General features: G+C 55.0%; 34 protein-coding genes. 17 read left to right on the top strand and 17 right to left on the bottom strand.

The window, feature by feature from the left end:
• Nucleotides 1-400 (top strand): hypothetical protein (locus PZA18_RS15265; protein WP_284101721.1); only part of this gene is annotated, 400 nt, incomplete at its 5' end.
• A gap of 87 nt (nt 401-487) precedes the next feature.
• Nucleotides 488-1,183 (top strand): GAF domain-containing protein, encoded by a 696-nt coding sequence (locus PZA18_RS15260; protein WP_284101720.1) that lies wholly within the window; start codon nt 488-490, stop codon nt 1,181-1,183.
• Here the strand turns inward: PZA18_RS15260 and PZA18_RS15255 are convergent.
• On the bottom strand, nt 1,180-1,800 hold the full coding sequence (locus tag PZA18_RS15255; protein WP_284101719.1) for a DNA-3-methyladenine glycosylase family protein: 621 nt from the start codon (nt 1,798-1,800) through the stop codon (nt 1,180-1,182). The genes PZA18_RS15260 and PZA18_RS15255 overlap by 4 nt on opposite strands.
• Nucleotides 1,797-3,098, bottom strand: a complete 1,302-nt coding sequence (pmbA, locus tag PZA18_RS15250) for a metalloprotease PmbA (RefSeq protein ID WP_284101727.1) — start codon at nt 3,096-3,098, stop codon at nt 1,797-1,799. The genes PZA18_RS15255 and pmbA overlap by 4 nt, the downstream gene beginning before the upstream one ends.
• Before the next feature lie 189 nt (nt 3,099-3,287).
• Here pmbA and yjgA point away from each other — a divergent pair, with 189 nt between their 5' ends.
• Together yjgA and mog are read left to right on the top strand one after the other, a co-directional pair.
• On the top strand, nt 3,288-3,848 hold the full coding sequence (gene yjgA, locus PZA18_RS15245; protein ID WP_284101718.1) for a ribosome biogenesis factor YjgA: 561 nt from the start codon (nt 3,288-3,290) through the stop codon (nt 3,846-3,848).
• Nucleotides 3,849-3,870: 22 nt separating this feature from the next.
• On the top strand, nt 3,871-4,455 hold the full coding sequence (gene mog, locus PZA18_RS15240) for a molybdopterin adenylyltransferase (RefSeq protein ID WP_284101717.1): 585 nt from the start codon (nt 3,871-3,873) through the stop codon (nt 4,453-4,455).
• Between the two features lie 76 nt (nt 4,456-4,531).
• Here mog and PZA18_RS15235 read toward each other — a convergent pair whose 3' ends face one another.
• Nucleotides 4,532-5,038 (bottom strand): DUF1993 domain-containing protein, encoded by a 507-nt coding sequence (locus PZA18_RS15235; protein WP_284101716.1) that lies wholly within the window; start codon nt 5,036-5,038, stop codon nt 4,532-4,534.
• Nucleotides 5,039-5,303: 265 nt separating this feature from the next.
• On the opposite strand from PZA18_RS15235, the gene PZA18_RS15230 reads away from it, so the two are divergent.
• Entirely contained in the window at nt 5,304-5,927 is a 624-nt protein-coding gene (locus PZA18_RS15230) for a glutathione S-transferase family protein (RefSeq protein WP_284101715.1), read from the top strand.
• Here PZA18_RS15230 and PZA18_RS15225 read toward each other — a convergent pair whose 3' ends face one another.
• Nucleotides 5,928-6,914, bottom strand: a complete 987-nt coding sequence (locus PZA18_RS15225) for a serine/threonine protein kinase (protein ID WP_284101714.1) — start codon at nt 6,912-6,914, stop codon at nt 5,928-5,930.
• 132 nt (nt 6,915-7,046) lie between these two features.
• On the opposite strand from PZA18_RS15225, the gene PZA18_RS15220 reads away from it, so the two are divergent.
• A complete protein-coding gene (locus tag PZA18_RS15220; protein WP_284101713.1) occupies nt 7,047-8,498 on the top strand; it encodes an ATP-binding protein in 1,452 nt (483 codons plus the stop codon).
• A 170-nt stretch (nt 8,499-8,668) separates the two neighbouring features.
• On the opposite strand, the gene PZA18_RS15215 is transcribed toward PZA18_RS15220, so the two are convergent.
• Both PZA18_RS15215 and PZA18_RS15210 read right to left on the bottom strand, forming a co-directional pair.
• Nucleotides 8,669-10,171 carry an aldehyde dehydrogenase gene (locus tag PZA18_RS15215; RefSeq protein WP_284101712.1) on the bottom strand — a complete coding sequence of 501 codons (1,503 nt, stop codon included), beginning with the start codon at nt 10,169-10,171 and terminating at the stop codon, nt 8,669-8,671.
• 71 nt (nt 10,172-10,242) lie between these two features.
• Nucleotides 10,243-10,797, bottom strand: a complete 555-nt coding sequence (locus tag PZA18_RS15210; protein WP_284101711.1) for a cupin domain-containing protein — start codon at nt 10,795-10,797, stop codon at nt 10,243-10,245.
• A gap of 247 nt (nt 10,798-11,044) precedes the next feature.
• On the opposite strand from PZA18_RS15210, the gene ald reads away from it, so the two are divergent.
• The 8 genes from ald (at nt 11,045) to PZA18_RS15170 (ending at nt 20,079) form a co-directional block, all read left to right on the top strand.
• The gene (gene ald / locus PZA18_RS15205) at nt 11,045-12,163 is read left to right on the top strand and encodes an alanine dehydrogenase (protein ID WP_284101710.1); all 1,119 of its coding nucleotides are present in this window, start codon (nt 11,045-11,047) and stop codon (nt 12,161-12,163) included.
• A gap of 49 nt (nt 12,164-12,212) precedes the next feature.
• Complete coding sequence (locus PZA18_RS15200; protein ID WP_284101709.1) at nt 12,213-12,968, top strand: gamma-glutamyl-gamma-aminobutyrate hydrolase family protein; 756 nt, start codon at nt 12,213-12,215, stop codon at nt 12,966-12,968.
• A gap of 64 nt (nt 12,969-13,032) precedes the next feature.
• On the top strand, nt 13,033-14,364 hold the full coding sequence (locus PZA18_RS15195) for a glutamine synthetase family protein (protein ID WP_284101708.1): 1,332 nt from the start codon (nt 13,033-13,035) through the stop codon (nt 14,362-14,364).
• A 10-nt stretch (nt 14,365-14,374) separates the two neighbouring features.
• Entirely contained in the window at nt 14,375-15,748 is a 1,374-nt protein-coding gene (locus PZA18_RS15190; protein WP_284101707.1) for an aspartate aminotransferase family protein, read from the top strand.
• 118 nt (nt 15,749-15,866) lie between these two features.
• Complete coding sequence (locus PZA18_RS15185) at nt 15,867-16,967, top strand: extracellular solute-binding protein (protein WP_284101706.1); 1,101 nt, start codon at nt 15,867-15,869, stop codon at nt 16,965-16,967.
• 144 nt (nt 16,968-17,111) lie between these two features.
• Complete coding sequence (locus PZA18_RS15180; protein ID WP_284101705.1) at nt 17,112-18,245, top strand: ABC transporter ATP-binding protein; 1,134 nt, start codon at nt 17,112-17,114, stop codon at nt 18,243-18,245.
• Nucleotides 18,242-19,192: an ABC transporter permease subunit gene (locus PZA18_RS15175; protein WP_284101704.1), complete on the top strand. Its 951-nt coding sequence runs from the start codon at nt 18,242-18,244 to the stop codon at nt 19,190-19,192. Before PZA18_RS15180 ends, PZA18_RS15175 begins: the two co-directional genes overlap by 4 nt.
• Entirely contained in the window at nt 19,189-20,079 is an 891-nt protein-coding gene (locus PZA18_RS15170) for an ABC transporter permease subunit (protein WP_284101703.1), read from the top strand. The genes PZA18_RS15175 and PZA18_RS15170 overlap by 4 nt, the downstream gene beginning before the upstream one ends.
• A gap of 112 nt (nt 20,080-20,191) precedes the next feature.
• On the opposite strand, the gene PZA18_RS15165 is transcribed toward PZA18_RS15170, so the two are convergent.
• Entirely contained in the window at nt 20,192-20,830 is a 639-nt protein-coding gene (locus PZA18_RS15165; RefSeq protein ID WP_284101702.1) for an acyl-homoserine-lactone synthase, read from the bottom strand.
• 126 nt (nt 20,831-20,956) lie between these two features.
• Nucleotides 20,957-21,694: a LuxR family transcriptional regulator gene (locus PZA18_RS15160; protein ID WP_284101701.1), complete on the bottom strand. Its 738-nt coding sequence runs from the start codon at nt 21,692-21,694 to the stop codon at nt 20,957-20,959.
• On the opposite strand from PZA18_RS15160, the gene PZA18_RS15155 reads away from it, so the two are divergent.
• On the top strand, nt 21,693-21,872 hold the full coding sequence (locus tag PZA18_RS15155) for a hypothetical protein (protein WP_284101700.1): 180 nt from the start codon (nt 21,693-21,695) through the stop codon (nt 21,870-21,872). The genes PZA18_RS15160 and PZA18_RS15155 overlap by 2 nt on opposite strands.
• Before the next feature lie 198 nt (nt 21,873-22,070).
• Here PZA18_RS15155 and PZA18_RS15150 read toward each other — a convergent pair whose 3' ends face one another.
• The 9 genes from PZA18_RS15150 to rimP form a co-directional block, all read right to left on the bottom strand.
• Nucleotides 22,071-24,941, bottom strand: coding sequence for an EAL domain-containing protein (locus tag PZA18_RS15150; protein ID WP_284101699.1), 2,871 nt, complete (start codon nt 24,939-24,941; stop codon nt 22,071-22,073).
• A gap of 7 nt (nt 24,942-24,948) precedes the next feature.
• Complete coding sequence (locus tag PZA18_RS15145; protein WP_284101698.1) at nt 24,949-28,311, bottom strand: bifunctional diguanylate cyclase/phosphodiesterase; 3,363 nt, start codon at nt 28,309-28,311, stop codon at nt 24,949-24,951.
• Nucleotides 28,312-28,690: 379 nt separating this feature from the next.
• The gene (pnp, locus tag PZA18_RS15140) at nt 28,691-30,823 is read right to left on the bottom strand and encodes a polyribonucleotide nucleotidyltransferase (protein ID WP_407951191.1); all 2,133 of its coding nucleotides are present in this window, start codon (nt 30,821-30,823) and stop codon (nt 28,691-28,693) included.
• Nucleotides 30,824-31,069: 246 nt separating this feature from the next.
• Nucleotides 31,070-31,339: a 30S ribosomal protein S15 gene (rpsO, locus tag PZA18_RS15135; RefSeq protein ID WP_284101696.1), complete on the bottom strand. Its 270-nt coding sequence runs from the start codon at nt 31,337-31,339 to the stop codon at nt 31,070-31,072.
• An 84-nt stretch (nt 31,340-31,423) separates the two neighbouring features.
• Nucleotides 31,424-32,338, bottom strand: a complete 915-nt coding sequence (gene truB / locus PZA18_RS15130) for a tRNA pseudouridine(55) synthase TruB (protein ID WP_284101695.1) — start codon at nt 32,336-32,338, stop codon at nt 31,424-31,426.
• On the bottom strand, nt 32,335-32,712 hold the full coding sequence (gene rbfA, locus PZA18_RS15125; RefSeq protein ID WP_284101694.1) for a 30S ribosome-binding factor RbfA: 378 nt from the start codon (nt 32,710-32,712) through the stop codon (nt 32,335-32,337). The genes truB and rbfA overlap by 4 nt, the downstream gene beginning before the upstream one ends.
• A gap of 104 nt (nt 32,713-32,816) precedes the next feature.
• Nucleotides 32,817-35,702 carry a translation initiation factor IF-2 gene (infB, locus tag PZA18_RS15120; protein ID WP_284101693.1) on the bottom strand — a complete coding sequence of 962 codons (2,886 nt, stop codon included), beginning with the start codon at nt 35,700-35,702 and terminating at the stop codon, nt 32,817-32,819.
• Between the two features lie 51 nt (nt 35,703-35,753).
• Nucleotides 35,754-37,226: a transcription termination factor NusA gene (nusA, locus tag PZA18_RS15115; RefSeq protein WP_284101692.1), complete on the bottom strand. Its 1,473-nt coding sequence runs from the start codon at nt 37,224-37,226 to the stop codon at nt 35,754-35,756.
• A gap of 94 nt (nt 37,227-37,320) precedes the next feature.
• On the bottom strand, nt 37,321-37,749 hold the full coding sequence (rimP, locus tag PZA18_RS15110; RefSeq protein ID WP_284101726.1) for a ribosome maturation factor RimP: 429 nt from the start codon (nt 37,747-37,749) through the stop codon (nt 37,321-37,323).
• Between the two features lie 440 nt (nt 37,750-38,189).
• Between rimP and fadD the strand changes: the two genes are divergently transcribed.
• Entirely contained in the window at nt 38,190-39,878 is a 1,689-nt protein-coding gene (fadD, locus tag PZA18_RS15105) for a long-chain-fatty-acid--CoA ligase FadD (protein WP_284101691.1), read from the top strand.
• Between the two features lie 408 nt (nt 39,879-40,286).
• Nucleotides 40,287-41,438 carry a PilT/PilU family type 4a pilus ATPase gene (locus PZA18_RS15100; RefSeq protein ID WP_284101690.1) on the top strand — a complete coding sequence of 384 codons (1,152 nt, stop codon included), beginning with the start codon at nt 40,287-40,289 and terminating at the stop codon, nt 41,436-41,438.
• Nucleotides 41,439-41,467: the final 29 nt, after the last annotated feature.

Below are 41,467 nucleotides of genomic sequence, written 5' to 3'. Positions count from 1 at the left end.
CGCCGGATTTGGGCCTGCCGCCGCGTTAAAAATCGCGTGGCTTATCACTAAGCGGCGCGCTTTTTGCCTTGCATCAGGCCCAAATCCGACGAAACGCGATCCGGAAATAAAACGTCAACAGAGCCAAAGTCGTAGCCGGCCGATTGCGGTCAACACCAAACCTTCATCCGGCCTTCAAGCTGATTTGCCACGCGCCTATTTTCACCTAACGATCCGGGCGTACAACTCACCAAATGGCTATTTCATCGTTGGAATGAAGCAGAAATTTTTCAGCGGCTTCGACCGCAGTTTTAGGCGCTGTTGGCCATTTGCCATTCGCCATTCAGTCGGGGAGGTGCTTTGGCGACCAGAATGTCACCCTTCCGCCGATGTCAGCTCGGCAGCAAAGGGGCAGGAGTAGGCAGCAACTTTGATTTAGCGCACAGGGGTGAGATGATGCGAACCCGCCGTTTCTACGCATTCCCCTCCATTCCGAACAGGAAAATCAATGAGCCCCATCCTCCGCTATTGCGAACGCGCCGGATTACCCGTACCGGATGCCGCCACCGTCGCCCAAGCCGAAAGAGCGCTGGCAGAACTGGCCGATGCCGCCAGCCACGCCCGTGCTGACTCAGATCTCTACCGCTACCGGGTGCCGGAATTGTCTGATGATGGCAGCTGCTCGCTGTTTGAGTCGCTGGCTGCGGCCCCCTATGATCTGAGCCGGATTCTGGGCGGTGAAAGCGCACAGACCAGCCGTCAGCTGGCAGCGCTCAACGCCATGGTGCAACGGCTCAGCGAACGCACTGAAGCCGGTTGGGCTGGCATCTACCAGGCGCGCCAACTCGCCGATGGCAGCCGCGCCTTGATCAAACTGGCCTACCAGGGCAAACCCAGCCGCGCAGAGTTTCCACTGACGCCAGAATTTGCCGCCCATTCCAACAACAGCACGGTTGGTCTGAGTGGCCAAGCCAAGCTGATTTCACGGGTGGCTGACCACGTTGCCGCCGGCGGCGCCTATTACAAGTGTGATCCGGCCGTGCAGTCAGAAGCCTGCCTGCCACTATTCGATTCGGCCGGCACCGTAGTCGGTATTGTCGATGTTGAAGACAGCCGGGCCAGCTGGTTTGATGGCGAAAGGCTGGGATGGGTGATCGGGCTATGTTTGATGGCGGTGGAGTATTTGCCAGCGGGCGCCGACTAATACGCCACCGGCAGCGGGTCCAGACTACGCCACAGATACCAGGTAGCAACGCTGGACCACGGTTGCCACAGCGCTCTGGCAATTTCACGCATCTTGAGCTTGGATATTGGATCGCCGTGGTTATAAAACTGCGCCATCGCCCGTTGCAGGCCAATGTCGTCGAGCGGCAGCACGTTCGGCCGCAGCAAGTGAAAGATCAGGAACATCTCGGCCGTCCAGCGGCCGATGCCCTTGATGGTGATGAGTTCTGCAATGACGGCCTCGTCATCCCGATCCAACCAATCGCGCACTGACAGCTGGCCAGCAACATGCCGATGTGACAGATCCTGCAGATAGGCGACTTTGCGCGACGACAGCCCACAAGCCTGCAGATCGGCCTCTGCCATGGTCAGCAGGGCATGCGAGCTGACTTCGCCCAGCCGCTGCGCCAAGCGGCCCCAGATGGTTTCCGCAGCCTTGACCGAAATCTGCTGGCCGACGATAGACCGGGCCAGGGTAATGAACGCATCCCCCTTGCCCTCCAGACATTCACCGGGATATTGCTGTAGCAGGCGTGCCAGAACGGCGTCACGCTCGGCCAGTTCATGGCAAGCCTGCTCCCAATACTCCGGTCTCACTCGCCAGCAACCATCATGCGGTCAATCAGTACCGAACCCACTCGCTTCGAGCCACGGGTTTCCAGATCGGAACCAATCGCCTGAATGCCCATGAACATATCTTTCAGATTGCCGGCGATGGTCACTTCTTCGACCGGATGGACGATTTCGCCATTTTCCACCCAGAAACCCGCTGCACCGTGCGAGTAATCACCGGTCACCATATTGATGCCATGTCCCAGCAGCTCGGTCACCAGCAGGCCGCGCCCCATAGTCTTGATCAGCTCAGCCTGACCACCGGTAATCGTTGGTTTGATCAGCAGGTTATGGCAACCACCGGCATTGCCGGTTGTGGTCATGCCCAGCTTGCGGGCGGTATAGGAAGACAGAAAGTAGCCGTTGAGCACACCGTTTTCGACCAGGTCACGCTCGTGAACAGCCACCCCTTCGCCATCGAACGGCGAGCTGGCCAGGCCCCTCGGCAGGAAGGGGGTCTCGTGAACGTTGACGCAGGGTGCCATCACCGGCTTGCCCAGGCTGTCGAGCAGGAATGAAGAACGACGATACAGCGAGCCGCCGCTGACTGCCGACACCAGATGGCCAAACAGGCCCGCCGCCTGGGAAGGATCGAACAGCACCGGCACCTGCGCCGTCTTGATGCGCCGTGCGCCCAGCCGCGCCAGCGTGCGCCGGCCGGCGTGCTCACCCACGGCAATCGCCGACTCCAGATCCTCGGCGGCCCGTGCCGTGGTGTACCAGTAGTCGCGCTGCATGGTGTCGTTTTCTTCAGCGATGACTGAACAGCTCATGCTGTGCCGGCTGGAGACGCTATAGCCTGAAAAGCCCAGGCTGTTGGCGTACACAAAATGGGTAGCATGGCTCGACACGCCGGCCCCGTCAGAATTGGTAATCCGAGGGTCAATATTCCGCGCCGCAGCCTCGCAGCTGAGTGCCAGTTCGATCGCTCTTTCAACGGAGAGATCCCACGGGTGGTAGAGGTCAAGCTCGGGAAACACCGTTGCCAGCTGCTCGCGATCCGGCAGGCCGGCGCAATCATCCGCAGCGGTATAGCGGGCAATCGCAACGGCAGCCTCAACGGCCTGGCGAATAGCCGTCGGGGAGAAGTCAGAGGTGCTGGAATGCCCCTTGGCCTGTCCCAGATATACGGTGATGCCGATCCCTTTATCGCGGTTGTACTCGATGGTTTCGACGGCGCCAACCCGTACCGACACGTTCTGGCCAAAACCTTCAGATACCTCGATATTGCAGGAAGTTGCCCCGGCATCGGCAGCCATGCGTAGCGCATCGGCGGCAAGCATCTGGAGCTGTTCGGAGGAATAGGCGAATTGGGTCGTGGTCACAGGGAGCCCTCGAATATTGAAATGTTGGAAGTTTATGTAGGGTTTTTGGCGCTATTTGGCCAGATTTGCCTTGAACAGACGGGCGCAGGCGCCTTCATGGCACCGCATGCAGTATCATAACAAACTTTGCAAGACGGCCCCGCCACGATGTCTGACCTCCCATTTGATCCCGAATACGACCAACCCAGCAAAACCCGCCGCAAGCAGGAAGCCCACGACATGCAGGAGCTGGGCGAACAGCTGATGCCCCTCAAGCGCAAGCAGCTGGAACGCCTGAACCTGCCGGAGCGGGTGGTTGACGCCCTGCTGGAATCACAGCGCCTGACCGAGCGCGGCGCCATCAAACGCCAGAAGCAGTACATCGGCAAACTGATGCGCGACCTCGACCCGGAACCGATCCGGGAATTCCTGAGCACGCTTCGCGCCACGTCCGACCGCCACAATGCCTGGCTGCACCGCCTGGAGCGTCTGCGCGATACGCTGATTGCCGATGACTCTGCCCTGGCAGCGTTTATTGCCGAGCACCCGGAAGCCCCCGTGCAGTCGATGCGGCAGGCGATTCGCAATGCCAAGGCCGAACAGGCCGCCGGCAAGCCGCCCAAAGCTTATCGCCAGCTGTTTCAGCTATTGAAGGAAGTGATCGCCGAGCCCGCCGCGCCACGTCTTGCCGACGAAGACGAGGACGAGGACGAAACCAACGAGGATTGAACCCGAACGGAATGAGGCTGCCATGTATGAAACGGTAAAGATCGGGCTGGTTTCGGTGAGCGATCGCGCTGCCAGCGGCGTATATGAAGACAAGGGTCTGCCCGCCCTGCGAGAGTGGCTGACCACAGCCCTGCACAATCCGGTGGAGTGGGTGGAAAGACTGATTCCAGACGAGCAGATTGAAATCGAAGCTACGTTGATTCATCTGGTTGATGACTTGCACTGCCATCTTGTGCTGACCACTGGCGGCACCGGCCCCGCGCCACGCGATGTCACGCCCGATGCCACGCTGGCGATTGCCGACCGCGTCATGCCCGGCTTTGGTGAGCAGATGCGACAGATCAGCCTGCAGTTTGTGCCGACGGCTATCTTGTCACGCCAGACCGGCGTCATCCGCCGCCAGTCCCTGATTCTGAATCTGCCGGGTCAGCCCAAGTCGATCAAGGAAACCCTGGAAGGGCTCAAAGACGAAGCCGGCCAGACCAAGGTGCCGGGCATTTTCGCCGCCATCCCTTACTGCATCGACCTGATCGGCGGCCCCTACCTCGAAACCCGGTCGGAAGTCGTCAGTGCATTCCGGCCCAAGTCGGCACAACGACCCCACTAGTCCGCTTTTTGTTCCGACAAACAACAAAGGCCGCATTTGCGGCCTTTGTTGTTTGCGGATAAGTCGCCGCTCCTGGCTACTTTGCCCCAAGAAAATCCTTCTTGCCCAGCTCCACACCGTTATGCCGCAAGATGTCGTAGGCCGTCGTCAGATGAAAATAGAAGTTGGGCAACACAAACTGGTTTAGATACGTCAGGCCATCGAAAGTCAATTCGCCGCTGCGCATTTTCAGCACAACCGTACGACTCTCGCTGCCATCAATCTGCTCGGGTTTGAAGGTTTGCAGGTAATCGACCGTCTTGGCGATACGCGCCTTCAGCTCTTCCACTGTTGTCTCGTTATCCTCCCAATTCGGCGGCTCCACCCCTGCCAGCCGGGCGGCGCAGCCTTTGGCCAGATCACTGGCGATCTGAATCTGCCGCGAAAGCGGGAACATATCGGGCGCCAGACGGCTACCGAGTAGCACCGCCATATCAAACTTCTTGGCATCGGCATGCGCGACGGCTTTATCGAGAATCACCGACAGGCTATTAAGAAAGTGCGGCATGACAGCAACGGAAACCTGATACATCGACAACGACATCGAGAATCTCCTGAGTGATGAGGTGCAGGGCAAAGTGACATCAGACAGGCTATACCGATTACCGATACCAGCCCCGAGTCACCAGGCGATCAGCATGAACGGGCAGACCAGACACTTACAGGGCGGTGCGGGTAGCCACGCCGGACAACACATTCCGTATCAGCCCCCTGCCCCATGCAGGCTTCATGCTATCGCGCCATAAAAGACTATAGACGGTGTTTAAAAGTTCTCGTAACCCAAAAGCGATGCAGCAAGGGGACAAAGGATGTACACACTCTTTGGCTACAAGGGCTCTGGTTCAGCAGCCATCGAGCTTGCCCTGGAAAGAACCCTCCAACCCTTCCGGGTCTGCCAGGCAGCATCATGGGACCCGCAATCCGCCATCAAGGAACTGCTCGCCATCAACCCGCTGGGCCAGATCCCAACCCTGCAGCTGCACGACGGAACCGTTCTGACAGAGAGTGCCGCCATCCTGATTCACCTTGGGCTCAATCACCCGGTCAGCGAACTGCTACCCGCCGATGCGGCCGATCGGGCGCAGGTCATTCGCGGGCTGGTCTACCTTGCCGCCAACTGCTACGCCGCCATAGGGGTGATTGATTACCCGGAACGCTGGAGTACCAAGCACGACGAAGCCACCCTCAAAGCCATCCGCCAAGGGGCCCGCGATCGCCTGCATCACTACTGGGATCTGTTTGCCGATTGCTTCTGGCGCGAACCTTATCTGAGCGGCCCACAGCTGGGAGCGCTCGACCTGCTGGCAGCAGTCGTCTCGAAATGGTCAGGCGCCAGACCACATATCGCGGCATCGCGCCCACACCTTTACAAAACCCTGCAGAAAATTGAAGCCGATGAAGCCGTCACCCGTGTTTTCAGCCAGCACTGGTGATCAAGGCACCACCCACAGCGGCGGCTCATCCAGCAGCGCCACCTGCTCGCGCAGCTCCAGAATCCGGTCTTGCCAGTAACGCTGACTGCCAAACCACGGAAACGCCACAGGAAAAGCCGGATCATGCCAGCGCCGGGCCAGCCAGGCCGAGTAATGCAGCAGCCGCAAAGTGCGCAGGGCTTCGATCAGATGCAGCTCACGATAATCGAACTCGCAAAACTCCTCATAACCCGCCAGCAAATCGGCCAGCTGGCGTGAACGGTCTTCCCGCTCACCCGACAGACACATCCATAAATCCTGAATCGCCGGACCCATCCGGCAATCGTCGAAATCAACGAAATGCGGGCCGTCGTCGGTCCACAAGATATTGCCACCGTGGCAATCGCCATGAAGGCGCAGACTGCCAACGCTACCGGCCCGGTCATAGCAGCGGCGCACACCCTCCAGTGCCTGCAAGGCCACGCTGCGATAAGTCTCCGTCAGCTCAGGCGGCAACCAGTTGTTTTCCAGCAGATAGGCCAGCGACTGCTCGCCGAAACTGGCAATGTCGAGCGTCGGCCGATGCGCAAACGGCCGCACCGCACCCACGGCATGAATCCGCCCGAGAAAGCGGCCCAGCCATTCCAGCGTCTGCGCATCATCCAGTTCCGGCGCCCGACCGCCCCGACGAGGGAACAAGGCAAAGCGGAAGCCTTGAAAGCTGTGCAAGCTTTGGCCACCCAGCAGCAAGGGCGCCACCACCGGAATCTCCAGCCCGGTCAACTCGGCCAGAAAGGCATGCTCCTCCAGAATCGCCGCCTCACTCCAGCGCTCGGGCCGGTAAAACTTCACCACCACCGGCGCCGCATCATCGATGCCCACCTGATACACGCGGTTCTCATAACTATTCAGCGCCAACAAACTACCACTGGCCCGCAGGCCGGTGCTGTCGATGGCATTCAAAATACAATCCGGGTCGAGCCCGGAGAAGGGAGGGGTAGGGTTCATGGGGGCATTGTAAGAGAAAACCATTTCCAGTTACAAAACAAAGCAACGTATTCAACATGAATTGCTAAAACCAAGAACCATTACTATAAATCTCACAACCTCGCTTTAAAGCCACCCCCCCAAGGAGGTATCATGCAATTCACAGAAGAAAATATTATAAGTATTTTTGGATACGAAGCCGCAGAAGACGAAGAAATTGACAAGCTAAAATCTTACTACCTTAAAGGAAAAACCTTTGAACAAATCTCAAACGATCTACCTCTTAGAATATTAGTTGGACACAAAGGAACAGGAAAGTCTGCGTTATTGCGAATCTCAAAAGAGGAAGAAAAAGAAAATAGAAAACTCTCTATACTAATCAAACCCGATGACATTATAGGCATTGGCGATAAAGAAGAAGATTTTCTAAAATTAATTCGAGAATGGAAGCGCGGATTAATTAAAATAATCGCAGAAAAAGCACTAACCTCTTTCGGACTACCATACAACAGCACGAGAGAAAAAATTAACGAATACACTGGGAAATTAATTGAATACATAAAATCCACGCTACAAGAGTCAATAAAAAATTATGCACATCTAGAAAAATCCGAAGAATTAATTATTAAAAACTTTATATCCAGCAATAAAATATATGTATACATTGACGATTTAGATCGGGGCTGGCAAGGTCAAAAATCAGACATAAGAAAAATATCGGCCCTACTAAATGCAGTAAGGGATATTAACTCAGAAACAAAGAACATATCTTTCAGGATTAGTTTGCGATCTGATGTCTATCATCTAGTTCGTACATCAGACGAATCAACAGATAAAATTGAAGGAAATGTAATATGGCTTTCCTGGTCAAACCATGAAATTCTTGCCTTGCTTATAAAGCGAGTAGAGCATTTTTTTGGAAGAGAACATGAAACCAGTAATCTTATAAAACTAGATCAATCTACTCTTGCTTCCAAATTATATCCATTGATGTCCTCCACATTTTACGGTGCAGGACATTGGTCATCGATACCTACCCATAGAATGCTTATGACCCTTATAAGAAAGCGGCCTCGCGATCTCATAAAGCTATGCACGCTAGCAGCAAGGGCTGCCAGTGAAAAGTCTGCCGATATAATTTCAACAGAACACTTTAAATGCATCTTTGAAGAATATTCACAAGGCCGCCTCCAAGACACCATAAATGAGTACAGATCAGAATTACCTGAAATAGAAAGGCTTTTACTTGGAATGAAGCCATCCAAGCAAGAGAAAAGAACCTCCACATCCTACATATACACCACAGACACCCTATTAAAGAAAATAGAGAATATTACACAATCCGGCACTTTTAAATTCTCCAATGGAAAAATCGCCGACAAGCAGTCACTTGCTGCTTTTATGTATAAAATAAATTTCATAACAGCAAGGAAAGATATCGGAGACTATATTAATCGAAAATACTTTGAAGAGAATCGATATTTACTTCAAAAATTTATTGATTTTGGTTTTGACTGGGAAATGCATCCCGCATATCGCTGGGCATTGCAACCAAACGACATAGGAGATATTTTTCTCCAAATGAAGCCCAGCAGTCCAGAATAGATTTATTGCGGCAGTTGCCGCCTTTTTATACACATCAACAGGCAAACCAGATATAAATTACTTCTCCAAGCCGTTTCTCCAATTAATATCTCAAATATTTCGTACTGGGGAAAGGCCGACCCCCACCCCAGGCTAACCACTGGGCTAATCGCTGGCGAACAAGCTTCCAATCACCCCAACTTCACCACCGTCGATTTCAACTCGGTGTATTTCTCCATCGCGTGTAGCGATTTGTCGCGGCCGTTGCCGCTTTGTTTGTAGCCACCGAAGGGGAAGTTCATGTCGCTGCCTTCTTCGTAGCAATTTACCCAGACGGTGCCGGCGCGCAGGCGGCGGGCGGCGGTGTGGGCGGTGACGAGATCGGCGGTCCAGATGGCGGCGCCCAGGCCGTAGTCGCTGCGGTTGGCAATGGCAATGGCTTCGTCGAGGGTGTCGAATTCGATGATGGAGAGTACGGGGCCGAAGATTTCTTCGCGGGCGATGCGAATGTTGGGGTCGCTCACCTGGAAGATGGTGGGTTCAACGTAGTAACCGCCCGTATCTGCGCGGGTTTGTTGGCCGCCCAGCACCAGGGTGGCACCTTCCTGTTTGCCGGCTTCGATATAGCCCAACACGCGCTTGAGCTGGATGTCATCGACGATAGCCCCCATGCCGGTAGCGGGGTCGAGCGGGTGGGCGGGCTGCCAGGTGGCCATTTCGGCCCGCACGCGCTCCACAAACTGGTCTTTGATTGCGCGTTGCACCAGTAGCCGCGAGCCGGCGGTACACATTTCGCCCATGTTGTAGCAGATGGCGCCGGCGGCAGCTTGCGCGGCGCGGTCAAGGTCTGGGCAGTCGGCCAGCACGATATTGGCTGATTTTCCGCCCAGTTCGAGCCAGACCCGCTTGAGGTTGCTCTGCCCGGCACATTGCATGATGCGTTTGCCGACGGCCGTCGAGCCGGTAAAGGCAATGCAATCGACATCGCCATGCAGGGCCAGTGCCTCGCCCACCCGGCCGTCTCCCGTCAGAACATTGAATACCCCTGCCGGGATGCCGGCATCGCGCGCCAGACCGGCCAGACGAATGGCAGTCAACGGCGATTTTTCGGAAGGCTTGAGGATGACCGAGTTGCCGGTCGCCAGCGCGGGCGCGATCTTCCAGGAAGCCATGAGGATGGGGAAGTTCCAGGGCACGACGCAGGCCACCACGCCAACCGGCTCACGGGTGATAAGGCCAAGGATGTTGTGGTCGCAGGGGGCGACTTCACCCGGCCATTTGTCGATGGCTTCGGCATACCACTCGATACATTGGGCCGCCCCAGGCACGTCGCCCCGGGTGGCGTCGTTGATGGGTTTGCCCATATCCAGCGATTCGAGCAGGGCCAGTTCGTCGTTGTGCAGGCGGATCAGCTCGGCAAATTTGCGCAGTACCTTCTTGCGTTGACGCGGGTGCAACCCCGCCCAGACACCGGCCTCGAAGCTGCGGCGGCCGGCCGCCACGGCCAGATCGACATCAGCCTGGCCGCACTGGGCGACTTCGCACAGGAGTTCGCCGTCTATCGGGCTGCGGCATTCAAAGGTCTCCTCGGTTTGCGCCGGGGCGTAATGGCCGTCGATAAAGGCACGGGATTCAATCTGCAGGGCTTGGGCGTGGGCTTGCCAGTAGGCGAGGTTTTTTTCGGGGGAACTCACGGGAGGACTCCTGTTGCGGCCGACTGCTGGTCAATCCAGCTGTCGATTGATGGGTTTATCTGGTAATCAAACTAAAAACTGGGGGGCGAATTGGCGCTGATGATTTCGCAGGGCTCCTCCCCGGCGTTCCGAAAGCGGTGAGGCAGTTTCGAGTCGAAGTAGAAGCCATCACCGGGGCCAAGGCAGCGGGTTTCGCCATCGACAGTGATTTCAACCCGACCACGGACCACCACGCCGCACTCCTGCCCTTCATGCGACAGCATATCGGCGCCCGTATCGGCACCGGGGTCGTAGTGCTCGCGCAGCAGGCAGATCTGCCGATCTTTCAATCCATGACCAACCAGCCGGTAGGCAATGCCCTCGCCGCCAATGTCCGGCATCTGCTCTGCCGGGAAAAATGGACTCGGCCGCGCCGGTTCGTCTATATCAAAGGTGAAGAATTCGGCCAGCGACATGGGAATCCCCGCCAGCACCTTCTTGAGCGATGCCACGGATGGGCTGACACGGTTCTGCTCGATCAGCGAAATCGTGCTGTTGGTAACCCCCGCCCGCTTGGCCAGTTCGCGCTGGGAAAGGCCGCTACGGGTGCGGAGAATGCGTAGGCGCTGGCTGACTTCGAGTGACATCTCAACCTCTTCCGTCTGTGCAATATTCCGAACATCCCAGTTGCAAAAGTATAGAAGCGGTGCCTAGAATCCGCCAAGGATACCAAAAAATCCTTTAATAATTAGATTGTTGCAACGCAACAAGCCACTTTGACAGATAACCACTGGTCACAAGCCGTTCATTATTCTAAACAGGTTTGATTGTTGGACTGCCCTGTTTATCGCCGCCCTCACAAAGGGCAGATCTTTACTTGGTGGAGAATTAAAAATGCTGATAGGCGTACCCAAGGAAATCAAGAACCACGAGTATCGCGTGGGTCTGACACCTGCCGGCGTGAAAGAGCTGATACGTAATGGCCACAAGGTGCTGGTGCAGACACTGGCCGGCGGCGGTATCGGCTTTCCTGATGATCAATACCGCGCTGCCGGTGCTGAAATCGCGTCGGATGCGGCGAGTGTGTTTGCCAAGGCCGAGATGATCATCAAGGTTAAGGAGCCGCAGCCTGAGGAATGCAAGATGCTGCGACCCGGCCAGATTCTGTTTACTTATCTGCACCTTGCCCCCGATCCAGAACAAACCCGTGGCCTGATCGACTCCGGTGCCATTGCCATTGCCTACGAGACTGTTACCGATGCGCGAGGCGGTTTGCCGCTGCTGGCACCGATGTCGGAGGTTGCCGGACGCATGGCGATTCAGGCTGCCGCACATTGCCTCGAAAAAGCTCAGGGTGGATCGGGTGTGTTGTTGGGTGGTGTGCCTGGTGTGGCACCCGGCAAGGTCAGTGTGATCGGTGGCGGGGTGGTCGGCATCAACGCAGCACGGATGGCAATGGGCCTGGGCGCAGAAGTCAGCATTCTCGACCGCTCGCTACCACGCCTGAAAGAGCTGGACATGATCTTTGGTGGACGCCTGAAAACGCTCTACTCGACAGAAGACGCCATCGAAAACGAGCTGGCAGGTGCCGATGCCGTCATCGGGGCCGTACTGGTGCCTGGCGCCGCCGCACCCAAGCTGGTTCGGCGTGAGCAACTGAAACTGATGAAGCCCGGCTCTGTGCTGGTCGATGTGGCGATTGATCAGGGTGGATGTTTTGAAACCAGCCGCGCCACCACGCACCAGAATCCAACTTATGGGGTAGATGGCATTACGCACTATTGTGTTGCCAACATGCCGGGCGGTGTCGCCCGTACCTCAACCCTGGCCCTGACCAATGCGACGCTGCCATTTGCGCTGGCGCTGGCCAATCGCGGCTGGAAGCAGGCCCTGCTGGATGATGTGCATCTGCGCAACGGCCTGAATATTTGCCGTGGCAATGTGACCTACGAAGCCGTCGCGCACGATCTGGGCTATGACTATGTCCCGGCGCTGACTGCCATCGAGGCTTGATAAACCGGGGGGCACAGCCCCCTTTTTTCGTTAATTATCTGTATCCAACATGCTGCGTAAACCTCTGGTCGGCATCATTGCTGACCGACGACAACTGGGCAACCATGCCTTTCACTGTGTAGGCGAGAAGTACATCACGGCAGTCAGCGATGGCGCCGGTGCCTACGCCACGATCCTCCCCGCCCTGATGGACCGGGTACCCATCGAAGACACCCTCAGTCACTTCGACGGCCTGCTGTTTACCGGCAGTCCTTCCATGGTTGGCGCGGAGCACTACGGGGGGGCCGTGCAGCCGGAAGGCACCTGGCTCGACCCCTATCGCGATGCCACCGCCCTGCCCCTGATCCGCGCCGCCGTTGATGCTGGCGTACCGGTGTTCGGTATCTGCCGGGGCTTTCAGGAAATGAATGTAGCCTTCGGCGGCAGCCTGCTGCAGGCCATCCAGACCGACCCGAGCAAGCTTGATCATCGTGAAGACGACAGCGAGCCGCTGGATGTGCAATACGCCCCCGCGCATGAGGTCGAACTGGTTGAAGGCGGTCTGCTACGCGGCATCGCCCGTACCAAGCGCGTTCTGGTCAACTCGCTGCATCAGCAGGGCGTGGACCGGCTCGGCAAGGGGCTTCGGGTGGAAGCCAGGGCGCCGGATGGTCTGATCGAAGCTTTCCGCGTCGCCGATGCCAAGAGTTTTGCCCTGGCGGTGCAGTGGCACCCTGAATGGCGATTTGCCGAAAACTCCATGTCGGCCGCCCTGTTCGCCGCCTTTGGCGACGCCTGCCGCCAGCGCGGCAACGCCGTTCCTTAGGTAGAAGGAGTTCACCACCTGATTTGGTAGCACTCCCACATCGAATAGCCAGAGGCAAATGATCATGCAAACCATGTACGAATTCTTCCGGGAACACCGGGTGACTGAAGTCGAATGCATCATCCCCGATATGACGGGCATTGCCCGTGGCAAGATTCTGCCCAAGGGCCAATTTGTCTCTGGCGAAAAGATGCGGCTACCCAAGGTTGTGCTGGTGCAGACCGTCAATGGCGACATCCCCAACGATTTGAGCATCACCGGCCCGACCGACCCGGATATGGTATGTGTGCCAGACCCAGCCACCGTCAAGGTCGTACCCTGGGCCGAAGACCCCACTGCCGTGGTCATTCACGACTGCGTGGGTTTCGACGGAAAACCCGTCGATATCTCCCCCCGTTTTGTATTACGCAAGGTTTTGCAACTGTTTGCAGATAAAGGCTGGCGCCCTGTGGTGGCCCCCGAGCTGGAGTTTTATCTGATTGAGCGCAATACCGATCCCAACGAACCCTTGCGTCCCCCGGTCGGCCGCACCGGCCGCCCCGAAACCGGCCGGCAGTCGTACAGCATTGAGGCGGTCAATGAATACGACCCTTTCTTTGAAGATATCTATGCCTATTGCGACCGCATGCATCTGGATATCGACACCTTGATCCACGAGGTCGGCGCGGCACAGATGGAAATCAACTTCCTGCATGGTGACGCACTGGAACTGGCCGACAAGGTCTTCCTGTTCAAGCGTGTCGTGCGTGAAACCGCCCTGCGGCACAATATCTACGCCACCTTCATGTCCAAGCCGATGCAGGACGAGCCCGGCAGTGCCATGCACGTTCACCAGAGTGTGCTGGATGCCGACGGGCGCAATATCTTCTCCAGCGAAGATGGCAGCCCCAGCCCGCTCTTCCGTGGCTATATTGCTGGCTTGCAGCGCTATATGCCGCACGTCATGCCGATCTTTGCGCCCTATGTAAACTCCTATCGCCGCCTGTCACGCTTCACAGCGGCACCGATCAATCTGCAATGGGGCTACGACAACCGCACCGTCGGCTTCCGCATCCCCAACTCCGGGCCGGATGCCCGTCGCATCGAGAACCGCGTTCCGGGCGTAGACGTCAACCCCTACCTAGCCATGGCAGCCACTCTGGCATGTGGCTATCTGGGCATGATTCAGGGCCTGCAACCCACCGAACCCATGACGACCAGCGCCTACGAACTCGACTACGAGTTGCCACGCCATCTGGAAGATGCCATCGAGCTGATGCTCGACAGCCCGGAGATTTCCGAGGTGCTGGGCGAGTCGTTTGTCAAAGCCTACTGCGGTGTGAAGGAAAAGGAATACGACACCTTCTTCCGCGTCATCAGCTCTTGGGAACGCAAGCACCTGCTGCTGCACGTTTGAGGAAACCGGCATGAACACACAAAGAACGACTCAGGAATGGCAGGCACTGGACGCCGCCCACCACATCCATCCGTTTTCAGACATGGGCGCGCTCAACCGTGCCGGCAGCCGGGTGATCGTCCGGGGGGAAGGCGTTTACCTGTGGGACTCGGAAGGCCACCAGATCATGGATGGCATGGCGGGCCTGTGGTGCGTCAACGTTGGCTATGGCCGGAAGGAGCTGGCCGATGCGGCAGCCCGGCAGATGCAGGAGCTTGCCTATTACAACACCTTCTTCAAGACGACCCATCCAGCCGTGATCGAACTTTCGCGGCTTCTGGCAGAGGTTACGCCACCTGGCTTTGAACACTTTTTCTTTACCAATAGCGGTTCGGAAGGCAACGACACCATCATTCGCATGGTGCGCCGTTATTGGGACATCATCGGGCAACCCGAACGCAAGGTCATCATCTCGCGCCACAATGCCTATCACGGCTCAACCGTTGGCGCCGCTTCGCTCGGCGGCATGGATTACATGCACTCACAGGGAGGGCTGCCCATCCCAGACATCGAGCATATCGACCAGCCGTACTGGTACGCAGAGGGCGGGGATCTCAGCCCGGAAGCGTTTGGCCTGAAAGTCGCACGGCAACTGGAAGAGAAGATTCTGGCAGTGGGGCCGGAACGGGTAGCGGCCTTTATCGGTGAGCCCTTTCAGGGAGCCGGCGGCGTCATCTTCCCGCCTGACAGCTACTGGCCGGAAATCCAGCGCATCTGCCGTCAGTACGGCATTCTGCTGGTTGCTGACGAAGTCATTGGTGGATTTGGCCGTACCGGACACTGGTTCGCCAGCCAGCACTTCGGCATCGAACCCGATCTGATGACCATCGCCAAAGGCATGACCTCCGGTTACATCCCGATGGGTGGCGTCGCCATCTCGCGGCGGGTGGCCGATCCGCTGATCAATGAAGGCGGAGACTTCAATCATGGGCTCACCTACTCCGGCCATCCTGTTGCTGCGGCCGTGGCGATTCGCAATATCGGCATCCTGCGCGAAGAAGGCATCGTCGAGCGGGTAATGAATGACACCGGACCGTATTTTCAGCGCTGTCTCAAGGAAGCATTGGCAGACAATCCGTTGATTGGCGAAGTAGCCGGCACCGGACTTGTGGCCGGAATGCAACTGACTCGCAATAAAGCCACACGCGAACTCTTCCCGAACCGTGGCGAGGTTGGCCTGCTATGCCGAGACTTCTGCTTCGCTAACAATTTGATTATGCGAGCAACTGGAGAACGCATGCTGCTCTCGCCACCGCTTGTCATCAGCCGCAGTGAAATCGACGAACTGGTGAGCCGCGCGCAACACTGCATCACGCTCACCGCCCGCAAACTAGGTATGGTCTAATACACAGTTGACCCGGCGCCGCACAAGGCGCCGGGTCGCATTTGCTCATTGCCGGGCGGGGGTCTTGAAACCGGCATCCCAATTCAACTTGCACAGGTTTTTTAAGGAGTCGAGTTCAATGGTCAACAAGAATTTCGTGCTGAAGGTACTGGCTGCCGCCGTTGCCACCGTATCGGCATCTGCCGCGCTGGCTGATGGGGTAGTTAATATCTACAACTGGAACGACTACGTTGCCGACAAGACCATCGCCAACTTCGAAAAAGAATCCAGCCTGAAGACCCGCTACGACGTTTATGACAGCAACGACACCCTTCAGGCCAAGCTGCTGACCGGCAAAAGCGGCTACGACGTGGTCGTTCCAAGCGCCGACTACGCAGGCAACTACATCAAATCCGGCGTGTTGCTGAAACTGGACAAGGCCAAGCTCAGCAACTTCGGCAATCTTGATCCGGCCATCATGTCCAAACTGGCAGCGACCGATCCGGGCAATGAGTATCTGGTCCCCTATATGTGGGGCACCATGGCGTTTGGCATCAACGTGGACAAGGTCAAGAAGGCACTGGGCAGCGAGCCGATGCCTGCCGACCAGTGGGAACTCGTGTTCAACCCCAAGTACACCAACAAACTCAAGTCCTGCGGTATTTCCTTCATCACCATGGCACGTAACCTGTACTCCATGGCCAACATCCATATGGGCAAGCCCGCCAACGATTTCTCGAAAGAAAACGTTGACGCCGCCACTGAGATGCTGAAGAAGGTGCGTCAGGACATCCGCGTCTTCAACGATTCGCCAATTGATCTGCTGGCCAACGGCGACATCTGCGTTGGTGTTGCCTATAACGGTGATGTATACCAGGCCAAAGATCGTGCTGCGGCAGCCAAGAAGCCACAGAACATCGAATACGTCGTGCCTGCCAAGGGTACCGTGTTGTGGATCGACACCATGGCCATCCCCAAGGATGCCAAGAACGCTGACAACGCCTTCAAGTTCATCAACTACATTCTGAAGCCGGAAGTCGTTGCCGAAATCTCGAACAAGGTGAACTACTCGAACCCTAATACCAAGGCAACCGCCCTGGTCAACAAGAAGCTGACGGGTGATACCAAGATCTACCTGCCTGCCGACATGATGGCCAAGATGCAGCCGATGACTCCGCTCTCAAAAGACACACTGAAGCTGCTGCAAACATCGTTCAACAAATTCAAGACCGCCAAGTAATTCTTGGCCCCGGCCGGCCGACAGGCTAGTTGGAAAAGTTGCAAACGGGGCCGCGCAGATACGCGGCCCTTTGTCATTCAATCGGTTTTGGGTTTTCTCTACCTCGCAGACGTCAGAGAAAGCCACCCCCTCACGGAGTGTATTGTGCCGGCGGATACTGCCCTCGCTCACAACCCGGCTGCTACCGCGCAGCCTACCTATCTCGAAATCAAGGGAGTCACGAAAAAATTTGGTGACTTCGTTGCGGTCAACCAGGTTGATCTGAAGATCCCCAAGAACGAAATTTTCGCCCTGCTGGGCAGTTCGGGCTGTGGAAAATCGACTTTGCTGCGTATGTTGGCCGGCATGGAAACGCCCACCGAGGGTAGCCTGATTCTGGATGGACAGGATGTTACCGCCCTGCCGCCGTATTCACGGCCAATCAATATGATGTTCCAGTCCTATGCGCTGTTTCCGCACATGACCGTTGAACAGAACATCGCGTTCGGTTTGAAGCAGGACAAGATGCCCAAGGACGAGATCCGTGTCCGGGTTGAACAGATGCTTGATCTGGTGCAGATGCGCAAGTATGCCCAGCGCAAACCACACCAGCTCTCTGGTGGCCAGCAACAGCGTGTTGCCCTGGCCCGCTCGCTGGCCAAGCGCCCCAAGCTGTTGTTGCTGGACGAGCCTTTGGGCGCCCTCGACAAAAAATTGCGGATGCAAACCCAGCTGGAGCTGGTCAATGTGATCGAACAGGTCGGGGTAACCTGCATCATGGTGACTCATGATCAGGAAGAAGCGATGACGATGGCGTCACGTATCGGCATCATGTCCGAAGGCCGCCTGCTGCAGGTTGGCAACCCTCGCGACATCTACGACTACCCCAACTGTCGCTTCACCGCTGAATTCATCGGCTCCACCAATATCTTCCACGGCACAGTCGTCGAAGATGAGCCTGGTTATGTCGTGCTCGACTGTCCAGAATTACACAATCGGATTTACGTGAGCCACGGCATCACCGGTGTACTGGGTATGCCGATCTGGTATTCGGTTCGACCAGAGCGCATCAGCCTGCTGCGCCAGCAACCAACAGGCCAACATAACTGGTTTCAAGGAACCGTCCAGGAAATTGCTTATTTGGGCAGTTATTCGATCTATCACGTCAAGCTACCCAGTGGTCGCGTTGTCATGGCCAACGTCCCATCCAGCCACTGGGGGGACGAAGCACCGGCAACCTGGGGCGATACGTTGTTCCTGAAGTGGGGTGATAACGCGGGGGTGGTTCTGACATCATGATGAACGTGCTGCGACGCCTGCTTCCGTCCGGCAGGACCTGGGTGATTTCCGTCCCCTATCTGTGGCTGCTGGTCTTCTTCCTGCTGCCGTTTGTGTTCGTGCTGAAAATCAGTTTTGCCGAGCCCGACATCGCGCAGCCACCCTACACCCCGTTGGTTACCAAGGAAGAATCCAAGGTCACCATCAACCTTAACCTCGCCAAATACGAAACCATTTTTGGTGAGGCCGAAACCTTTGCCACCAAAGGGCTCGCTACCGGTATGGCCGAAAGCCAGTATCTGGTGTCTTACTGGAACTCCCTGAAGCTGGCCTTGCTGACCACCTTGTTCTGCCTGCTGATCGGTTACCCGATCGCCTACAACATTGCCCGCGCCGACGAGACCACCCGCAACACCTTGCTGATGTTGGTGATGCTGCCGTTCTGGACCTCGTTCCTGTTACGGGTGTATGCCTGGATCGGCATTTTGAAAGACAACGGCATCATCAATAACCTGTTGATGTCACTAGGCATGATCAAAGAACCCATTCCCATGCTCTACACCCAGTTCTCGGTCATGCTGGGTATGGTGTACAGCTATCTGCCGTTCATGATCCTGCCGTTGTACTCCCACTTGGTGAAGCTCGACACCCGGCTGTTCGAAGCATCGGCAGATCTGGGGGCAACACCTTGGCGCACCTTCTTCTCGATCACCTTGCCCTTATCCAAAGCCGGCATGATCGCCGGTTCGATGATGGTGTTCATTCCAGCGGTGGGTGAGTTTGTGATTCCCGAGCTGTTGGGCGGTGGAGAAGTCCTGATGATCGGCAAGAAGCTGATGGATGACTTCGGCGTCAGCATCGACTGGCCGCAAGCCGCCGCCGTCACGGTACTGATGATGATACTGCTGATCGCGCCCATCATCTGGTTCCATCGTTTCGAGACCAAGCAAAGGGAGGCCGAGCAATGAACGGCAATAAAATGCCCTTGGCCAACAAGCTCTACATGCTGCTTGGCTTCTTTTTCCTGTATGCGCCAATCATCAGCCTGGTGGTGTATTCGTTTAATGAATCACGCCTGGTCACCGTTTGGGGTGGCTTCTCCCTCAAATGGTATAGCGTGCTTTGGAACGACGTTGCTGTCATGTCCGCCGTTAAAATCTCGTTTGCCATTGCCTTCATGACCGCCAGCTTTGCAGTCGTACTTGGCACCATTGCCGGCTTCGTACTGGCGCGATTTGGCCGCTTCCGCAGCCACTCGATGTTCGCAGGCATGGTGACGGCACCAATGGTGATGCCAGAAGTCGTTGTCGGCCTGTCGATGCTGCTGTTGTTTGTCGCCCTGCAAACCAGTTTTGGCTGCAGCGAAGAACCTTCAGGACTAGTGCAGCGTCTTGGGTGCTGGGCCTTCGGCGAGCGCGGCATGCTGACCATCTGGATTGGCCACGTTACGCTCTGCACCGCTTACGTGGCCGTGCTGGTGCAATCGCGGCTCAAGGAGATGAACCGCTCGCTCGAAGACGCCGCCATGGATCTGGGCTGCCGGCCATTCAATGTGTTCTTTGTAATCACCCTACCGTTGATTGCGCCCACGCTGTTAAGTGGATGGCTGCTGTCTTTTACCTTGTCGCTGGATGATTACGTGCTGACCGCCTTCCTGTCCGGCCCAGGCTCCACCACGCTGCCGCAATGGATCTTCTCGTCGATACGACTAGGGCTGTCGCCGGAGATCAATGCATTAGCCACCATCATCATCTGCGTCGTGACGACGTTCGTTGTGGTATCCAACCGCTTAATGATGTCCGCACAGGCTAAACGGGATCGCGCCATTCAGGCCGCCTTGGCCTCGACCGACTAAGGGGCTTTGGGCTTGGCTTTGCATTTTCAAATCGAAAGTGAAACGCCCGCAGACATAAGCAGACCTTGAAGCACAAAACCCAGCCTAGGCTGGGTTTTGTGCTTCTGGCGCCTTACGCCGCGATTGGCAATGCTACAAGCTTGGATACCTTGGCCTGCTCCAGCATGGCTTCCAGCTCGGGGTTGAATAGCGCAGCGTTGGTCTTCTCATTGATTTCGATATTCAGCGCTACCGCCCTTTCGATACCGATCTGCAACGGGGGCCCGAAGCGACTGATGTCCATTCCGAGGCGCCGCAGCATGCGCTCGACGGCCACCGTGGTAACGGTGACATAGCGGACGATACCTTGCTCGCCGCCAAAGCGGATGATGGCCTGGATCATGCGGATTGTCGTATCACTGAAGCCAAATCCGCCCTCACCATGCTTGCTGACGGCAAAGCGGGACAGCTCCCAGACATTGGGCTCTGCCGGTGCATCCTGACCATGCAAAAGCTCTGGAAAGGTATCCCGCAGCATATAGCTGCCGGTTGTTGGCAGCATGCGCCAGCAGCCCAGCAGACGGGCAGTGTGCTCACGAACCAGCATGTAGATGGGATTGCAATCATCGAAGTCATCCCGCTCCTGACCTTCGGCAGATGACACCTGCCATTGCAGACGCTGATAGAAGACTTGGTAGCGGAGCTTGTACATATCAACTTCTTCTGGCAGAGAAAAAGCACCGCTGTTACGACGAGCAATAATGATATTCATGGTCGGCCCTAAGTTTCAGATAATTGGGCCGACTATTAAATATCATTAAAATCAAATAGTTAACTACAAGTTCCGGTAGGGCAAAAAAGAGAAAAACCGCTATCTAAACAGCTGATTTTCCAGAAACTAGCCCCTAATGAGCCCTAAAGAAATCGCCTTGATGACCGCCTTGCGACTCCCTCGGACTTCCAGTCTTTCCGCCGCCGTGCGTATGTGGTAGATCACCGTATGCTCCGAAAGATTGAGAATCTGAGCCGTCTCCCAGGCCGTTTTCCCTTCGGCCGCCCACTTCAGGCATTCCAACTCACGCTGAGTCAGTGGCGACTCGTTTTTCGGCTGCGAGGCAAGCCGCTGCAGGCGGATGTTCACCAATGCCTCATGGGCAAAGCAGGCCAACAGTTGCCCTGCCCCCAGCGTCTCCCCCACATGCTTGCGAGCGGAGGCATTGCCTGTGCTCAAGGCAAGGCTGAACAGGCCCAGGTCACCGTTTCGATCACGAATGGGAAAGCTCGAACCAAATTTGATACCGTGACTGCTCGCCTCTTCTGCAAGCGCTTTCTGGCTTCGACTGGTGTAAATGTCCGGGTTCCAGATGATTGGTGTCGCGCTGCCAAAACAGTGCAACACCGTTGGGTCGATATTGGCGTAGAGCTGCGAGTCATAATGCTTGCGCCAAGTGTCGGGATATGAGCTAAAAACAAAATCCTTGGCTTCATTTCCCTGGACACTGCGCATGCCATACAGAAATTTTTCGAACCCGATTCTGGCTGCCTGCCGCCCTACTTCCTGCTGCAATCGTTCAGGAGAATCAACAGAGAGCAATGCTTGTAGCTCGTCATAGCCTAAAAGCTTCGATTTTCTCATGACCTACCCCCCCAAAAAACTGAACCGCCCCGCTGCCAAAAAACAGCAAATAGCTGATCTAAAACAATTTATTAACCTGAATACCGCCAACCACCGCCTCCATCTCCCCCTACAAGAAATGGTAGTGTTCAATACATCCGAATCCCGGCAATCTAACGCTTACTGGGCGGGCGAATAAAGAATCGCGGCAGCACGCGGGTAACGATATGATCCGGCACGATCATTGAAGAGGAGGAGTCCTACTGGTCGTTGCACGCGTGGCCCGTCCAGCTTTTTTTCTTCATACTCTTCGAACTGCTATTTTCGTCTATTTTTTCCTTCTGCAACCTATTGTTATGCAATAAGCCTGAAGGATTCTTTCCCTAATAGCTGCTTTTTATGGTTTTGGGATGGGCAGGCCAGCCTTTAGCAGCTGCGCCATATCCGCGGGCGGTTGTGGTTTGCATACCAGATAGCCCTGTACTTCATCGCAGTGTTCATGCAGCAGGAATTGCCACTGCTCGACCGTCTCCACCCCTTCAGCGATCACTTTCAGGTTCAGATTTCGGGCAAGGTTGATGATGGCTCGGGTAATCGCACAGTCATCCGGGTCACCGGGTACGTCGCTGACGAAGGAGCGATCCACCTTCAGCTTGTCGGCCTTGAAGCGCTTCAGATAGTTAAGCGAGGAATAACCGGTGCCAAAATCGTCGATGGCCAGCTTCAAGCCCATGGACTTGAGGGCATCCATGGTGGCAACGGTAGAAACCACATCCTGCATGATGATGCTTTCCGTCACCTCCAGCTCGAGATAGCGGGCCTCCAGACCAGTATCTGCCAGAACACCAGCGATATAGCCGCAGATGTCCTGCCGATAAAACTGTAATGCCGAAAGATTGACTGCAATGGCAATAGGCGGCAAACCAGCGTCCTGCCAGGCGCGATTCTGTCTGGCCGCTTCCCTGAGCACCCAATTGCCAATCGCTACAATCAGGCCCCGCTCTTCCGCAATCGGAATAAATTTACCCGGCCCGACCAAGCCATTCTCGGGATGCTGCCACCGTATCAACGCTTCGGCGCCAACGATACGGCCGGTGCGCATGTCCACCTGTGGCTGGTAATGCAGCACAAACTCTTCCCGTTCAATCGCTCGGCGAAGCTGGCTCTCCACTGCCAGGATTTCATAGGCCCTGGCATTCATATCCGAAGTATAAAACTGGAAGTTGTTACGGCCGCTCTCTTTGGCGTGGTACATGGCAGCATCGGCATTCTTTACCAGCGTGTCGTAGTCTTCGCCGTCTTCGGGGTAGATGCCTATACCGATGCTCGGCGTTACGATCAGATCGTGGCCAGATAGCAGGAAAGGCACCGACAGACGCTCCAGTACTCGTTGGGCCACCGTCGCCGCCTCATCCGGTGAATCAATCCGGCTGAGCACGATCACAAACTCATCCCCTCCCAACCGGCCGACATTGTCCCCTGCCCGCAAAGCCTGTTTGAGGCGATCCGCCACAGCTTTGAGCAGCTCGTCCCCTGTGACATGCCCTAACGAGTCATTGATGGTCTTAAATCGGTCCAGGTCGATGAATAGCAGGGCACAGCGCCCCTCATTACGATCCGCCAGCGCGAGGGCCTGATTGACGAGCTCCTGAAAGTGCCCCCGATTCGGCAGACCCGTCAGCACATCGAAATGCGCCAGATACTGGATACGCTCGTCGCTACGCTTACGCTCGCTGATGTCGCTGATCAGGGCAATGTATTGGCTGGTACGACCATGTCGGTCTTTTGCATCATTCACAATCGCCCAGCAGGGAAACTCCTCCCCATTGGCGCGACGCAGCCAGACCTCCCCCTGCCATTGTCCGCGCGCCCTCATGCTGTGCTGGATGTCTTCCAGCATTTCCAGCTTGTGCCGGCTGCTGGGAAGCTCTGTCACCATGCGGCCGACTGCTTTATCCGAGTTAAACCCGGTCATGGTTGAAAAGGCGCGATTGACCGTCAGGATTCTATAAGCCGCATCCGTGATGACGATTGCCTCAGTGGTGTTCTCAAAAACCTTGGCCGCCAGCTCCATGCTGCGCTGAGCATCCCGACCTTCCGTCAGATCCCGCACCAACCGCCAGATGCCAACGGCTCCGCCCGCATCATCACGCATCAGCACTCCCTTGGCGCTAACGGGGATCAGCAGACCATCTGACCGACACAACTCGATTTCATACTCATTGCAATAGCCCCGGCTGGGCACGGTAACCTGCATCATCTGCCGGTCCAGCTCATGCCAGTCCGACGCGATGAACTCGCTGGCCAGATGCCCCTTCAGCTGATCCTCCCGCACCCCCAGCATGGCCAGCACAGCTGGATTGGCATCGAGGATCCGGCCTGCCAGATCGACCACGAAAATGCCGTCCAGATTGGATACAAACAGCTCGCGGTACTTGCGTTCAGATGAGCGCAACGCCTGCTCGACCTGCTTGCGCTCAGCAATATCCACCTCAAGCTCCGCATTCTTGCGTTCCAGCTCGTCAAAGAGCCGGAGCAGTTCCTGACGCGTCCATTCGAGGTAACGTCCCAGATCCCCAATTTCGTCATCCCGGCGCCAATCAAACCGTTCCTTGAATTCGCGGCGAGACAGGTGCATGGCCTGAATGCCCAATTGGCGCAATGGGCGCAGAAAGCGGCTATCCAGCACCACCAGAATCAGTATCACACTCAGTGCAAACTGGGCAGCAATCAGCAAGACAAAATCGCGCTGCAGGTTGGAAATGCGTGCTGCAAGGTGGGTCTGATCAAACTCGATGGTTAGCCGGCCGATCTGTCGCGTACCTTGGCTGATTGGTGAAGTGACCACCTGAATCGCCCCCAGGCGGCGGGCGGGTGCAGTCGCTTGCAGGAAGACTTCTTGTGAGATGGTTGACCAGACACTGACCGAGACCACACGCTCGTCCTTCATCACCGAGTCAAGCAAGGGCCGGCCATTGACCGTGCTCAAGTCCCACAAGGGCTGGCGCATGCCACGGGCGAGAATATCGGTGATCTGGTCCTGATCATGCTTGAGCTGCTCGACCATGGACGCCTGGCGTAGACGCAGATTGATCTGCGCTACAAACAAAGCCGGAACCAGAAGCCCCAGCACCACCACCAGTACGAAAGCCTGCCGCAGGCTGACACGATAGAACAGCCGCTTCCCCCAGCCCTCCGGTTGAGAGGCGGGTTCCGGGCGTTGCAGCGAAGGGTCGGGACCAGGCTGGCCGTCGGGGAACAAGGACATACAGATCCTACGGTTTCACATCATGGTATGACGTTAACAAAGCCTGGCCGGTGTCTGCACGCCATGTTTGAAGAAACTCTGCCATCGCGCCCGCTGAGAGCGGCCGGCTCACCAGGAACCCCTGAATCTGGTCGCAGCCACGTTGCAGCAGGAAACGCGCCTGATCCGCCGTCTCCACCCCTTCTGCAATCACCTTCAGACGAAGACTATGTGCCAGATCGATAATCGCCGAGGCAATCGCCTCGTCATCGACATCTGCGCCAATTTCATCCACAAACGAGCGGTCTACCTTGAGTTTGTCGATCGGGAAGCGCCGCAGGTAAGACAGTGAGGAATAGCCGGTACCAAAGTCATCAATCGACAGCCGAACCCCCATGCGTTTGAGTTCGCGCAAGGTGTCGATGACTTCAATTGCGTCACGCATTACCACTCCTTCGGTCACTTCCAGCTCGAGGTGCCGGGCTGACAACCCCGTTTCCATCAGAGCAATCTCAACCGTTGCCGTAATGCTGCTTGAAAACTGCGCCGGGGAAAGGTTGACGGCCACCGGAATCGCCGGCAAACCTTGCTCCTGCCAAGCTTTGTTCTGGCGACACGCCTCTATCAGTGCCCACTCCCCGATGCGGACGATGAGCCCGCTGTCTTCCGCCACAGGAATAAAGCGATCCGGCGGCACCATGCCGCGCTCGGGGTGCATCCAGCGGATCAATGCCTCACAGCCCACCAAGGCGCCGCTGGCCAGCTCGATCTGCGGCTGGTAATACAGTTGAAACTCCTTGCGCTCAATGGCCCGACGCAACTGGTTTTCAACCATCAGGTAGTCATAGGTACGGCCATTGAGCTCCTGCGTGTAAAACTGGAAGTTATTCCGGCCTGATGCCTTGGCGTGGTACATCGCAGCATCGGCATTCTTCAGCAAGGTATCAATGTCGTGCCCATCGGCGGGGTAGATGCTGATACCGATGCTGGGTGTGATGGTCAGCTCATTGCCTTGCACCTGAAACGGCCATGCCACGGTCTCTACCAGTTTCTTGGCAACCAGCGCAGCATCGGCAGGCTCATCCACATCTGGCAGCAACACCACAAATTCATCGCCGCCATAGCGGCAAATGGTATCGGACGATCGCAAGCACCATTTCAGGCGGTCCGCTACTTGAGTCAATACCTGATCACCAACACTATGGCCTAGCGAATCGTTGATGTTCTTGAAGCGGTCCAGGTCAATAAACATCAAAGCAATCTGTTTGCGATTGCGCTCCGCCATCACAATCGCCTGACCGATCCGATCCAGCAGCAGCGCGCGGTTTGGCAACTCCGTCAACGGGTCGTAGTTGGCCAGATGTTCGACTTGCGCCACCGCTTCCTTGTGTGCCGATACGTCTGAACACACGCAGATATAGTTTGCAACGCGCCCTTGTTCATCATAAGCCATGCTGAGTGTCTGCCACTCCGGGTACAAGTCGCCATTTTTGCGGCGGTTCCATACCTCGCCCTGCCAGCAGCCATACTGTTCAATATCCAGCCATATCCGGCTATAAAACGACTGATCCTGAATATCCGACGCCAGAAAGTGCAGATCACGTCCCAAAACTTCCGTGTCCGCAAACCCGGTAATCTTGGTGAATGCTTGGTTGACCGTGACGATACGGCGGTTGGCATCGGCCACCACAATACTTTCGGCACTATTGGCAAACACCGTTGCCGCCAGCCGGGCTTGGGCCTCAGCCCGTCGCTGTTCGGTAATGTCCTGATAAGAACCAAATAGCCGGATGACCCGCCCTTCTCCGTTGCGCTCGACTTTGGCCGTTACTCGCAGCAATTGCTGATCCCGCGCACAGGTCACTTCAATATCAAACTCTTCACCTGACTGGCGTGCAGACTCCAGAACCACCGCAAATTGATCACTATCAACCGGGCTGTACAACCCCAGCATGCTTCCCAGATCCAGCTTGAAGTCAGATCCGATGCCATGCAGGCGATAGCACTCTTGAGTCCAGCTCAATTCATCGCTGCGGCAGTCCATTTCCCAGCCGCCCACCTTTGCCACTTCCTGGGTCTGCTGCTGAAGCTGCAGTAAATGCGCTTCTTCGCTCAAGTCGCGGGCAGAAAAGACAACTCCCTGCACAGCCCCTTGATCATCGCGGTAGGGATCGACATGCACATCCAGAAAGCAACGCTGACCATTCAAGGTCGTCCAGTCCTTGCTGGTAACCCCTTTACCTTGCAATGCCCCCAAAAATGCCGGCTTGAGAGCATTGGCCATCTCGGCACCCCACAGCTGCACCAGATTTTCAGCAGAAAACGCCAGCCCCTCTCTTCCGAGGTAATACTTCAAGGTGTCATTCGCTATCACACAATGTTCATGGGTATCAACCAAGGCAATCAGGTCTGAACTTGCCGATACCAGATGCCGGTACTTATGTGCGGTGTTTTCGCTGTCCCGCAGGGCCTCCTGCGCTCGCTTCAGTTCCGCCACTTGCTGCCGCAAATGGCCGACCGCAGCGCCAATCCATACCGCAGCGAGACTCATGACTATCAGGCTCAGATACACCTCATGGATCTCAACCCCCTCGCTCAAGATGCCACGCGCCCCGGAAGCAATGACAGGCAAGGCCAAAGTCAACAGCACGATCCAGCCATTCATCAGCATGGCCGCAGGGATGCCATGCCGCAGCGCCGATAGCAATGCAAATCCCGCGTAGGCATACCAGTAAGGGTGTACCGGTAACCAACGACTCAGCATTAACGGCCCCAGGCAGAGCAGAACCATTTCGAGCTTGCCCCGCCGAGACAATGTGCCCCACCAGGGGTTGCTGCGCCGTTCGAGCCAGTACAGGATCGGCAGGCTGATTACCAAGCCCGCCAATAGATCTGCGACCCAGCCATTGAGAATCCCCCAACCCGCTTCCTCTGGCAGCAACTCGCCCAATAAATAAAGCTGAAACTGCGCCCAGATCGCACCGATGGTAATCGGCAACGCTCCCCCCATCGCAATGAACCAATGCAGATCACGCTGCCGAGACAGGCGGGGTGGATGATGCACCAGCCCATGAAACAGAAACCACGACAGACCGACGGTCAGGACTTCCGGCAGAGGATGCAACAAGGAGTGCCAATGCAATTCGCCGAGCCACAACGCTGAAGATGCTGCAGCACTCAGATACAAAGCCGGGAGAATGCGAGGTCCCCACCAGTGTACAAGCACCAGCCCTAAAGCCGTCGGTAGATATAGCGCAGAACTCTGAAGACCAAGCGGGAGAAAAAGTGAAACCTGACTACCAAGCTGAAACACCAGCAGCGGAACAAGCCAAGTCCACCAGGCTGTTGCTCTGGATGGATGGGATGCGCGGTCGGCTTCCGCTGTTGTCATTGAAGGGCGGCTCCCTGATCCGGCACATGAGGTAGATTCGTTTGGTTTTCGGCCTGCACCGCAAGGAAAATATCCGAAACACCAACATCGACGACTGGCTATGCAATGGCTTTAAAGCCAAGCTGATAGCCAGAAGCACTCCCAAATCAGTATCGACCACGCACATCGCTTTCGCAAATCGGTTGATTGCGCAAGATCCGGCAGTCACAAGAACTGTTGAGGGTTCTCACTCGACAAACTTGCAAGGTAACGAACGCAGCGCAAGGCGACTTACTTAAAATTCTTACCACATGCGCAGCACGGCGCTTTCAGAGAACCCCAAAAAGCAAAACCCCCACTACTCTCGTAGCGGGGGTTTGTATACTGCCAAACAGTCTGATCAGGCTTCTGAGGCAACTACTGGCGCAGCTGCCTGCGCTTCCTCATTCAAAACCGCCTTGATCGACAAGCGGATCCGACCCTTCTCATCCTGCTCGATAACTTTGACGCGAACAGCTTGGCCTTCCTTCAAGTAATCCGCCACGTTGTTTACGCGCTCGTTAGCAATTTGGGAGACGTGAACCAAACCGTCGCGGCCAGGCATGATCTGCACAATGGCGCCTACGTTCTTGTCCAGAATCTTCACGACACTGCCTTCGTAGATCTTGCCGATTTCAACTTCAGCGGTAATCTCTTCAATACGGCGACGAGCCGCATCGGCACCGTCAGCCGAAACAGAGGCAATCGTGATCGTGCCGTCATCCTGGATGTCGATCTGAGTTCCGGTCTCTTCGGTAATCGCACGAATCACGGCGCCACCCTTGCCAATCACATCACGGATCTTCTCGGGATTGATCTTCATGGTGTACAGGCGAGGCGCATGCTGGCTGACCTCGGAGCGATGCTCGCCCATAGCCCCCTTCATCACATTCAGAATATGCAAGCGACCTTCCTTGGCCTGATCCAACGCCACGCGCATAATTTCTTTGGTGATGCCGTTGATCTTGATATCCATCTGAAGCGCCGTCACCCCGTTTTCGGTACCGGCAACCTTGAAGTCCATATCACCTAGGTGATCTTCATCCCCCAGAATATCGGTCAATACTGCGAAACGCTTGTCTTCCTTGATCAAGCCCATGGCAATTCCGGCCACGTGCGCCTTCAACGGTACACCCGCATCCATCAGCGCCAAGCAACCACCACATACGGATGCCATGGACGAAGAACCGTTCGACTCAGTGATCTCTGATACGACACGCATCGAATAGCTAAAATCTTCTTGCTTCGGCAGTACCGCCACCAACGCACGCTTTGCTAAACGACCATGACCAATTTCACGCCGCTTCGGCGCACCAACGCGCCCCGTTTCGCCTGTTGAGTACGGAGGGAAATTGTAGTGCAGCATGAAGCGCTCGGTGTATTCGCCAGTCAGCGCATCAATGATCTGCTCATCCATCTTGGTTCCCAATGTGGCAACCACGAGACCTTGCGTTTCACCACGGGTAAACAATGCGGAACCATGGGTCCGAGGCAACACGCCATTACGGATGGTAATCGGACGAACGGTGCGAGTATCACGGCCGTCAATACGAGGATAGCCGTCCAGAATCTGGTTACGCACGATATGAGCTTCCATACCATGGAAAATGTCGCGGATCTGATTGGCGCGCAATGTATCGGTATCTTCTGTAATCAGAGCTGCTTCGACCTTTTTCCAGGTCTCATCAATCTTTGCGGTGCGCAACTGCTTCTGGGGGATACGGAAGGCCATCTTCAGACCTTCTTCAGCCAAGGCGCCAACCTGTGCTTCCAGTGCCTCATCCCTAGCAGGCGCTTGCCAGTCCCACAGTTCAGGATTGACTTCATCTGCAAGCTCATTGATTGCCTTGATGGCAGCTTGCATCTGGTCGTGGCCAAACACCACCGCCCCTAGCATGATTGCCTCGGAAAGCTCCTGAGCTTCGGACTCCACCATCAGCACCGCCAGATCAGTACCAGCTACCACGAGATCCAACTGGGAGGTCTTGAGTTCGGTCAGAGACGGATTCAGGACATATTGGCCATCAATATAACCAACACGAGCAGCACCAATCGGCCCCTGGAACGGCACCCCAGCAATCGCCAATGCAGCAGATGCACCCAGCATGGCTGGGATGTCAGGATCCACTTCAGGGTTGACCGACATGACGGTCGCTACAATCTGGATTTCGTTATAGAACCCCTCAGGAAACAGCGGGCGGATCGGACGATCAATCAAGCGGCTGGTAAGGATCTCCTTTTCCGAAGGACGGCCTTCACGCTTGAAAAAGCCGCCAGGAATCTTGCCTGCGGCGTAAGTACGTTCTTGATAATCAACGGTCAGAGGAAAAAAATCCTGACCGGGTTTTACATTCTTGGCACCCACCACGGTAACAAGCACTACCGTATCGTCCATGTGGACCATTACCGCACCGGATGCCTGACGGGCAATCTCTCCGGTTTCAAAGGTAACGGTATGCTTGCCATAGGCAAAAGTTTTACGAATAGGTGTCAACACAGTTTTCCTTCGTTCAACAACATGCCACTTTCAGCCAAAGCGGCGCGACAATTAGTGTTTCGGTACGGCCGAGGGAACATCCCATGTACCGAGGTTCCAGCCACAACATGCACAACAAACAGCCAACAGCGCTTCAGAACGGCTGGAACCTTGCATCCCTGAATTACTGTAGGCGAGCATTACAAAAAGAACATCTACTTCAAAAAAAAAGTCGCGGATGAATCCGCGACCTTTACATATACCTTACTTGCGCAGACCGAGGCGAGCAATCAGCTCACGGTAGCCTTCCAAGTTAGTACGCTTGTAGTAGTCAAGCAACTTGCGACGACGGCTAACCATCTTCAGCAAACCACGACGAGAGTGGTGATCCTTCATGTTGGCCTTGAAGTGACCAGTCAAGTCGTTAATACGTGCGGTCAACAATGCAACTTGTACTTCTGGGGATCCAGTGTCACCGGCGACGCGCTGGTATTGCTTAACGATTTCAGCTTTTTGTTCGGTGCTGATAGACATTTAAATAAAACTCCAAATATAAAAGCGCTCACGCGCTAGACAAGCAAGGCGAGCCTGAACCCATCCTTGCTCCCAAACTGGCAATCATTGACTGCTTGCCAGCAACCTTCGCGGATAAAGCGTGCAATTACTTGCCAACTCACCCAAGCCGATAAACTCACGCCTACCGTCTGAAGTACCCCGGTACAGGCGGAAGTCGCCGATTATCGCACTTTCCGGCTGATAGCGCACGGACATACCATGACAAAGGCGTCGCGCTGATTCTGAATCAAGAAAGATCTCTGGCAGATCTAGAACCAAAACATCTGCCGGCAGTAACAGGCTATCTCTCTGTTCTAGATCAAGCGCCTCTAGTGCCTCTAGGGTTATTGCATCCTGAATATCAAAGCGCGCCGTTCCCTGGCGGCGTAGCGCGGTCAGATGTGCGCCACACCCCAAAGCTTTCCCAATATCCTCTGCCAGCGTACGAATGTAAGTACCCTTGCTGCATCGAACAGCAATTGATAAAGCGTTACCGCTCAAGGATTGCAATTGAATATCATGAATCGTGATACGCCGAGCCGCTCTCTCAACTTCAACACCCTGCCGCGCATATTCATAAAGGGCCTTCCCTTGATACTTCAATGCAGAGTACATCGGCGGCAGCTGATCCTGCTCACCCACAAAGCCACACAACACCTTAATAATCTGTTCACCCGAAACAGATACCGGCCGCTGCTCAACAATTTCCCCTTCAAGATCGCCCGTTGTCGTAGTCTCACCCAATTTCAGCTCGGCTAAATATGCTTTGTCCGAATCAAGTAAACGTTGAGCGAACTTGGTCGCCTCCCCAAAGCACAGTGGCAACAACCCCGTTGCCAGAGGATCCAACACGCCGGTGTGCCCCGCCTTCTCCGCATTCATCAGCCAGCGGGCTTTTTGCAAGGCCATATTGCTGGAAGCCCGATAAGGCTTATCCAACAGTAAAACGCCATTAACCGGGCGCTTGCTCCGCTTCATTCAGTCTCGCCTTCATCTGCATCCGTCCGGGAGGACTTAACCGCCTCATCAATCAATCGATCAAGCGACATGCCACGCTCTACCGAATGATCATAAGAGAAACGCAACTCCGGCATCTTGAACAGGGTAATACGCCGAGAAAGCTCGCGGCGCAGAAAACCGGCCGAACGTTCCAGAATTATCTGCGTCTGGGAGTCCTCGCCTCGCATCAAGGTAAAAAATACTTTTGCAACCGAATAATCTCTGGTCACTTCCACATCTGTAATCGTCACGAACCCGAGTCTCGGATCCTTTAGTTCAGTTCGCAACAACTCAGCCAGCTCGCGCTGAATTTGCTGAGCAATCCGGTCTGATCTCGAAAAATCTCTCGCCATAGCCGCCAGCCCTTAGGGCCCCTCGAACACAAAAGGGGAAAGGAACGATGGCGAACATCGCACCCCTTCCCCCTTGTTTACCTACAAATAAATACGTTGCTCAATTAAAGCGTTCTTGCGATTTCCACGATCTCGAAGACTTCCAGCTGATCACCTTCCTGGATATCGTTGAAATTGCGCAATGACAAGCCGCACTCAAAGCCACCCTTTACTTCCTTGACGTCATCTTTGAACCGCTTCAAGGAATCCAGTTCACCCTGATGAATAACTACGTTGTTACGCAATACGCGTACGCTGCTTGCCCGCTTCACAATTCCATCAAGAACTAAACAGCCAGCAATCGTGCCAACCTTCGAGATATGGAAGACTTGGCGAATCTCGACCTGACCTATGATCTGCTCCTTGCGCTCAGGTGCCAACATGCCAGACAAGGCAGCCTTAACATCATCTACAGCGTCGTAAATGATGTTGTAGTAACGAATATCGACACCTTCATTTTCAGCAAGCTTACGGGCAGCAGCATCCGCACGCACATTGAAGCCGATCACAACCGCCTTCGACGCAAGTGCCAAGTTGATATCTGATTCCGTAATACCGCCAACACCTGAGTGCAGAATATTTACACGCACCTCAGCAGTTGACAGTTTCTGCAGGCTATGGGACAGCGCTTCATAGGAACCCTGAACATCAGCCTTAACAATCACTGCCAATGTCTGTACTTCGCCTTCGCCCATATTGGCGAACATATTCTCCAGCTTGGCAGCCTGCTGCTTGGCGAGACGAACATCACGGAACTTCCCTTGGCGGAACAAGGCAATTTCTCGGGCTTTCTTCTCATCCGCCAGCACCATTGAGTCCTCACCGGCCCCTGGTACTTCAGACAAACCCAAGATCTCTACGGGAATTGATGGCCCCGCCTCGTTGATCGCGCGACCATTCTCATCAAGCATTGCACGGACACGGCCAAACACACCGCCAGCCAGCACAACATCACCCTTGCGCAAGGTACCAGACTGAACCAGCATCGTCGCCACCGGGCCGCGGCCTTTATCCAGTCTAGCCTCAATAATGATGCCTTTCGCAGGAGAATCTGTCGCGGCGGTCAACTCCAGAACTTCCGCCTGCAACAGTATGCCTTCGAGCAAATCATCAATCCCTTGGCCAGTCTTCGCCGAGACATTGATGAACATGGAGTCGCCGCCCCAATCTTCAGGCACTACCTCATGCGCCACTAGCTCCTGACGAATTTTCTCCGCATTCGCATCAGCCTTGTCGATCTTGTTTACTGCAACAACGATAGGCACTTTCGCAGCTTTGGCATGGTGGATTGCTTCAATGGTCTGCGGCATCACGCCGTCATCTGCAGCAACAACCAAGACAACTAAATCCGTCACTTTGGCACCGCGAGCACGCATGGCGGTAAAAGCCTCATGACCCGGCGTGTCTAGGAAAGTAATAACTCCGCGCGGTGTTTCCACATGATACGCACCAATATGCTGAGTAATGCCACCAGCCTCACCAGAGGCAACCTTGGCACGCCGGATGTAATCCAGAAGAGAAGTTTTACCGTGGTCAACGTGACCCATCACCGTTACCACTGGTGCACGCGGGATCAACTCATGCTCAATAGCAGCATCATCCCCCAGATATGCTTCTGGATCGTCCGTCTTGGCGGCCTGAGGTTTATGCCCCATTTCTTCCGCCACAATCATCGCAGTCTCTTGATCAAGCACTTGGTTAATCGTAACCATCATGCCCATTTTCATCAGTACTTTGATGACCTCTGCCGCTTTGACGGCCATCTTGTGAGCAAGATCCCCAACAGTAATAGTCTCGGGAATCAAAACATCTCTAACGATAGGCTCTGTCGGTTGCGTGAAGCTATGCTGGTTATCTCCACGAGACTTGCCACCTTTTTTTGACTTCCAATCACCGCCCGCATCTCCACCGCGAACCTTCAGGCCACGCTTCTTACCACCATCGCCCCACTCATTCTTAGCCGTAGCCGGACCTGCTTTCTTTCCACCACTAGGCTTCTTCTCACTGGTAGCCGCCGATGCTGATGTAGGAACTGCTGCAGGCTGAACTGTCTGTTGACGCTGAGCAGGAGATACCGAAGTCTTGTTCGGCACATTGCCCTTAGAAGCCGGCTTGTGCAGGGTATGCTCAGTCTGCTGGCGGGGTGCTTGCTTGATGGGCTCTTGCGTTGTTGCTACAGGCTTTACTTCAACAGGATTCTGAGCCTGTTGAGCAGCGAGCCTCTTAGCCATCTCACGCTCCTGCTTCGCCTTGATTTCCGCAGCCTGCCGAGCAAATAGCTCCGCCTGTCGCTTCGCTTCCGACTCGCGGGCCGCCAGTTCAGCAGCATCAATTGCTGGAGGAGCCCGCCGAACCACCTCTTCCGCAGCAACAACAGGGGCCGCCTCAGGGGTAGCCCCAGCCACCTCAGATTCAACCTCCTCGACCTTATTGGCCGCCATCTCTACATCCAGCTCAACAACCTTGGGTTCCATCACGACGTCCGGCTCGTGAGCAGCCGTAGCCACCTCTTCTACTATATTCTCAGGCTCTGCGATAGGCGTTACGACCGGCAACTCAACCTCAGCCTGCTCGTCACCTCCGCGGACGACACCCTGATCCAAATCCACTTCGGAATGCGCAGACTCATCCTCTTCGCCACTCCTTTGAACTGAGGAAGGCGCTTCTACTACGCGCTTTTTCTTTACCTCAACCTGGATGGTTCTAGCCTTGCCGGTAGCATCAGATTTTTTAATCTCACTTGTCTGCTTACGAGTCAGCGTAATACGCTGCTTATCGGTCTGCTGGCCATGCACCTTGCGAAGGTAATCCAGCAATTTCGATTTATCTTGCTCAGTCAACTGATCATCAGCATTACGCTTTTCAACACCTGCTGCACGCAACTGTTCAAGCAGCTGTTCATGCGGCATCTTCAGTTCTGCAGCAAATTGGCTAACATTCATTTGGGTCATTCGTATTCCTTGTGTGCCGAAGATACAGGCACGAGTCGCGTCCTCGTAAAGTCAGGCAAACCAGTGGGCGCGAGCAGTAATTATCAATTGTTTGGCAGCATCAACATCCATCCCTGCCATCTCGACCAAATCGTCCACAGCGAGGTCTGCCAGATCATCCCGAGTACCGACACCATTTGCCGCCAATGCGCGTGCAATATCGGCTGTCATACCTTGCAGATTGAGCAACTCTTCAGCCCCATGCTCAACCTGTTCTTCCTTCGCGATTGCTTGCGTAAGCAAAGCATCGCGAGCACGGCTTCGAAGCTCATCAACTAAAGCTTCGTCAAATGCTTCAATCTCCAGCATTTCAGCAATCGGAACATAAGCCACTTCCTCCAGCGTTCCAAAGCCTTCCTGAACCAGGATATCAGCAACTTCCTCATCTACATCCAAAGCAGAAATGAACAATTCTCTAACACGAGAAAATTCGGCCTGGTGCTTCTCTTCCGCTTCCGCAACGGTCATGATGTCGAGACGCCACCCGGTCAGCTCAGATGCCAACCGAACATTTTGGCCGCCACGTCCGATAGCTTGGGCCAACTGTTCTTCATCGACTACCACATCCATACTGTGGCTCTCTTCGTCCACCATGATCTTGCTGACTTCAGCAGGAGACAATGCACCGATTACAAATTGCGCAGGGTCTGCCGACCACAAGACAATATCAACACGCTCTCCCGCCAACTCGCCTGTCACTGCCTGTACCCGTGTGCCTCGCATGCCAATACAGGTACCCTGAGGATCAACACGTGGATCATTTGATTTCACGGCGATCTTTGCGCGCATTCCCGGATCGCGCGCCGCAGCCTTGATTTCGATAACACCTTCCTCAATCTCTGGCACTTCAAGCTCAAACAGCTTCATGATGAACTCGGGTGCGGTACGCGAGAGAATCAACTGCTGGCCGCGCCCATCACGATCAACCTTTAAGAGGTAAGCCCTAACTCTATCGCCAACACGTAAATTCTCTTTCGGGATCATGTGATCACGAGGCAACTTTGCTTCCAATTTCCCGCACTCGATAATCGCATTACCACGCTCGATACGCTTTACCGTGCCCGTGACCAGATGTTCACGACGCTGCAAGAAATCATTAAGGATCTGCTCTCTCTCAGCATCCCTGATTTTTTGCAAAATAACCTGCTTCGCAGTCTGCGCGCCAATGCGGCCAAACTCCACAGGCTCCAGCGGTTCTTCAATGTAATCGCCAATTTTCAGCTTTGGATCACGCTCGGCTGCGTCTGTAATGGCATATTCCTTCGATGGGAACTCATGCATGTCGTCTTCCACGACAATCCATCGACGAAATGTTTGGTAATCACCGTTATCACGATTGATTGTAACCCTTACATCCACATCATCCTGGAAACGCTTTTTGGTTGCAGATGCCAGCGCCAGCTCCAGCGCGCCAAACACGATCTCCGGATTGACGTTCTTCTCCCTTGCCAGTGCATCCACCAGCAATAGAATTTCACGACTCATTTATGCGCTACCTCCAACCGTAACGACGTCTTCAACGCCGACACTCATGCAATCTCTGGCATACATTTGAAATAGATAACCACTCAAACGCCAATCAGAACTTGGGGACCAACCTAGCCTTGTCGATTTGGGACAGCCCCAACCCAACGGTGGTTGACTCAACTTGCAGATTTACCACGCCATCGACCACGCCAAGAATGACGCCAACAAACACTTTTCTACCCTCAATCGGAAGTCTGAGCTTCACCTTGGCCTCATGACCGACAAAGCGAACAAAATCGGACTCCTTTTTCAGAGGACGATCCAAGCCGGGCGACGACACTTCAAGTCGATCGAAATCGATACCTTCCACTTCAAACAAGCGGGTCAGATGGTTACTGACAGTCACACAATCTTCAACCGTGATGCCCCCAGGCTGTTTGTCGATAAACACGCGTACCAAGCCCATGCCGCCGACCTCAAGATCTGCAAGTTCATAGCCTAGCCCAGGCAGAGTTTTTTCCAGCAATTCCAAAAGATTCATAACAACCAAGCACCGTCCAAGGAATTTTGCAAATCCTGAAACAGAAATAAAAAATGGGCTCAGAGCCCATCCTAGTAAACGCGGAATCGAAAATCGCCGCTATTGTAACAACTTATTGCCCGAAACGGAACATTACCCGTAAGCGACGAACCAAAAGGCTGCTTGGCAAGATCGGGGGTTTTCCCCAGCTTTCCGTTTCGGGTAGAGTATCAGGCGGTCAATCGCTTGCTTGGTAAAAGACTGCCATGCATTGGCTATAACAGCGGCAACCCGGTTCGCGATTTTATGGTATTTGACATGCCTTGACTCTTTGCACAGCCATAACCGTCTTTGTTAGATATGTGCTGGAGAAGAGTGTTCAACAGCTTATTGCTTTTGGCAAACTGCGTCAGCAGCTACGATTATACGGATCAGACCGCCACATAACGGAGTAGACAAAAATGGAGAAAATCTGGCTCAAGAACTACCAACCCGGAGTCCCTGAGGAAATCGATCTGAACGAATTCCGCTCCGTGGCAGAGGTATTCGAAAAGAGCGCGCAAAAATTTCGCGACCGGCCAGCTTTTGCCAATATGGGAAAGGTAATGACCTATGGCGAGGTAGACAAAGCATCGCGGGACTTCGCGGCTTTTCTACAAACCGAACTAAAGCTGGTCAAGGGCGATCGTGTAGCTGTGATGATGCCCAATCTGTTGCAATACCCGATTGCAATATTCGGCATATTGCGGGCCGGCCTGACCGTCGTGAATGTGAACCCGCTGTATACGCCTCGCGAGCTGGAGCATCAGCTGAAGGACTCCGGCTCTACCACCATCGTCATTGTTTCCAATTTTGCTCATGTTCTTCAGGAAGTCTTGCCTAAAACGCCGGTCAAGAATGTCATCGTCACCAATATTGGTGACATGCTGAGCTTTCCGAAGTCCTTGATCGTCAACTATGTCATCAAGAACGTGAAGAAAATGGTGCCAGACTGGAATATCCCTGGTCATGTCCCCTTCAAGACTGCTCTGACAGTGGGTTCCCGGCAGGCGCTGAAGCCTGTTGACATAGGCCACGAGGATATCGCCTTTTTACAGTACACGGGCGGTACCACCGGGGTCTCCAAGGGCGCGATGCTGATCAACCGCAACATCATCGCCAATATGCAACAGGCCCATGCTTGGCTACGCCCCTTGGTTGAAGAAGGCAAAGAGATCATCGTTACCGCCTTGCCGCTGTATCACATCTTCTGTCTGACAGCCAATTGCATGGTCTTCTCAAAGATTGGCGGCCTGAACCTGCTGATCACCAATCCTCGGGACATTCCTGGTTTCGTTAAGGAAATAGACAAATACCCGGTCACCTGCATGACTGGCGTCAACACATTGTTCAACGCCCTGATCAACAATCCTGACTTCGGCAAGATCAATTTCAAGACCTGGAAAATGGCTCTGGGTGGGGGCACGGCGGTACAGAAAGCCGTCGCTGAGAAATGGAAGCAAGTGACCGGTGTACCGCTGGTTGAGGCGTACGGGCTAACAGAGGCATCGCCAGCAGTGTGTATCAATCCGATGAACCAGCGCGACTACAACGGCACGATTGGCGTACCTGTGCCTTCAACAGAAATCGACCTGCGTGACGAGGAGGGCAAGCCGGTAGCAATGGGGGAAGCTGGCGAATTGTGCGTGCGTGGCCCACAGGTGATGAAGGGTTATTGGAACCGGCCTGATGAGACCGCCAAAGTCATTGATGCGGACGGCTTTTTGAAGACCGGCGATATGGCGATGATCACTCCGGATGGCTTCGTGAAACTGGTTGATCGGAAGAAGGACATGATTCTGGTATCCGGTTTCAACGTTTACCCGAACGAAGTCGAAGATGTGGTAGCAATGCACAGCGGCGTGTTAGAAGTCGCCTGTATCGGCATACCTGATGATAAGTCAGGTGAGGTGGTGAAGGTCTTCGTGGTGAAAAAGGACCCCAATCTCACCGATAAAGATCTGCATGAGCACTGCAAAAAGAACCTAACCGGCTACAAGCTTCCAAAGTACATTGAGTTTCGTAGCGAGTTACCCAAGACCAATGTCGGTAAAATTTTGCGCCGGGCATTGCGCGATGAGGAAGTTGCCAAGAACAAAGTTCCCGCCTGACTGGACGTTCTCTTCATGGCGGCGTTTCGCTGCCTCGCAACAAGCCAGAAGCCCGCGATCAGCGGGCTTTTTGCTGTCTGACAATTCCAGGAAGCGGTCTACACTGAAATCTGCGAATCCATCAACAAGCCGTGCAGCGCCCCTGCGTCACTTGACACCCATCACATACAGGATGGTAGGGGCTTTGCTGAAAGTGCCTATTATTTAGGTTTGGATTCAGAAACATACCGAACAAAGGCGCTTGCGACAGTCAGGTAGCGCCTTTTCCCGCCCCGCAGGTCGGGTAGCGATTTTAGGACAGCGTGCTAAACTCGCCTGCCGAAGCTGCTTCAGGACAAGCGGTTCGGTACCCTGCCAATACGGCCACTACACCGATATTTGATTGCCAGTTACCAGAAATACATAGCCATGAACCTGCTGCCCTATTTCAAATTGATGGCCGAGCGCCAGGCCACCGACCTGTTTGTTACTGCTGGCGCCCCAGTCCAGGTCAAGATCCAGGGTGTCATTCACCCGGTGAATAAACAGGTTTTGTCGCCGGATCACGTCAAGCAGCTTGCATATGAGCTGATGAACGACGAGCAAATCTCCGACTTCGAGCGCGATTGGGAAATGAACTTTCGTCAGGGTGTAGAAGGCTTGGGTAGCTTTCGCGTCAACGTATTCAAGCAACGCGGCAGTGTCGCGATGGTGATCCGCTACGTCAAAGCCACTTCTCCCGGTATCGAGGAATTGCGCCTGCCAGAGGTTTTGAAGTCGCTGATCCTGGAAAAGCGTGGTCTGATCTTTCTGGTGGGCGCAACAGGCAGTGGCAAGTCATCAACGGTAACGGCGATGTTGGAGTACCGGAACAGCACCACCCCTGGTCACATCCTGACCATCGAAGACCCGGTCGAGTATTTGTATACCCACAAAAAATCTATCGTCAGCCAACGCGAAGTGGGCATCGACACCCACAGTTACTCTGATGCACTGAAGAACGCGATGCGGGAAGCGCCCGATGTTCTGATGATCGGCGAGGTTCGCGACAAGCTCGTCATGCAGCAAGCCATGGCCTACGCACAGGCAGGTCATTTGTGCATCTCCACCCTACACGCCAACAACAGCTATCACATGCTCAACCGTATCATTAACTTCTTCCCGCATGATGCGCGCGAGAGTCTGTTGATGGACTTGTCGGTGGCATTGAAGGCCGTGATTTCGCAGCGTTTGGTCCGCAATAAGCGAGGGACGCTGACACCAGCGGTTGAAGTCTTGGTCAATTCGGCGCGGATTTCTGAATTGATCAAGAACGGCGAGATCGACCAGATCAAGGATGCCATGGAGAATAGCCTTTACGAAGGTTCCCAGACTTTCGAGCAGGCGCTGTACAAACTGTTCAAGGAAGGTGAAATCACCTATGAGGAAGCCTTGAAGAATTCGGATTCGGCCACCAACCTTGCATGGCTGGTGAACAACGCTCAGTCACTTGAAGAGTTGGAAGCCCAGAAAGCCGCCAAGACTGGGGAGCGAGCAGCCCCTCCTGCCTCCGATGTCAGTTTCAACATCGACTTGCATTGAAACGGGGCTCTGTTGAAATTTCAGTTTTG

The organism is Parachitinimonas caeni (genome assembly GCF_030129945.1).
Classification (GTDB): domain Bacteria; phylum Pseudomonadota; class Gammaproteobacteria; order Burkholderiales; family Chitinimonadaceae; genus Parachitinimonas; species Parachitinimonas caeni.
Note: the sequence above shows the minus strand (reverse complement) of the source record. Positions and strands in the feature narration are given on the sequence as shown.

Bases quoted from the DNA above. Each gene is read 5' to 3' on its own strand.
- PZA18_RS15200 (WP_284101709.1), top strand. From the start codon at position 12,213: ATGCTGCGTAAACCTCTGGTCGGCATCATTGCTGACCGACGACAACTG.
- PZA18_RS15155 (WP_284101700.1), top strand. From the start codon at position 21,693: ATGACCTACCCCCCCAAAAAACTGAACCGCCCCGCTGCCAAAAAACAG.
- PZA18_RS15185 (WP_284101706.1), top strand. From the start codon at position 15,867: ATGGTCAACAAGAATTTCGTGCTGAAGGTACTGGCTGCCGCCGTTGCC.
- PZA18_RS15190 (WP_284101707.1), top strand. From the start codon at position 14,375: ATGAACACACAAAGAACGACTCAGGAATGGCAGGCACTGGACGCCGCC.
- nusA (WP_284101692.1), bottom strand. From the start codon at position 37,226: ATGAGTCGTGAAATTCTATTGCTGGTGGATGCACTGGCAAGGGAGAAG.
- PZA18_RS15165 (WP_284101702.1), bottom strand. From the start codon at position 20,830: ATGAATATCATTATTGCTCGTCGTAACAGCGGTGCTTTTTCTCTGCCA.
- PZA18_RS15150 (WP_284101699.1), bottom strand. From the start codon at position 24,941: ATGTCCTTGTTCCCCGACGGCCAGCCTGGTCCCGACCCTTCGCTGCAA.
- PZA18_RS15260 (WP_284101720.1), top strand. From the start codon at position 488: ATGAGCCCCATCCTCCGCTATTGCGAACGCGCCGGATTACCCGTACCG.
- PZA18_RS15195 (WP_284101708.1), top strand. From the start codon at position 13,033: ATGCAAACCATGTACGAATTCTTCCGGGAACACCGGGTGACTGAAGTC.
- pmbA (WP_284101727.1), bottom strand. From the start codon at position 3,098: ATGCTTGCCGCCGATGCGCTACGCATGGCTGCCGATGCCGGGGCAACT.
- ald (WP_284101710.1), top strand. From the start codon at position 11,045: ATGCTGATAGGCGTACCCAAGGAAATCAAGAACCACGAGTATCGCGTG.
- PZA18_RS15210 (WP_284101711.1), bottom strand. From the start codon at position 10,797: ATGTCACTCGAAGTCAGCCAGCGCCTACGCATTCTCCGCACCCGTAGC.
- truB (WP_284101695.1), bottom strand. From the start codon at position 32,338: ATGAAGCGGAGCAAGCGCCCGGTTAATGGCGTTTTACTGTTGGATAAG.
- rimP (WP_284101726.1), bottom strand. From the start codon at position 37,749: ATGAATCTTTTGGAATTGCTGGAAAAAACTCTGCCTGGGCTAGGCTAT.
- infB (WP_284101693.1), bottom strand. From the start codon at position 35,702: ATGACCCAAATGAATGTTAGCCAATTTGCTGCAGAACTGAAGATGCCG.
- PZA18_RS15175 (WP_284101704.1), top strand. From the start codon at position 18,242: ATGATGAACGTGCTGCGACGCCTGCTTCCGTCCGGCAGGACCTGGGTG.
- PZA18_RS15220 (WP_284101713.1), top strand. From the start codon at position 7,047: ATGCAATTCACAGAAGAAAATATTATAAGTATTTTTGGATACGAAGCC.
- rbfA (WP_284101694.1), bottom strand. From the start codon at position 32,712: ATGGCGAGAGATTTTTCGAGATCAGACCGGATTGCTCAGCAAATTCAG.
- PZA18_RS15230 (WP_284101715.1), top strand. From the start codon at position 5,304: ATGTACACACTCTTTGGCTACAAGGGCTCTGGTTCAGCAGCCATCGAG.
- fadD (WP_284101691.1), top strand. From the start codon at position 38,190: ATGGAGAAAATCTGGCTCAAGAACTACCAACCCGGAGTCCCTGAGGAA.
- mog (WP_284101717.1), top strand. From the start codon at position 3,871: ATGTATGAAACGGTAAAGATCGGGCTGGTTTCGGTGAGCGATCGCGCT.
- yjgA (WP_284101718.1), top strand. From the start codon at position 3,288: ATGTCTGACCTCCCATTTGATCCCGAATACGACCAACCCAGCAAAACC.
- PZA18_RS15100 (WP_284101690.1), top strand. From the start codon at position 40,287: ATGAACCTGCTGCCCTATTTCAAATTGATGGCCGAGCGCCAGGCCACC.
- PZA18_RS15225 (WP_284101714.1), bottom strand. From the start codon at position 6,914: ATGAACCCTACCCCTCCCTTCTCCGGGCTCGACCCGGATTGTATTTTG.
- PZA18_RS15145 (WP_284101698.1), bottom strand. From the start codon at position 28,311: ATGACAACAGCGGAAGCCGACCGCGCATCCCATCCATCCAGAGCAACA.
- PZA18_RS15160 (WP_284101701.1), bottom strand. From the start codon at position 21,694: ATGAGAAAATCGAAGCTTTTAGGCTATGACGAGCTACAAGCATTGCTC.
- PZA18_RS15235 (WP_284101716.1), bottom strand. From the start codon at position 5,038: ATGTCGTTGTCGATGTATCAGGTTTCCGTTGCTGTCATGCCGCACTTT.
- PZA18_RS15170 (WP_284101703.1), top strand. From the start codon at position 19,189: ATGAACGGCAATAAAATGCCCTTGGCCAACAAGCTCTACATGCTGCTT.
- rpsO (WP_284101696.1), bottom strand. From the start codon at position 31,339: ATGTCTATCAGCACCGAACAAAAAGCTGAAATCGTTAAGCAATACCAG.